The organism is Mycobacterium sp. ZZG, assembly GCF_054786995.1.
This window is the reverse complement of sequence record NZ_JBTBFV010000001.1, coordinates 225,801-281,778: the sequence shown is the minus strand read 5'-3', so window position 1 is coordinate 281,778 and position 55,978 is coordinate 225,801. Positions and strand designations below refer to the sequence as shown.

Annotated in this window: 55 protein-coding genes and 1 pseudogene (2 of these 56 only partly in view); 32 read left to right on the top strand and 24 right to left on the bottom strand. The window is 67.3% G+C overall.

Features of this window, described 5'->3' with window-relative positions:
- Positions 1-1,380 carry the 5' portion of an ethanolamine permease gene (eat, locus tag ACXMYJ_RS01305; RefSeq protein WP_260752616.1) on the bottom strand. The gene continues 60 nt to the left of window position 1, outside the view, so 1,380 of the gene's 1,440 nt are visible here — the first part of the coding sequence; it begins with the start codon at positions 1,378-1,380; the stop codon falls past the left edge of the window.
- 369 nt (positions 1,381-1,749) lie between these two features.
- On the opposite strand from eat, the gene ACXMYJ_RS01300 reads away from it, so the two are divergent.
- The gene (locus ACXMYJ_RS01300; protein ID WP_460353451.1) at positions 1,750-2,574 is read left to right on the top strand and encodes a hypothetical protein; all 825 of its coding nucleotides are present in this window, start codon (positions 1,750-1,752) and stop codon (positions 2,572-2,574) included.
- Positions 2,575-2,592: 18 nt separating this feature from the next.
- Positions 2,593-3,756: an acyl-CoA dehydrogenase family protein gene (locus ACXMYJ_RS01295; RefSeq protein WP_460353448.1), complete on the top strand. Its 1,164-nt coding sequence runs from the start codon at positions 2,593-2,595 to the stop codon at positions 3,754-3,756.
- A 20-nt stretch (positions 3,757-3,776) separates the two neighbouring features.
- On the opposite strand, the gene ACXMYJ_RS01290 is transcribed toward ACXMYJ_RS01295, so the two are convergent.
- Positions 3,777-5,051, bottom strand: a complete 1,275-nt coding sequence (locus tag ACXMYJ_RS01290; protein ID WP_460353446.1) for a spinster family MFS transporter — start codon at positions 5,049-5,051, stop codon at positions 3,777-3,779.
- Positions 5,052-5,203: 152 nt separating this feature from the next.
- On the opposite strand from ACXMYJ_RS01290, the gene ACXMYJ_RS01285 reads away from it, so the two are divergent.
- The gene (locus ACXMYJ_RS01285; RefSeq protein ID WP_260752618.1) at positions 5,204-5,482 is read left to right on the top strand and encodes a hypothetical protein; all 279 of its coding nucleotides are present in this window, start codon (positions 5,204-5,206) and stop codon (positions 5,480-5,482) included.
- A 79-nt stretch (positions 5,483-5,561) separates the two neighbouring features.
- The gene (locus ACXMYJ_RS01280) at positions 5,562-6,032 is read left to right on the top strand and encodes a DUF5078 domain-containing protein (RefSeq protein ID WP_260752619.1); all 471 of its coding nucleotides are present in this window, start codon (positions 5,562-5,564) and stop codon (positions 6,030-6,032) included.
- Between the two features lie 102 nt (positions 6,033-6,134).
- Here ACXMYJ_RS01280 and ACXMYJ_RS01275 read toward each other — a convergent pair whose 3' ends face one another.
- Genes ACXMYJ_RS01275 through ACXMYJ_RS01265 form a run of 3 tightly spaced genes read right to left on the bottom strand, consistent with a single transcriptional unit; the run spans position 6,135 to position 9,813 of the window.
- Complete coding sequence (locus ACXMYJ_RS01275; RefSeq protein ID WP_460353442.1) at positions 6,135-6,485, bottom strand: DUF732 domain-containing protein; 351 nt, start codon at positions 6,483-6,485, stop codon at positions 6,135-6,137.
- The gene (locus tag ACXMYJ_RS01270) at positions 6,482-9,388 is read right to left on the bottom strand and encodes an MMPL/RND family transporter (protein WP_460353440.1); all 2,907 of its coding nucleotides are present in this window, start codon (positions 9,386-9,388) and stop codon (positions 6,482-6,484) included. Before ACXMYJ_RS01270 ends, ACXMYJ_RS01275 begins: the two co-directional genes overlap by 4 nt.
- Positions 9,385-9,813, bottom strand: coding sequence for an MmpS family transport accessory protein (locus ACXMYJ_RS01265; RefSeq protein WP_260752623.1), 429 nt, complete (start codon positions 9,811-9,813; stop codon positions 9,385-9,387). Before ACXMYJ_RS01265 ends, ACXMYJ_RS01270 begins: the two co-directional genes overlap by 4 nt.
- A gap of 226 nt (positions 9,814-10,039) precedes the next feature.
- Here ACXMYJ_RS01265 and ACXMYJ_RS01260 point away from each other — a divergent pair, with 226 nt between their 5' ends.
- Entirely contained in the window at positions 10,040-11,242 is a 1,203-nt protein-coding gene (locus ACXMYJ_RS01260; protein WP_443187322.1) for a cytochrome P450, read from the top strand.
- On the opposite strand, the gene ACXMYJ_RS01255 is transcribed toward ACXMYJ_RS01260, so the two are convergent.
- Positions 11,222-11,665: a hypothetical protein gene (locus ACXMYJ_RS01255; protein ID WP_460353437.1), complete on the bottom strand. Its 444-nt coding sequence runs from the start codon at positions 11,663-11,665 to the stop codon at positions 11,222-11,224. The two genes, ACXMYJ_RS01260 and ACXMYJ_RS01255, sit on opposite strands and share 21 nt — an antisense overlap.
- Before the next feature lie 66 nt (positions 11,666-11,731).
- Here ACXMYJ_RS01255 and ACXMYJ_RS01250 point away from each other — a divergent pair, with 66 nt between their 5' ends.
- From ACXMYJ_RS01250 to ACXMYJ_RS01240, 3 genes are all read left to right on the top strand, one after another.
- Positions 11,732-12,538, top strand: coding sequence for a nuclear transport factor 2 family protein (locus tag ACXMYJ_RS01250; protein ID WP_460353435.1), 807 nt, complete (start codon positions 11,732-11,734; stop codon positions 12,536-12,538).
- Between the two features lie 66 nt (positions 12,539-12,604).
- Positions 12,605-13,177, top strand: a complete 573-nt coding sequence (locus ACXMYJ_RS01245; RefSeq protein ID WP_260752627.1) for a hypothetical protein — start codon at positions 12,605-12,607, stop codon at positions 13,175-13,177.
- A gap of 4 nt (positions 13,178-13,181) precedes the next feature.
- Complete coding sequence (locus ACXMYJ_RS01240) at positions 13,182-13,646, top strand: NUDIX domain-containing protein (RefSeq protein WP_443187320.1); 465 nt, start codon at positions 13,182-13,184, stop codon at positions 13,644-13,646.
- A 3-nt stretch (positions 13,647-13,649) separates the two neighbouring features.
- On the opposite strand, the gene ACXMYJ_RS01235 is transcribed toward ACXMYJ_RS01240, so the two are convergent.
- From ACXMYJ_RS01235 to ACXMYJ_RS01225, 3 genes are all read right to left on the bottom strand, one after another.
- The gene (locus ACXMYJ_RS01235; protein WP_460353432.1) at positions 13,650-14,747 is read right to left on the bottom strand and encodes a PDR/VanB family oxidoreductase; all 1,098 of its coding nucleotides are present in this window, start codon (positions 14,745-14,747) and stop codon (positions 13,650-13,652) included.
- Complete coding sequence (locus tag ACXMYJ_RS01230) at positions 14,747-15,649, bottom strand: metal-dependent hydrolase (protein ID WP_460353429.1); 903 nt, start codon at positions 15,647-15,649, stop codon at positions 14,747-14,749. Before ACXMYJ_RS01230 ends, ACXMYJ_RS01235 begins: the two co-directional genes overlap by 1 nt.
- A gap of 97 nt (positions 15,650-15,746) precedes the next feature.
- The gene (locus ACXMYJ_RS01225) at positions 15,747-16,229 is read right to left on the bottom strand and encodes a hypothetical protein (RefSeq protein WP_260752633.1); all 483 of its coding nucleotides are present in this window, start codon (positions 16,227-16,229) and stop codon (positions 15,747-15,749) included.
- Between the two features lie 256 nt (positions 16,230-16,485).
- On the opposite strand from ACXMYJ_RS01225, the pseudogene ACXMYJ_RS01220 reads away from it, so the two are divergent.
- Positions 16,486-17,458 (top strand): annotated as a pseudogene (locus ACXMYJ_RS01220) (DUF222 domain-containing protein); the annotation flags it as partial.
- Between the two features lie 41 nt (positions 17,459-17,499).
- Here the strand turns inward: ACXMYJ_RS01220 and ACXMYJ_RS01215 are convergent.
- A complete protein-coding gene (locus ACXMYJ_RS01215) occupies positions 17,500-18,060 on the bottom strand; it encodes a recombinase family protein (RefSeq protein ID WP_460353426.1) in 561 nt (186 codons plus the stop codon).
- 300 nt (positions 18,061-18,360) lie between these two features.
- Here ACXMYJ_RS01215 and ACXMYJ_RS01210 point away from each other — a divergent pair, with 300 nt between their 5' ends.
- On the top strand, positions 18,361-18,588 hold the full coding sequence (locus ACXMYJ_RS01210) for a DUF2188 domain-containing protein (protein ID WP_370475959.1): 228 nt from the start codon (positions 18,361-18,363) through the stop codon (positions 18,586-18,588).
- On the opposite strand, the gene ACXMYJ_RS01205 is transcribed toward ACXMYJ_RS01210, so the two are convergent.
- The 7 genes from ACXMYJ_RS01205 to ACXMYJ_RS01175 form a co-directional block, all read right to left on the bottom strand.
- A complete protein-coding gene (locus tag ACXMYJ_RS01205) occupies positions 18,585-19,190 on the bottom strand; it encodes a class I SAM-dependent methyltransferase (protein WP_460353423.1) in 606 nt (201 codons plus the stop codon). The genes ACXMYJ_RS01210 and ACXMYJ_RS01205 overlap by 4 nt on opposite strands.
- A gap of 211 nt (positions 19,191-19,401) precedes the next feature.
- Complete coding sequence (locus ACXMYJ_RS01200; RefSeq protein ID WP_460353421.1) at positions 19,402-20,391, bottom strand: aldo/keto reductase; 990 nt, start codon at positions 20,389-20,391, stop codon at positions 19,402-19,404.
- Between the two features lie 87 nt (positions 20,392-20,478).
- Positions 20,479-20,961, bottom strand: coding sequence for a cupin domain-containing protein (locus ACXMYJ_RS01195; RefSeq protein WP_460353419.1), 483 nt, complete (start codon positions 20,959-20,961; stop codon positions 20,479-20,481).
- Between the two features lie 35 nt (positions 20,962-20,996).
- Positions 20,997-22,040, bottom strand: a complete 1,044-nt coding sequence (locus tag ACXMYJ_RS01190) for a zinc-binding dehydrogenase (RefSeq protein ID WP_460353417.1) — start codon at positions 22,038-22,040, stop codon at positions 20,997-20,999.
- Positions 22,041-22,072: 32 nt separating this feature from the next.
- A complete protein-coding gene (locus tag ACXMYJ_RS01185; RefSeq protein ID WP_460353414.1) occupies positions 22,073-23,485 on the bottom strand; it encodes an MFS transporter in 1,413 nt (470 codons plus the stop codon).
- A 27-nt stretch (positions 23,486-23,512) separates the two neighbouring features.
- On the bottom strand, positions 23,513-24,304 hold the full coding sequence (locus ACXMYJ_RS01180) for a carboxymuconolactone decarboxylase family protein (protein WP_460353411.1): 792 nt from the start codon (positions 24,302-24,304) through the stop codon (positions 23,513-23,515).
- An 81-nt stretch (positions 24,305-24,385) separates the two neighbouring features.
- On the bottom strand, positions 24,386-24,874 hold the full coding sequence (locus ACXMYJ_RS01175; RefSeq protein WP_460353409.1) for a (R)-mandelonitrile lyase: 489 nt from the start codon (positions 24,872-24,874) through the stop codon (positions 24,386-24,388).
- A 133-nt stretch (positions 24,875-25,007) separates the two neighbouring features.
- Here ACXMYJ_RS01175 and ACXMYJ_RS01170 point away from each other — a divergent pair, with 133 nt between their 5' ends.
- The 6 genes from ACXMYJ_RS01170 to ACXMYJ_RS01145 all read left to right on the top strand — a co-directional run bounded on the left by ACXMYJ_RS01170 (position 25,008) and on the right by ACXMYJ_RS01145 (position 29,519).
- The gene (locus ACXMYJ_RS01170; protein ID WP_460353406.1) at positions 25,008-25,910 is read left to right on the top strand and encodes a helix-turn-helix domain-containing protein; all 903 of its coding nucleotides are present in this window, start codon (positions 25,008-25,010) and stop codon (positions 25,908-25,910) included.
- A complete protein-coding gene (locus tag ACXMYJ_RS01165; RefSeq protein WP_460353403.1) occupies positions 25,903-26,271 on the top strand; it encodes a DUF2255 family protein in 369 nt (122 codons plus the stop codon). The genes ACXMYJ_RS01170 and ACXMYJ_RS01165 overlap by 8 nt, the downstream gene beginning before the upstream one ends.
- A gap of 345 nt (positions 26,272-26,616) precedes the next feature.
- Positions 26,617-26,904 carry a hypothetical protein gene (locus ACXMYJ_RS01160; RefSeq protein ID WP_460353400.1) on the top strand — a complete coding sequence of 96 codons (288 nt, stop codon included), beginning with the start codon at positions 26,617-26,619 and terminating at the stop codon, positions 26,902-26,904.
- Between the two features lie 267 nt (positions 26,905-27,171).
- Complete coding sequence (locus tag ACXMYJ_RS01155) at positions 27,172-28,137, top strand: intradiol ring-cleavage dioxygenase (protein ID WP_460353398.1); 966 nt, start codon at positions 27,172-27,174, stop codon at positions 28,135-28,137.
- A 217-nt stretch (positions 28,138-28,354) separates the two neighbouring features.
- Entirely contained in the window at positions 28,355-28,651 is a 297-nt protein-coding gene (locus ACXMYJ_RS01150; RefSeq protein ID WP_460353395.1) for a hypothetical protein, read from the top strand.
- 262 nt (positions 28,652-28,913) lie between these two features.
- The gene (locus tag ACXMYJ_RS01145; protein ID WP_349319075.1) at positions 28,914-29,519 is read left to right on the top strand and encodes a recombinase family protein; all 606 of its coding nucleotides are present in this window, start codon (positions 28,914-28,916) and stop codon (positions 29,517-29,519) included.
- 200 nt (positions 29,520-29,719) lie between these two features.
- Here the strand turns inward: ACXMYJ_RS01145 and ACXMYJ_RS01140 are convergent, their stop codons facing one another.
- Positions 29,720-30,067 carry a hypothetical protein gene (locus ACXMYJ_RS01140; RefSeq protein WP_460353392.1) on the bottom strand — a complete coding sequence of 116 codons (348 nt, stop codon included), beginning with the start codon at positions 30,065-30,067 and terminating at the stop codon, positions 29,720-29,722.
- A 70-nt stretch (positions 30,068-30,137) separates the two neighbouring features.
- Between ACXMYJ_RS01140 and ACXMYJ_RS01135 the strand changes: the two genes are divergently transcribed.
- From ACXMYJ_RS01135 to ACXMYJ_RS01120, 4 genes are all read left to right on the top strand, one after another.
- A complete protein-coding gene (locus ACXMYJ_RS01135) occupies positions 30,138-30,854 on the top strand; it encodes a lasso peptide biosynthesis B2 protein (protein ID WP_370476101.1) in 717 nt (238 codons plus the stop codon).
- A gap of 191 nt (positions 30,855-31,045) precedes the next feature.
- Positions 31,046-32,611, top strand: coding sequence for an asparagine synthase-related protein (locus tag ACXMYJ_RS01130; protein WP_460353389.1), 1,566 nt, complete (start codon positions 31,046-31,048; stop codon positions 32,609-32,611).
- Positions 32,612-32,741: 130 nt separating this feature from the next.
- A complete protein-coding gene (locus ACXMYJ_RS01125) occupies positions 32,742-32,924 on the top strand; it encodes a lasso RiPP family leader peptide-containing protein (protein ID WP_370476096.1) in 183 nt (60 codons plus the stop codon).
- Positions 32,925-32,948: 24 nt separating this feature from the next.
- Positions 32,949-33,479 carry a DUF6636 domain-containing protein gene (locus ACXMYJ_RS01120; protein ID WP_370476094.1) on the top strand — a complete coding sequence of 177 codons (531 nt, stop codon included), beginning with the start codon at positions 32,949-32,951 and terminating at the stop codon, positions 33,477-33,479.
- A gap of 46 nt (positions 33,480-33,525) precedes the next feature.
- Here ACXMYJ_RS01120 and ACXMYJ_RS01115 read toward each other — a convergent pair whose 3' ends face one another.
- The 4 genes from ACXMYJ_RS01115 to malQ form a co-directional block, all read right to left on the bottom strand.
- A complete protein-coding gene (locus ACXMYJ_RS01115) occupies positions 33,526-35,190 on the bottom strand; it encodes an ABC transporter ATP-binding protein (protein ID WP_460353385.1) in 1,665 nt (554 codons plus the stop codon).
- Between the two features lie 210 nt (positions 35,191-35,400).
- On the bottom strand, positions 35,401-35,607 hold the full coding sequence (locus ACXMYJ_RS01110; RefSeq protein WP_460353382.1) for a hypothetical protein: 207 nt from the start codon (positions 35,605-35,607) through the stop codon (positions 35,401-35,403).
- Positions 35,591-36,934, bottom strand: coding sequence for an AAA family ATPase (locus ACXMYJ_RS01105; protein WP_460353379.1), 1,344 nt, complete (start codon positions 36,932-36,934; stop codon positions 35,591-35,593). The genes ACXMYJ_RS01110 and ACXMYJ_RS01105 overlap by 17 nt, the downstream gene beginning before the upstream one ends.
- A 44-nt stretch (positions 36,935-36,978) precedes the next feature.
- Positions 36,979-39,141, bottom strand: coding sequence for a 4-alpha-glucanotransferase (malQ, locus tag ACXMYJ_RS01100; protein ID WP_460353376.1), 2,163 nt, complete (start codon positions 39,139-39,141; stop codon positions 36,979-36,981).
- A gap of 78 nt (positions 39,142-39,219) precedes the next feature.
- Here malQ and ACXMYJ_RS01095 point away from each other — a divergent pair, with 78 nt between their 5' ends.
- From ACXMYJ_RS01095 to ACXMYJ_RS01065, 7 genes are all read left to right on the top strand, one after another.
- Positions 39,220-40,374 carry an MFS transporter gene (locus tag ACXMYJ_RS01095; RefSeq protein WP_460353374.1) on the top strand — a complete coding sequence of 385 codons (1,155 nt, stop codon included), beginning with the start codon at positions 39,220-39,222 and terminating at the stop codon, positions 40,372-40,374.
- Between the two features lie 66 nt (positions 40,375-40,440).
- Positions 40,441-42,012, top strand: a complete 1,572-nt coding sequence (locus tag ACXMYJ_RS01090; protein WP_460353372.1) for a carboxylesterase/lipase family protein — start codon at positions 40,441-40,443, stop codon at positions 42,010-42,012.
- A gap of 60 nt (positions 42,013-42,072) precedes the next feature.
- The gene (locus ACXMYJ_RS01085; protein ID WP_460353522.1) at positions 42,073-42,960 is read left to right on the top strand and encodes a sterol desaturase family protein; all 888 of its coding nucleotides are present in this window, start codon (positions 42,073-42,075) and stop codon (positions 42,958-42,960) included.
- A 10-nt stretch (positions 42,961-42,970) separates the two neighbouring features.
- On the top strand, positions 42,971-44,377 hold the full coding sequence (locus tag ACXMYJ_RS01080; RefSeq protein ID WP_460353368.1) for an NAD(P)/FAD-dependent oxidoreductase: 1,407 nt from the start codon (positions 42,971-42,973) through the stop codon (positions 44,375-44,377).
- Between the two features lie 72 nt (positions 44,378-44,449).
- Positions 44,450-45,151, top strand: a complete 702-nt coding sequence (locus ACXMYJ_RS01075; protein WP_460353366.1) for an Rv1815 family serine proteinase — start codon at positions 44,450-44,452, stop codon at positions 45,149-45,151.
- 81 nt (positions 45,152-45,232) lie between these two features.
- Positions 45,233-45,709, top strand: a complete 477-nt coding sequence (locus tag ACXMYJ_RS01070) for a VOC family protein (protein WP_460353363.1) — start codon at positions 45,233-45,235, stop codon at positions 45,707-45,709.
- Positions 45,706-47,238: an FAD-binding protein gene (locus ACXMYJ_RS01065; protein WP_460353361.1), complete on the top strand. Its 1,533-nt coding sequence runs from the start codon at positions 45,706-45,708 to the stop codon at positions 47,236-47,238. Before ACXMYJ_RS01070 ends, ACXMYJ_RS01065 begins: the two co-directional genes overlap by 4 nt.
- Here ACXMYJ_RS01065 and ACXMYJ_RS01060 read toward each other — a convergent pair.
- Complete coding sequence (locus ACXMYJ_RS01060) at positions 47,235-49,148, bottom strand: ABC transporter ATP-binding protein/permease (RefSeq protein WP_460353359.1); 1,914 nt, start codon at positions 49,146-49,148, stop codon at positions 47,235-47,237. The genes ACXMYJ_RS01065 and ACXMYJ_RS01060 overlap by 4 nt on opposite strands.
- Before the next feature lie 45 nt (positions 49,149-49,193).
- Positions 49,194-51,089: an ABC transporter ATP-binding protein/permease gene (locus tag ACXMYJ_RS01055; protein WP_460353356.1), complete on the bottom strand. Its 1,896-nt coding sequence runs from the start codon at positions 51,087-51,089 to the stop codon at positions 49,194-49,196.
- A 138-nt stretch (positions 51,090-51,227) separates the two neighbouring features.
- Between ACXMYJ_RS01055 and secA2 the strand changes: the two genes are divergently transcribed.
- The 5 genes in view from secA2 to ACXMYJ_RS01030 are tightly spaced (at most 10 nt apart) and all read left to right on the top strand, a layout consistent with a single transcriptional unit that may run on beyond the window.
- Positions 51,228-53,573, top strand: coding sequence for an accessory Sec system translocase SecA2 (secA2, locus tag ACXMYJ_RS01050; RefSeq protein ID WP_260752652.1), 2,346 nt, complete (start codon positions 51,228-51,230; stop codon positions 53,571-53,573).
- A 10-nt stretch (positions 53,574-53,583) separates the two neighbouring features.
- Complete coding sequence (locus ACXMYJ_RS01045) at positions 53,584-54,165, top strand: CDP-alcohol phosphatidyltransferase family protein (protein WP_260752654.1); 582 nt, start codon at positions 53,584-53,586, stop codon at positions 54,163-54,165.
- On the top strand, positions 54,162-55,049 hold the full coding sequence (locus ACXMYJ_RS01040; RefSeq protein ID WP_260752657.1) for a DUF881 domain-containing protein: 888 nt from the start codon (positions 54,162-54,164) through the stop codon (positions 55,047-55,049). The genes ACXMYJ_RS01045 and ACXMYJ_RS01040 overlap by 4 nt, the downstream gene beginning before the upstream one ends.
- The gene (locus ACXMYJ_RS01035) at positions 55,050-55,382 is read left to right on the top strand and encodes a small basic family protein (RefSeq protein WP_260752659.1); all 333 of its coding nucleotides are present in this window, start codon (positions 55,050-55,052) and stop codon (positions 55,380-55,382) included.
- A gap of 2 nt (positions 55,383-55,384) precedes the next feature.
- Positions 55,385-55,978: the 5' portion of a DUF881 domain-containing protein gene (locus ACXMYJ_RS01030; protein WP_260752661.1), read on the top strand. Its footprint extends 171 nt past the window's final position; the window shows 594 of its 765 coding nt (coding positions 1-594); the start codon lies at positions 55,385-55,387; its stop codon lies beyond the right edge, outside the window.

Here is a 55,978-nt window from a genome sequence, read left to right as displayed (position 1 = left end):
CACCAGATGGTGCCGGCTGTAGAGACCGAAGTACGCCATGAACGCCGCGAAGACCAATAGGCAGCACAACGCGGCGACGCTGTCCACCAGGAACGTCGCGATGACCGCCAGTACCGCGATCACGAGGGCGAAGCCCGTCGTGATCACGCCGCCCGGGGTGCGGTAGGGCCGCGGCATGTCCGGCTCGTTCTTGCGCAGCACGATGTGGCTGACCATCATCAGCACGTAACTCAGCGCGGCTCCGAACACCGCCATGTTCAACAGCAGGGCCCCCTGGCCGATCAGCGACAACAGGAACCCGATCACGCCGGGCACAATCAACGCCAGCGTCGGTGCCTTGCGCGAGTTCGTCACCGACAGGATCTTCGGCAGGTACCCGGCCCGCGACAGCGCGAAGAGCTGGCGCGAGTAGGCATAGATGATCGAGAAGAAGCTGGCGATCAGCCCGGCGAGTCCGATGTAGTTGACGACCTTGGCCCAGGTGCTGTCACCGAGGGCCTCGACGAGCGGGTTCCCCGACTCCGACATCGCGGCCGCGCCGCCGGCGCCCGGTGTGAGGACCAGCACGGTCACGCACGTCACCAGCAGCACCGCCATTCCGGCGATGATTCCCTTGGGGACGTTGCGCTCCGGTTCGGCGGCCTCCTCGGCGGCCAGCGGGACGCCTTCGATGGCCAGGAAGAACCAGATCGCGAAGGGGATCGCCGCCCAGATTCCGAGCAGACCGAAGGGCAACAGGGGCGAGGCGCCGGCAGCGTCGGTGACCGCGATATCGGTCAGGTTGGCGCTGTCGAACCGCGGGATCGCCGCGATGGCGAACACCACGAGGCCGACCAGCGCGATCGCGGTGATCACGAACATGACCTTGAGCGCCTCCCCGACACCGGACAGATGGATGCCGATGAAGATGGCGTACGCGGCGAGGTAGACCCACCACCCGTCGGTGATGCCGAACAGGTTGAGCGATTCGACGTAGGCGCCGATGAACGTCGCGATCGCGGCCGGCGCGATCGCGTACTCGATCAGGATGGCGGTGCCGGTGGCGAACCCGCCCCACGGGCCGAGTGCCCGGCGCGCGAACGTGTACCCGCCGCCGGCGGCCGGCAGCGCCGACGACATCTCGGCCATGCCGAGCACCATCGCCAGGTACATCGCCGCGATGATGACCGCGGCGATGGCCAGACCGCCGAAGCCGCCCTGCCCGAGGCCGAAGTTCCATCCGGAGTAGTCCCCGGACACCACGTAGCTGATGCCCAGCCCGGCCAGCAGGATCCAGCCGGCGGTACCCTTCTGCAATTGCCGCTTCTGCAGATATTCCTGTGACTCGCGGTGCTCCTCGACACCGCGCGTGGCGCGGTGGGCACGACTCTCGCCGCTCATGAACCGAACTCCCTTCGACGTGTGGGGTAGCACACTACTCCCGTGACGTTGCATGCGCGTTGCAATGCGGTTCGAAATTGGTTGCGTCACAACTCTTTTGAACGGAACGAAGGTGCAGAAAGGACCGGCGTGGCCCCCGGTGTGCACATCCTGCACGCCGCGCGGAACTCGCGGGGCGGCGTTACGCTCCTGCCGGTCTGCCGAACGCCTGGCGAAACCTAAAGGTCTGAGAGTCGACCTTTAGGGGGAGCCTATGGCGTGCGGCGGACCGTGTCCAGTACCGATCGGGCATGAAGCCGACTTTTGTAACACCGGTTCGACGGCGCCCGATAGATCGCACACACCGGTGAACGACGGGAAGGGGACGCCGTGGGCATGGTTCTGGGGCTCTCACTGACTGCCCACGCCGTCGCCTGGGTGCTGGTCGACGACACCGACGGCGCCGTCCTCGATCATGACGATCTCGAGTTCCGGGCCGGCACGGAGACCGCCGGGGCCGCCGCCAGGAGCGCCCGCACGATCGCGACCGCCGGCGGCCATGACGTCGACCGGATCCGGCTGACGTTCAGCGACGACGTGACCCGCGACGGGCACCGGTTGCGTGAGCAGCTCGACGAGCTCCAGATCGCCGACGTCGACACCGTGCCGCTGGCAGACGCGATGCGCGTGATGATCGCCCCCGACACCGCGCCCCGCCTCGCCCTGGCCTACGGGGCTGCCCTCGCCGAGAGGCCCGCCGAGGAGACGGCCGGCCCCCGTCGCGGCCTGAGCCGCCGCAGGATCGCGATGGCCGTCCTCGGCGCGGCCGCGGCCGCGTTGCTGACCGCCCTGAGCTTGACCTCGGGCGCGGTGCCGGAAGTTCAGCAGACGGCCGCCGCGGCGTCTGATCAGGCCGATACCGGCTGGGTCGCCGTGTCCGCGCCCGCCAGCGGTGTCGCCGGCATGGTCCGCAAGGTGGTCGAGCCGACCGAGCAGGTCGTGACCCCGTCGTGGCGACCCGCGCCCAGGGCATACGTCCCGGTGCCGGCACCGGCCCGGGCCGCCGTTCCCGCCGCGGTGCCGCACCTGCCCGCTCCGCAAGCCCCGCAACAACATCTCACCGGCGAATGGCCGGGCCCCGCCACTGTCGTCACCGTGACGCCGGTGCCGGTGGAGATGACAGATCCGACGAACATGTTCACTGCCCTGCCCTGAGCAGCTAACGTCGACGCCGTGACGGCGGTGACCGAACGCGCCCGGGGCCTGCGCGAGCTGGTGCGCGAACAGGCGGCAGAATCCGAGCGGATCCGCACCATGACGCCGGCGGTCGTGGACGCCATGTGGTCGAGCGGGTTGATGACCGCGTTCAACCCGGTACCGGCCGGCGGGGTGGAACCGACCTTCGCCGAGATGATCGAGACCTGGATCGAAATGGCTTGGCAGGACGGCTCGTTCGGCTGGGTCGGGATCGCCAACCTACCGTCGTCCTTCGCCGCGGCCGCCTATCTTCCCGACGGCGGATTCGCCGAGGTGTTCACCGCCAACGACAACCGCGTCACGATGGGCGGGCAGTTCTTCCCCAACGGACAGGGCATCGCGGTCGACGGCGGCTACCGGCTGACCGGATCGTGGAGTTTCGGTTCGGGCACCGGACACGCCGAATACGTCGCGGCCGGGTTCCTGCCGATGGTCGACGGTGAGATGCAGTGGCTCGCCGAAGGCGTGCCGGACATGCGGGTGGCCGTCGTGCCACGCGCGGATGTGCTGTTCAAGGACGGCTGGCACGTCCAGGGTCTCAAGGGCACCGGTTCCTACGACTACGCGATCGAGGACGTGTTCGTCCCGCTCGACCGCACGTTCGCGTTGTTCACCCGTGAACCGAAGCGGGGGAGTTCACCGGCGACGCGGATGGGCATGATGCCCGTGACCGCGGCCGGTCACGCGGCCTGGGCACTCGGCGTGGCCAAGAGCATGCTCGACGATGTCACCGAGCTGGCGGCGACCAAGTTCCGGATGAGCGACATGGCGGCGCTCGCCAGCCGGCCGACATTCCAGAAAGCGCTGGCGCACCACGTCGCGGCCTGGCGCGCCGCAAGGCTGCTCGTACTCGACGCGTTCGGTAGCGCCGAATCCGCGGTGGCCGCGGGCGGTGAGCTGACCCCCGCCCTGCGCGCGGACATGCGGGTCGCGGCGGTGTTCGCCACCGACACCTCCCGCGCCTGCGCCGAGTGGGCGCATCTGTCCGCCGGGACCAGTTCGATCCGGGAGGGCAGCCGCCTGGAGCGGGCCTTCCGGGATCTCTACACGGGAACCCAGCACGCCTTCATCAGCGAGAAGGTGGCGATCGACGCCGCCCAGGTGTGGCTCGGCGTCGTCGAGGACCAGTTCGGGCTCTGATCGCGGGGCGCTCGATCAGCTCAGGCGACGATCTCCCGCAGATAGCGCCGGCTCGCCAGCAGGTAGCAGCCGATCGCGACCAGGTGCATCACCGGTACCACACACAGCATCGCCCGGCCCAGTGACATGTCGCCGACTTCGCTCTTCAGCGCGTCGCTGATCATGCCCGTCACGAGTGGGCCCACCGAACCCACGATTGCGCTGAAGAACAGGAAGATGGCCGAGGCCGTGGCGCGCTGCTCGGCCGGAACCAGCCGCTGGATCGCCGCGATCGACGGTGCCATGTAGGCGGTCCCGACGACGTAGCTCAACGCGATGAAGCACACCGACAGCGTCGTGCTGCCCACGACGAAACCCAGCGTCGAGAACGGGATAAGCGCCGCCGTCATCGCCGCCACCAGCCACAACAGCCAACGGGGATCGAAAGCCGACAGCCGGTCGGCGATCTTGCCGACGACCAGCAGCCCGAGGATGCCGGTGACGCCACTGGCCAGGCCGTACTGCAGCCCGACCTCACCCAGTGACATGCCGCGCGCACGCATCAGGAACGCGGGCGCGAACGTCGTCAGCGCGTAACCGGCCACCGAGATCGACGCCGCCCCCGCGACGATCGCCAGATAGCTGGGCTTGCGCAGGATGTCCCACCACTTGACCGGAACCTGCCGCACCGCAACGGCTTCGGTCACAGGCCGCTGCCTGCGCCCGACGACGGCCAGCACCACCGGAACGAACGCAACGCTGATCACGCCCATCACCACGAACGCCGTGCGCCAGCCGAGCGCCTGGGCCAGCAGGCCGCCGCCGATCAGGCTGGCCGCGCTGGCCAGCGGGATGGCCAGGGTGATGACGGCCAGCGGAGCGGCGCGGCGTTCGGGCGCAAAATTGCGGGCGACGTAGGCGTGCGCGGCGGGGGTGGAACCGGCCTCCCCGATCGCGACGCCCACCCGGGTCAGCGCGAGCTGGAAGCCGGACTGCACGGCGCCGCCGAGCATCGTCATCACCCCCCACAGCGACAGGCACCCGGAGATCACCAGGCCGTACGCGCCCCGGTCGGAGACGCGCGCGATCGGGATACCGATGAGCGCGTACACGGCGAGAAAGCCGAAGCCGTTGATCACCCCGATGGCGGTGTCGGACAGCGACAGGTCCTGCCGGATGGGTTCGGCCAGCACTGCCGGCAGGAACCGGTCGGCGTAGTTGAGTGTCCCGACCACCGCGAGGACCGAGACCGCCGCCCACGCCCGGCGCGGTCCGTGTGTGTCGCTGCCTGTTTCGACGGCCGATGGTGCCGACATCAGTTCTCCTCGCTGGACGCGTTACAGACGGAACCAAGAATGTCATGCGCGCGGGCTCGAGGCAGGCAAACCGCGCCCCCCGGATTGGCCGCGTCCACCGCTGGTTATATATGCTAATTATCCCGCCCGGTTACCGACCCGAGAGTGATGCGATGACCTCGATCAAGACCACGCTGTCCGTCGCCGCGGTCGCATGCGGACTGGCCGCCGGCCTCTGGGGTGCGGCTGCCGTCGCCGGCGCGCAACCGGCGCCTCCGCCACCGCCTCCCGTGCTCGGTGAGGTGCCGCCGGCCTGGGCGCCCCCGAAGCCCGCCGAGGTCTGGATCGGCCAGCCGGTGGTCTGGAATTCGGGCTGGGGCGGACGCTGGGGCGTGTGGATCAACGGTGGATGGATCTCGTTGACCTCCAACCCGGTCACCGGTGGTGGCTGACCGGGAGCGGGGCCCCCGAATTGCCTAGCTGCGCTATAGAATCTTCGAGACCCGACCGAACGATGAAGCTGGAGAAACGATGAGCGGACTGATGAGTCGCGTCGCACGGGTGGGTCTGGGATTCCTCGGCGCCGCCGCGGTCAGCGCGAGCCTGGCCGGACCGGCCGTCGCCGATTCCACCGAGGACTATCCGATTCCGCGTCGGATCATCCACACCACATGCGACGTCGAGCAGTACATGGCGGCTGCCCGGGACACCAGCCCGGTGTACTTCGAGCGCTACATGATCGACCGGAGCAACCGGCCGGCCGACGTCCAGCAGGCCGCGTTCGACCGCATCCACTGGTTCTTCTCGCTCGACCCGGTGGGCCGCCGCCAGTACTCCGAGAACACCGCGACCAACGTGTATTACGAGCAGGTCGCCACCCGGTGGGGCAACTGGGCCAAGCTGTTCTTCAACAACAAGGGCGTCGTGGCGCACGCCACCGACGTCTGCATGAACTATCCGCGCGGCGACATGTCCGTGTGGCACTGGCCCGTCGCCCGGTAACCGGGACAGCCCCGCCCGTCGGAAGCACGAACGTGGGGGTTGTGCACGGATTTTCAGACAAATGCGTGCACAACACCCACACTCGCGTGGAACTGTTGAGGGCTACTGGCGCGCTTGGTCCAGGACCGGCAGCCGGTCAGGGCAGTAGGTCCGCAGTCCGGCGGCGAGGAACTTCCACGCCTGTTCGGTCGTGGTGTCCTTCTCCAGCTGATTGCGCACGAAGTCGGCCGCCTCGAACGCGGTGGCGTCGACACCGGTGGCGATCCGCTTGCAGGTGATCTTGCCGATCCAGGCGTTGTAGTCCTTCTGGCCGTAGATCCCGTACGTGTTCAGCTCGTTGGTGAATGCGGTGTCGGGGTCGGCTGCCGCGGGTATGGCGAAGACCAACGACGCCGGCGCCGCGAACGTCAATCCCGCGGCCACCGCGGCGACACCGATCAGTGCGCGTTTCATACCTTCACTCCTTCAGACGGATCCGATTGCAGCCCACCGGGTCTCGGCCACGGTGCGGGGACGGGACGGGTGCGGACCCGTTGGGGCCACCAGAACCAGGGCCCGAGCAACGCGGCGATCGACGGCGTCATGAACGCACGGATCACCAGTGTGTCGAACAACAGGCCCAGACCGATCGTCGTACCGACCTGACCGATCACGGTCAATTCGCTGACCGCCATCGACATCATCGTCAGCGCGAAGACCAACCCCGCCGCCGTCACCACCGAGCCGCTGCCGCCCATCGCGCGGATGATGCCGGTGCCGATGCCCGCGTGTATCTCTTCTTTGAGGCGGGACACCAACAGCAGGTTGTAGTCCGCGCCCACGGCCAACAGGATGATCACCGCCATGGCCAACACCATCCAGTGCAGCGGCTGGCCGAGGATGTGCTGCCAGAACAGCACCGACAGCCCGAACGACGCGGCCAGCGACAGCACCACGGTGCCGACGATCACCGCAGCCGCCACGATGGCCCGGGTCAGGATCAACATGATGATGAAGATCAGGCCGAGCGCGGAGATGCCGGCGATCAACAGGTCGTAGTTGTTGCCGTCCTGCATGTCCTTGAACGTGGCCGCGGTTCCACCGAGATAGATCTTGGAGCCCTCCAGCGGGGTGCCCTTGACGGCCTCCTTCGCCGCGGTCTTGATCTTGTCGATCTTGGCCACGCCTTCGGGGCTGAGCGGGTCACCCTCATGGGAGATGATGAAGCGCACCGCATGCCCGTCGGGGGACAGGAACTGCTCCAGCCCACGCTGGAAGTCCTTGTTCTCGAAGATCTCCGGCGGCAGGTAGAACGAGTCGTCGTTCATCGAGTCGTCGAACGCCTCACCCATGGCGTCGGCGTCCTCGGACATCGCGGCCATCTGGTCCTGCTGACCCTTCTGCGACTGATACATCGTCAGCATCATCGTCCGCATGGTCTTCATGGTCTCGATCATCTCGGGCATCAGCGCGACCATCTGCGGCATCAGCGTGTCCAGCCGCTTCATGTCCGGCAGGATCTCGCGGAAGTCGTCGGTCATCACGTTGATGCCGTCGAGGGTGTCGAACACCGACCGCAGCGCCCAGCAGACCGGGATGTTGTAGCAGTGCGGTTCCCAGTAGAAGTAGTTGCGGATCGGTCGGAAGAAGTCATCGAAGTTCGCGATGCTGTCGCGGAGGTCCTCGATGTCGGTGAGCATGTTCTCCATCTTGCTGACCATGCTGTGGGTGATGTCGGCCATCTGCGTGGTCAGGTTCGACATCTTCTCCATGGTGGCGATCGTGTTCGCCATCTCGTCGGCCTGCACCAGCATGTCGGCCATCCGGTCCTGCATGTACTTCTCGTTGAGCCGCTGCGTCGTGCCCTGCATGCTCATCTGGAACGGAATCGAGGTGTGCTTGATCGGCTTGCCGTCGGGCCGGGTGATCGCCTGCACCCTGGCGATGCCCTCGACGCGGAAGATCGCCTTGGCGATCTTGTCGATGACGAGGAAGTCCGCCGAGTTCCGCAGATCGTGATCGCTCTCGATCATGAGCAGCTCGGGGTTCATCCGGGCCTGGTCGAAATGCGCGTCGGCGACGGCATAGCCCTGGTTGGCCGGCAGATCCGCCGGCAGGTAGTCGCGGTCGTTGTAGTTGGTCTTGTAGCCGGGCAGCGCCAGCAGGCCGACCAGCGTGATCGCCATCGCCGCCACCAGGATCGGGCCCGGCCAGCGGACGATCGCGGCGCCGACCTTGCGCCAGCCACGGATGCGCATCGCGCGTTTGGGCTCGAGCAGTTTGCCGAACCGGGTGGCGACGCTGATGATCGCGACCATCAGCACGACGCCCGCCATGACGACCACGAACATGCCGATGGCCAGCGGGATACCCATGGTCTGGAAGTAGGGCAGCCGGGTGAAGCTCAGGCAGAACGTGGCGCCCGCGATGGTCAGACCCGACCCCAGCACCACGTGCGCGGTGCCGTGGAACATCGTGTAGTACGCGGTCTCTTTGTCCTCGCCGAGTGTTCGGGCCTCCTGATATCGGCCTATCAGGAAGATCGCGTAGTCCGTCGCCGCGGCGATGGCCAACGTCACCAGCAGGTTGGTGGCGAACGTCGAGAGCCCGATGATCTCGTGGTAGCCCAGGAACGCCACCACGCCGCGGGCCGTGGCCAGCGACAGCACCACCATCACCAGCGTGATCAGCACGGTCACGATGGACCGGTAGACCAGCAGCAGCATGACGATGATGACGGTGAACGTCGCCGCCTCGATGATCCGCATGCTGCGGTCACCGGCGATGTGCTGGTCGGCGGCCAGCGCGGCCGGACCGGTCACGAACGCCCGCACACCCGGCGGCGGCTCCAGGCTGTTGACGATCTGCTGGACCGCCTTCACCGACTCGTTGGCCAGCGCCTCGCCCTGGTTACCCGCGAGCTTGACCTGGACGTAGGCCGATTTGCCGTCGTTGCTCTGCGAACCCGACGCGGTGAGCGGGTCGCTCCAGAAGTCCTGGACCGACTGCACGTGCGTGGTGTCGGCTTCCAGCCGGTCGACGAGCTCGTCGTACCACGCGTGCGCGGCGTCGCCGAGGGGTTCGTCGCCCTCGAACACGATCATCACCGAGCTGTCCGAGTCGCCTTCCTCGAACAGCTCACCGACCTTCTTCATCGAGATCATCGACGGCGCGTCTTGCGGGCTCATCGACACGGCCTGCATCTCGCCGACCTTCTCGAGCTGCGGCACGGTGACGTTGACCACGACGATCAGCGCGATCCAACCGAGGATGATCGGAAGGGCGAACAGCCGGATCATCCGGGGGATGAACGGGCGGTGAGGTCGACGCGCAGCGGGGAACTCGTCGGTGCGGGCGTCGGAAACTGGTGTGCTCATGCGGATTTCACAAAGCAGAAGGTCTGGGCGTTCAAGCCGTCCGTCGTCCTCTCGTCCTTCAACTCGTCGTCGACATAGATCCGGCACGTGATCGTCGAGCCGTCACCCTGGGCGACGATGTTGGGAGCTGCGGATGGTTCGGTGGTCTCCAGCGTGAGCGACCACGGCAGTGGCGCGCCGTCGACGCGCTGCGGCTTGGCGTCGAGGTCGAGGTAGTTCACGTCGGCGTAGGAACCCGAGCCGGTGATCTCATAACGGACGACTTTGGGGTCGAACGGTTCGGGGAGATCGGCGAAGTTGCGTGGCGTCTCGATGATGCCCTCGGAGCCGAAGAACGTCCGGATGCGCGCGACGGTGAGGCCTGCGATCACCACGACGACGATGATGAGCAACGGGAGCCACACCTTCTTGGCAATGGCGATCACGACTGCCGGCCCCGACTAGTGGCGCGCATTAGACCCCTGAGATTCGTATCCTGCGATTGAGCAGATCGTAACTTAGCCCGTATAAGTTCTCACCCGGCGCCAGATTAGCTCAAGAAAATGTGGCGCTGCTAACTCGTCGCCGAATCCTGCGAGTCAGGTCACTGACAACGGATCGTCGCCTAAGATGCTGAGCGGTCGCACAGTTGGTCGGTGAGGAGCATGTCGGGTGGCAGACGATCTTTACTACGACCTCTACTATGACCCCTACGACCTGAGCATCGTGGCCGACCCATACCCGACCTACGCGCGGCTGCGGGACGAGGCGCCGCTCTATTACAACGAGCGCTACGACTTCTGGGCGCTGTCGCGCCACGCCGACGTCGAGAAAGCGCTGCTGGACTGGTCGACGTTCTCCAACAGCCGCAGCGACATCCTGGAACTGGTCAAATCCGACTTCGACATGCCCAAGGGCGTGATGATGTTCGAGGACCCGCCCACGCACACCCTGCTGCGCGGGCTGATGTCGCGGGTGTTCACCCCACGCCGGATGGCCGAGATCGAGGACCAGATCCGGCAGTACTGCGTGAACTGCCTCGACCCGTTGGTCGGCGCCGACGGCTTCGACATCATCGCCGAGCTGGCGGCGATGATGCCGATGCGGGTGATCGGGATGCTGCTGGGCATCCCAGAGTCCGAGCAGGTGTCGGTACGCGACGCCAACGACGCGAACCTGCGCACCAAGCCCGGCGCGCCGATGAAGGTCGCCGACCCCGACAAGATCGCCGACGGCCGGATCTACGCCGACTACGTCCAGTGGCGGGCGGCCAACCCGTCCGACGACCTGATGACCGCGCTGCTCAACGTCGAGTTCACCGACGAAACGGGAGTGGAGCGCAAGCTCACCCGCAAAGAGGTCCTGCACTACACCCAGGTGGTGGCCGGTGCGGGCAACGAGACGACCGGAAGGCTGATCGGCTGGCTGGCCAAGGTGCTCGCCGAACACCCCGATCAACGCCGCCGCATCCACGAGGACCGCTCGCTGCTCGGCCGCACGATCGACGAGACGCTGAGGTTCGAGCCCACGGGTCCGCACGTGGCGCGCTACGTCATCCGCGACTTCGGATACGGCGACGTCACCGTGCCCGCAGGCAGCGCCATCCTGCTGCTGTTCGGTGCCGCCAACCGCGACGAACGCCGATACGAGAATCCGGACACCTTCGACATCGACCGGGAGAACATCAGCCACCTGACGTTCGGCAAGGGGCTGCACTACTGCCTGGGCGCCAACCTGGCCCGCCTGGAAGGCAGGATCGCGCTCGACGAGCTGCTCAACCGCTGGCCCGAGTGGGATGTCGACTACGACTCCGCCCGGCTGGCCCCGACCTCGACCGTCCGCGGCTGGGAGCACCTACGGATTCTGGTCGGCTGAACCGTTTTCGGTGCCGGTACCTGAGTCGTGCTCGGCTGGACCCGTCTCGCCGCCTCCGGCGGCGCCATCCAGCACGCTGACGGCGATCCCGTACGGCAGGAACCGCACCCGTCGCTTCGCATCGGTGTTGTCCTTGTTCGCCCGAAGCGCGTCCAGTTCGGTCGGGTACACCTGCTCGATGTGGGCGCCACCGGAGTCGTCAAGGGTGTAAATGGCCCAGACACCGTCTCCGGTCTCGCCGGTCGTTTCGGGACGCGTCCGCGGCCGGGTGTCGAACAACGTCGACCATCCCGCCCGCTCACCGGGTGTCCCGAGGAATCTCCCGATGCCGTCGAGTGCCTCCCGCAGACCTTCGCCCGCTTCGCGGACGACGCGGTCGAAATCCTCGGGGTCGAATCCGAACGGCCCGTTGTTGCTGCTCATGCAGACCAGTGTGCCCCTGACGGCACGTTCAGTCGACTGCCGCATGGATAGGTGGTAGGCAACCATATGCCTTTCACACGAGCTGACGTGCTGTCGGCGGCCCAGCGGTCCCTGGCCGCGGCGGGCGCGCACGACCGGGCCGGGTGGATCGGCCTGTTCACCGCCGACGCCCGGGTCGAAGATCCGGTCGGCTCGAGGCCGCACCGCGGGTACGTCGCGATCGGCCGGTTCTACGACACGTTCATCGGCCCCCGCGACATCAGCTTTCGCCCGGGCACCGACATCGTCGTCGGCACCACGGTGCTGCGCGACCTCGAGCTCGAGATCCAGATGGCACCGACCGTGACCCTGCATGTCCCCACCTACATCCGCTACGACCTGCGTGACGCCGGCGACGAGCTCAAAATCGCCGCGTTGTCGGCCTACTGGGAATTGCCAGCGATGATCGGGCAGTTCGCCCGAGGCGGACTGGTGGCGTTGCCGGCCGGCGCATCGCTGGCCCGGACCATGGCCGCCAACCAGCACCTGGCCGGAACCCTCGGGTTTCTCGGTGGCTTCCGTGGGCTGGGATCGGGCGCGCGGGCGCTGTTCACCACGTTCCTCGACGACGCCCGCAGCGGCAATGAAGTCGGGATGCGGCGGCTCATCGCCGACAGTCCCGTCACCCGCGGTGACGACGAGCCGGTGAGCCCGTCGGAACTGGTCAGACACCTCTACGGCAGCAACTGGACCAAACTCGTCGTCGCCGGCAACTCCGTCGCGGCGCGCATCGAGCGTGACGGCAGACCCACCGTGCTCATCGGCGAGACGGCGCGTGCCGGGTGGAACGGCGCCGTGCTGCGCAGGATTCGGTTGTTCGGCGGTCTGGATTGATGCCCTACAACAGTTCGGCCACGTTGTCGCGCCGGACGCTCCGCGCATGAGAACGTAGGCAGCATCATGTCCGACCCTGATACCGCCGACTTCCTGACCTACGAGCAGTTCGGCCGCCGGTTCTTCGAGATCGCCGTCACCGAGGAGCGCGTGGGCGGCGCGATCGGTGAGATCGCCGGCGACGCCTTCGAGATGGGCCCCATCGCCCAAGGCCCGGGCAAGCTGGCCAAGGTCACCGCGAAAGTGCGGATCCAGCAGCCCAGGGTCCGACGGGAGCTCGGCGAGTTGATCACCTTCGGGATCCGGATCCCCTTGGAGATCGACATGGTGGTCGACCTGCGGATCGACAAACCCAAATTCATCGTGTTCGGTGAGATCTCGCTGCGCGCCACCGCCAAGGCCGCCGACCCGCTGCTGCTGATCCTCGACGTGGAGAAGCCGCGGCCCTCCGACATCTCGATCCACGTCACGTCGAAAACCCTGCGCGCCGAGGTGGTGCGCATCGTCGGCGGCGTGGACGCCGAGATCAAGCGCTTCATCGCGATGCACGTCGCGGGGGAGATCGACAGCCCGGAATCCCAGAAGGCCAAGATCATCGACGTTGCCGAACGTCTCGACGCGGCCTGGACCGGCATCTGAGACCGTGCCCAAGCTCAGCGCCGGCCTGCTTCTCTATCGCGACGTCGACGGGACGCTCGAAGTGCTCCTCGGCCACCCGGGCGGGCCGTTCTGGGCCCGTAAAGACGACGGTGCCTGGTCGATCCCCAAGGGCGAGTACACCGACGGGGAAGACCCGTGGACCGTCGCTCAGCGCGAGTTCACCGAGGAGCTCGGCAAGCCCGTGCCGGCCGGTCCCCGGATCGAATTCGAGCCGGTGCGCCAGCCGGGCGGAAAGGTGGTCACCGCGTTCGCGGTACGCGCCGACCTCGACCTCGACGGTACGTTCAGTAACACCTTCACCCTCGAATGGCCCAGGGGCTCAGGCGCGTTCAAGGAGTTTCCGGAGATCGACCGGGTGGCCTGGTTCGATCTGGCGACGGCCCGCACCAAGCTGTTGAAGGGGCAGCGCCCGCTGCTCGACCGGCTAGAGGAGGCCGTCGCGCGCTGACGCTCACAGCTCCAGCGAGAGACCCGAGCCGTCGGCTGCCCGCGACACACAGGTCAGCATCATCCCGGCGGCCCGCTCCGGATCGGTCAGCAACGTGTCGCGATGGTCGACGTCGCCGGCGAGCACCTTGGTCCGGCACGTGCCGCAGAACCCTTGCTGACATGAGTACGTCGCGTGCACCCCCGCCCGGCGCAACGCGGCGAGCAGGGTCTCGTCGGCGCCGACGTCGACCGTCCGACCGGTGGACGCGACCGTCACCGGGAACGGGCGCCCGTCGGTGACCGGCGGCGCGGCGAACCGTTCGAAGTGCAGTTCGACGTCGTCGCGTCCGACCAGCGCGGTGCGGATCGCGGTGAGCATCGGCGCCGGACCGCACGCGTAGACCGCGGTGCCGCCCGGGCAATCCCCGAGCAGCTCCTGCGCACCGGGGAGCCCGAGCCGGTCGTCGGTACGGATCTCGACCGCGTCGCCGTAGGCGGCGACCTCGTCGACGAACGGGAGGCTGTCGAGGGTGCGTCCGGTGTAGACCATCGACCAGTCCACACCCAGGCCGTGGGCCAGGCGCAGCATCGGCAGAATCGGGGTGATCCCGATTCCGCCTGCGACGAAACGGAATCGGCGTGCCGGCGAGCCGTAGCCCGGCACCGTGAGCGGAAACGCGTTGCGCGGCCCGTGCGTACGGACAGTCGAGCCGGGCTTCAGCGTGTGGTGCACTTCGAGCGAGCCGCCGCCACCGTCGGGGATGCGCCGGACCGCGATGCGGTACTCCTGCCTGGCGCAGGGGTCGCCGCACAGCGAGTACTGCCGCACCAGACCGCTGGGCAGGTGCACGTCGAGGTGAGCGCCGGGGGACCAGCGCGGCAACTCGGCTCCGGCCAGTGTCAGCTCGACGACGTCCTGATCGTGTGCGACCACGCGGCGGCGGGTGACCGTCAGCGGGAAAGTGTCCGGTCCCGGGGCCGGTGGCGCGATGCGCCGCACCGCCGCCGTCGCTGCGAAAAGCCCGGAGATCGTCGCGTCGGCCAGGCCGAGCATGACGTCGTGCCGGGCACGCCCTGACGCGCTCGGCGGGACCCGGCGGAACGTGTCGAACAGCCGCATCACGTGTGCGCGGCGCGTGCGGCCGGAGAAGCCGCCAGGTATGCGACGGCCTGAGCGGTCGAGCCCAGTTGCTCCGGGGAGTAGCCGGGCCGGAAATAGCCGAGCGTGCTGGATCCGAACAGAGTCCGGTACAGCGGAAGCAGTCCGAGCTTCGAGTCGCGCATCCGCATCCGGTTGAACGTCCACCAGTTGGCGTCGACGGTCGGGTCGGTCTTCACCAGATACCAGGCGGTGCGCTGGAAGAAGACGAACAGCATGGTCGCCGCGACGGTCATGGCGCGGATCCGGGCGCGATAGCTGTCGTGGAAGTAGACCGCGACATCGTGGGCGACGCTTCGGTGTTCGACTTCCTCGCTGCCGTGCCAGCGGAACAGGTCGACCAGGGTGGGGTCGGCACCGTGGTCGTCCCAGGCGCAGTTGAGCGCGAAGTCGCCCATCACCGCGGTGTAGTGCTCTATGGCCGCGATCAACCACAGCCGGTCGCACAGATGGTTCATCCGTCGGGCCTCGTCCACGGAATCGGGCAGCGGGGCCAGCACACCGGTGAACACGTGCTCGATCTGCTGCAGGATCGGCGTGGGATCAACGCCGTGCCCGACCATGAACTCGTGCAGAACTTGGTCGTGCACATCGGCGTGGATCGCCTCCTGGCCGATGAAACCGCGAATGTCGTCGGCCAGCTTCGGATCCTTGACGAGCGGCAACGCCTCGTTGAACGTCTGGACGAACCAACGCTCGCCGGCGGGCAGGACGATGTTGAGCACGCTGACCAGATGCGAGGCGACGGGGTGGCCGGGAATCCAGTGCAGCGGGATGTCGGCCACGTCGAAGTGCACCTTGCGGGCCTGGATCTGCACGGGCCCAGGGTCGATCTCGGTGTCGAAACGGCGCGGTCGCAACATCTGCCCCTCCTGTTAGTCGATGAACTCGTGGAGAGTTTACGACGAATTAGTGGGAACGCAGGTACCGGTTAGGTCGGGGTCAGGTCCGGAACGGGGATCAGGGCTGCGGCGAGGTGTTCGCGATGATCGGCGCGCCTTGTCCGGCCGGCATATTCGACACCACGCCGGGCGCGGGCGGCGCCATCCCTGCGCCGGGAGCGCCGGCGATCGGCACCATCGGTGTCGGCGTGACAGTGGTGACGCCGTTGGCGCCGACCGTCGGTCCGCCGGTGGGGCCCATGGCCTTGATCTGGTCGGCCGCGGCCTGAGTGCAGTCCAGCATCAGCAGCATCCGGCCCTGGCTGGTCACTTTCTGCTGGCCGACCAGGCAGGCGCTCTGAGGAAGGGCACTACCGGTGGCTCCACCGAAGTAGGCCTTGACGCCCTGGCTCTTCAGGATGGCCAGCGCACGACCGTACTGCTCGCCGACGACGTTGTACGGGCTCGTCTGCGCCGGCTGCGAAATAGCGACACCGGCACCGATCAGCGCGGCTGTTCCGGCGGCGACGAATCCGCCGCTGAGCACAACGAGCTTGTTCACTACAACTCCCTCGGATCGGTATGCGGTGCGAACATATCGCAGCAGTGACGAATGTGAAACCGCTGCAGAAGCCGCGGGCGTTACATCAGTTCGCTGTCAACGCCGGCTCGTCTCCGATCGCACCCGGTCACCATCGACGCCGTTTCCTCACTCACGCGGTTCGGCATTGACGCCGGTTATCCCCAGTCTGGGTTTTATCCACAGGTGGGGCTTTCCGTTGCGCGCTGTGCCCGCGCGGGACGGGATAATCGAACGTATGTTTGATCGGCTGTTTGCGGGGGTGGAGGAGCCCGCGCTGCTTGCTGCGATCGAACAGTGCGCCCGTGAGGAGGCCCAGGCCGGGGCGCGGAAAGCCGCGGCGATCGCCGAGTTGGTGTATTCCACGGTGGACAGGGATGACGAGCGTGACGACTGGGTGTATGACTGCTGGGCCCAGACCGCCTCTGAGCTGGGCGCGGTGCTCAATCTCGGGCACAGGCGGGCCTCGGGGCAGATGCGGATCGCGATGGCGTTGCGCGATCGGTTGCCTGGGCTGGCCGAGCGGTATCTGCAGGGCCGGGTCAGTGCCCAGGTGGTGTCCAAGATTTGTTGGCGCACCCGGCCTGGTCGTGGATGCGCAGGTGTGGGCGCTGCTCGACGGGCAGTTGGCGACCCACGCCCCGCAGTGGGGGTCGTTGTCCGAAGAGGCGTTGGTGCGGGCCATTGATGCGGTGATCGACCGGTATGACCCGGACGCGCTGATCCGGTCCAAGGAGGTCATCGCGGGCCGCGATTTTCATATCGGGGCCCACGAGGATCCCGATGAGTGGGTGTTGATCTGGGGTCAGATCCTGGGCTGTGATGCCGTGCTGCTGGCGGCCCGGATCGCTGAATTGCTCAAGAACGTGTGTGCGGATGATCCGCGCGATATGGGGGAGCGGCGGTCGTGTGCGGTGGGGGCGATCATCCGAGGCCAGGATCATCTGCGGTGCCGGTGCGGCAAATCGGATTGCCCGGGCGCTGCGCCGGTGGCTCCGGGCAGCTCGAATGTGGTGGTCTCCGTGCTCGCCGATCCCGCCGCGCTCGACGCCGCCTACCAGCTGATCACCGCCCACGACCAGCAACAACAGAACCAACCCCAGTCCGAGCCTGAGCCTGCGGAGGAGCTCGAACCCGAGCGTGAGCCGAATCCTGCGGCGTGCGTGAAGGATTCGGGGTTGGCGTTGTTGCCCGGGGTGAAGGTGTCGCCGTTCTCTTCCGTCACCTTCGAAGGATAGGTCGCCTGCCTGTCTCAGGCTGACGGCCGCGGTTGGTCGAGGCAGCGGTAGACGCTGGAGCGGGATATGTCGAGGGTCCGCGCGATCTGGGCGCGAGGGGTCCCGGCCTCGTCGAGGGCTTGGACCGCGGCGATGGTGTCAGCGGTGAGGCCGGGGCGGCCGGGGTGTCGACCGGCCGCGCGGGCTGCCGCGACTCCGGCGGCGGTGCGTTCGGCGGCGACGGCACGCTCGAACTCGGCGACGGCCCCGAAGACGTGGAAGATCAGCCGGCCGCCGGCAGTGCTGGTGTCGATGGCTTCGGTGAGGGAGCGCAGTTCGATGCCGCGGGCCTGGAGGTCGCTGGCCACGGTGAGCAGGTGGGGGAGTGAGCGGCCGAGACGGTCGAGCCGCCAGACCATGAGCACGTCACCGCGGCGGGCGTAGTCGAGCAGCGCGGCCAGCTCGGGGCGATCATCGCGAGCGCCGGACATGCGCTCGGTCCAGATCCGTTCGGCTCCGGCCTCCGTCAACGCCTTTGTCTGCATGTCGGGAGACTGGTGCAACGTCGAGACTCGCGCGTATCCCAGCAGCGTCACCGGCAGAGTCCTCACTCGTTCAGGGGGGCACGGTCTTCTCAGGCCCAACCAGGGCCGCTTGCGGACCTGGGCGGGAGCCGTCTGTGTCTTTAAGGGTGTCCCCGTTCCCGCCGGTCTGGGACAGGATTCTGGGACACCCCCACTGTCGCATCGGCGCTGGTCGCAACGACCGCGCTCATTATGTAGCTTTTTCGGTCATCTACGGGTCGGCCCGAATCATCCGAAGTTGTTTTGCCCAGGCCCGACCAGCGGCAAAATCTCAACTGGAGGGGCATACTCATGACGTCGAGGAGGGTAATCATGGCAAAGGGCGACATCAGTACTTACAACGAGGATGGGGTCTGGAAATCGAAGGTGGAGGGCAGTAGCCGGGCCGCTCACACTGGGGGTACCAAAGCCGAACAGCAAGCGATCGGCCGACAGATGGCGCAGGACCGAGAAGTTGAGCACACCATTCGCAAGCTCGACGGAACGATTGGCGAGAAGAACTCGTACGGCAACGATCCGAACCCTCCCAAGGACTCCTAGTCTCGTTGTGCGACAAGGACAGTGGCGGGTCCGTTGGCCTGATCGGCGGAGAAGCGAAGGTCGGCCACCGGCCGCAATCCAGCCTCTCGAACGAGATCGACGAGTTGCTCTGGTTGCCATTGGTAGGTCGTCCACTTGACTGGCACCCCGTTGTAGGCCTCGGTGCGCTCGACATCGTTGTCACCGACATGGGTAGCAATGATCAGCTGCCCGCCTGGTCGTAGAGCCGCGGCAAAAGAGGCCAGAACCGGCGGCAGGATGTTGCTGCGCGGCAGATTGAACAGGGACCACCAGCCCAGGACTCCACCTAGCGATGCCGGGCGGAGGTCGAGGTCGGTCGCTGAGTCAACCGTGAACGTGCACTGCGGATACAGTCGCCGGGCGTGGTCGATCATGCGTGGTGAGAGATCGACTCCTGAGATCTCGATATCGCGTTCGGCAAGGTAGGCCGTGACCGTTCCGGGTCCGCATCCAACGTCGAGGACAGGGCCGATCGTCGCGACGGTGCTCGCGAATGCGTCCATAGCTGCTTTCAACCACGGGTGGGTGCGGATATCGCCAATACCCGTGGTCGTCACCATCTCCACGTAGTTATCAGCCACGCGGTCATACGAGTCGCGAACGGTGTCGAGATCAGCGGGCTCTGGACTTGATCGGAAAGGCACGCCGATTGACGATAGTGACGGCCGCCGATGATCGGCCCGTCTCTTTTCTAAAGAAGTGGGACGGCTCGTATCTGTCTCACCTTCGGGCTGCTCCGATGGCCTATTGGGGACGACGGCGTCGCACGTTTGCGGGCGTTTGGCGTTGTTGTTACCAGGCGTAGGCCTGGGGGGCTTCTCCTCCGGGGCCGGGCCAGATGTCGTCGAGCGTGTTCAGGGTGTCGGTGGATAGCGAGATGTCGAGTGCGCGTTGGCTTGTGGCTAATTGGTCGGTGGTGCGGGGTCCGATGATGGCGGCGGTGACGGCGGGGTTGTGCAGCAGCCACGCCAGGGCGATGTCGGCGGGTTGTTCGCCGACATCGCGGCACAGTGCTTCATACCGTTCGAGCTGCGGGCGTAGCCGGTTGATTTGTTTCTGCATGTCGTCGTCGGCGCGGCGGCCTTGAGATTCGTGGTCGAGTACGCCCCCGAGCAGGCCGCCGGCCAGTGGGCTCCAGGGGATGAGGCCCATGCCGTAGTAGCGCAGCGCGGGAATGACTTCGAGTTCGACGGTGCGCGCGGTGAGGTTGTAGAGGCTTTGTTCGGACACCAGCCCGAGCTGGTGCCGGTCGTTGGCGGTGTGTTGGGCGGTCGCGATGTTCCAGCCGGCGAAGTTGCTGCTTCCTATGTAGGTGACCTTGCCTTGGTTGACGAGAAGGTCCATGGCTTGCCAGATTTCGTCCCACGGGGTGGTGTGGTCGACGTGGTGCATTTGGTAGAGGTCGATGTGGTCGGTTTGCAGTCGTCTCAGGCTGTCCTCGCAGGCTCGGCGGATGTGGTAGGCCGACAGGCGCTTGCCGTTGGGGCCGGTGTCCATGGGTTGGTAGACCTTGGTGGCCAACACGAGCTGGTCGCGGCGGGCCGGGTCGGCGGCGAGCCAGCGGCCGATGATCTCTTCGGAGATGCCGTATCCCTTGTCCATGTCCGGGGATTGGGGTCCGCCGTAGACGTCGGCGGTGTCGAAGATGTTGATGCCCAGGTCGAGGGCGCGGTCCATGATGGTGAAGGCGGTGGCTTCGTCGGTGGTCATGCCGAAGTTCATGGTGCCCAGCTCGAGGCGGCTGATGCGCAGGCCGCTGCGCCCGAGGTTGGTGTACTCCATCGTCAATCTCCTTTCGTTCGCGTTTCGGGGGGGTCGCCGAGGTCGGGGTGGACGCTCGGGTGTGCTGATTGCGTTACGGCGGTGGCGTCAGTGCGATGAGGTGACGGCGCTGACCATCACCGACACCACGGTGGCGGGCTGCGCTGATCGGTTGTGCCAGGCGTGGTGGGTGCCGCGCACGATGATGGTGTCACCGGCCCGCAGGAGCGTCTCCGCGCGCTCGGAGACTGCGTAGAGCTCGCCGGCGAGCACGGTGACGACGTCAACGGTGTCGGTGCGGTGCATTCCCGGTGTTTCGTCGCTGCTGCCATCGCGGCGGGGCGGCGCGTTCTGCGGTGGGACGGTGAGGGTCTTGACAGCCAGCCCGCCGGGCGGTGGCGGACTGACCTGCCCGCGCGGGTCACCGTCAGCGTCGACAGGGGTGGGCACGGTGTCCACGCGCCACAGGTCGGTCACCACCGACCCGTCCGGGCGCTGGGCCCGAGCCGTCGAGGTCGCGTCGCTGACGACGGTGGACAGGCCGTCAGCCCCGACGCCCGTCACCACGCGACGACCGGATGCATTGTCCATGGGTGGTGTCTCCAAACCCGTTGTGTGAACGGTGGTTAGGGGGTGACGAGGACTTTGAGGCTGGTGCGGTCGTCCATGTCCTGGTAGCCGGCGGGGATGCCGTCGATGGTGGTGCGGGCGTCGAACATCTTGCCGGGTTCGATGACGCCGTTGAGGATGTCGGGCAGCAGTTCGTCGATGTAGGCCCGCGCGGGCGCGGGGCCGCCGGCGAGGCGGATGTTGCCGCCGAAGAGGCTGCCGAACCCGATGGGGGCGTCTTCGTACTGGGGCACGCCGACCCGGCTGATCACCCCGCCGGGGCGGGCGATCCCGTAGGCCTGCTCGTAGGCGGGCATGTGTCCGACGGCTTCGAGGACGACGTGCACGCCGTCGCCGCCGGTGAGGTCGCGCACCGCGGCGATGCCGTCCTCGCCGCGGGCGGCGACGACGTCGGTGGCGCCGAATTGGCGGCCGAGGTCGGTGCGCGCTTGGTGGCGGCCCATCAAGATGATCTGCTCGGCGCCCAGCCGCTTGGCCGACAGGACCGCCAGCAGCCCCACCGCGCCGTCGCCGATGACCGCGACGCGGGTCTGTGGGTTGACCCCACCCATCTTGGCGGCGTGGTAGCCGGTGCCGAACACATCCGAGAGCGTCAGCAGTGAGGGCATCAGGTCGCTGTCGGGGGCGACGGGCAGTTTGACCAGGGTGCCGTCGGCGAGCGGGACGCGGATCGCTTCGGCTTGAGCGCCCTCGTCGGGGATGCGGTCCCAAAAGGCGGCCTGCGGGTCGGTGCAGGCGGTGTGTAGACCTTCCCGGCAGAACGCGCAGGTGTTGTCGGACACCGAGAACGGTGAGACCACCAGGTAACCCTTCTTGACGCTGGTGACCTCGGCGCCGACGTCTTCGACGACGCCGATGAATTCGTGGCCCATGCGGGCGGGACCGTCGTCGGCGGTCAGGGAGTGGTAGGGGTGCAGGTCGCTGCCACAGATGCAGGACGCGGTGATGCGGACGAGTGCATCGGTGGGGGCCTTGATGGTGGAGTCGGCAACGTTGTCGATCCGGACGTCGCCGGCGCTGTACATGACGGTCGCGCGCATGGAGTCTCTCCTGGTGTTGGTGGTGGGTGATGTCAGCGAGGGTTGGGTCGGGGTCTGGTGGCGGCGACGGCGAGTGCTCCCAGGACGGTGAAGGTCGTGGTGACCAGGACGGCGAGGTTCCAGTCCGCGGTCAGGGCCGCGGGGCTGGCGGTGGCGGCGCCGCGGGTCACGATGATCGACACCACGGTGATGCCGATAGCCGACCCGAGGTAGCGGGCGGTGTTGTTGGCGCCGCTGCCCATGGCGGCGCGGTGGGCCGGGACGCTGGCCACGGCTTGGCGCCCCAGGGCGGCGTTGAGTAGCCCGTTGGCGGCCCCGACGAGCAGCAGTCCCGGCAGCAGCCGACCCAAGGTGGTGGTCGGCGTGAGTCCGAGCAGGGCGAGCTGACCGGCGGCGACGCCGAGCAGACCGGTCACCATCTGCGCGCGGCCGGTCACTCGGTCGGGCAGGTGGCGGGCGGCCAGTGCCGTGAGCACGCTGACCCCCGACCAGGCCAGCAAGGTCACCGCGGCGGCCAGCTCACCGCCGCCCAAGCCGCGTTCGATGAGGATGGGAACGAAACTCATCAGTGAGAGCACCCCGGCCCCGGCGGCCAACGCGGCACCGGTGGCACCGATGAACTCGGGGCGCCGGAACAGCGCCAGGTCGAGCATGGGATGGCTGATCCGATGCTCCACCACCAGGAACCCGGCGACGAGCACGACACCGGCGGTGAGCAGGACCAGGGTGGGCCACTGCAGCCAGCCGCTGCGGCCCTGAACCAGCCCGGCCAGTACCGCGGCCAGGCCGGCGCCGAGCAGGACGGTGCCCGCGACGTCGACGCGGCGGGCGCCGGTGGCGTGGGATTCAGTCAGTAGCAGCTGTGCGCACCCGGTCAGCACGATCGCTGCGGCCGCACATGCCCAGTAGGACAACCGCCAACTGCCCGCGGCGTCAAGGCCGACGGCCAGCAGTGGCCCGACCGCGACGCCGCCGCCGAGTGCGGCCCCCCAAATCCCCGTCGCACGGGTGCGCGACCGGCCCGGCGGGAACGCGTGCGCGATGAGCCCGAGGCTGCACGACATCATGGCGGCGCCGCCCAACCCTTGTACGACGCGGGCGGCGATCAGCACGGCCGCAGAGGGGGCCAACGCCGCCAGCAGCGACCCGGCGGTCAGCACCGCCGCGCCGCCGACGAACACCCGTCGGCGGCCGTAGTCGTCTCCCAGGGCGCCGCTGCTGAGCAGACCGGCCGCAGCGCCCACGCTCATCGCGCTCAAGATCCAGGCCTGCGCGGCCGGGCCGGCGTGCAGCGCCGCGACGGTGGGGGCCATGGTGGCCAGCGGCACGGTGAACGCCACCAGCACCAGCAGCACCCCGGATGCGGCGACGGTCAAAGTCGCCGACGAGTTCGCCGTCTGCTGATGTGGCGGGGCGCCGGTAGCGGGGTCGGAGAGGGCGGTCATGGCATTCGGGTCCTTGAGGTGGTGGGATCAGCGCGCGCGGGCGGCGAAGAGGTCTTTGACCACCGGCAGGGCAGAGAACACCGGGGGCCAGCCGGCGTAGAACGCCAACTGCGTCAACGCTTCTGAGGCCTGTTCTTGGGTCAGCCCGTTGTCCATCGCGCGGCCCAGGTGGTAGGTGATCTGCCCGGTCTGCCCGGCCGCGACCAGCGCGCTGAAGGTCACCAGGCTGCGGTCCCGCGGCGCCAGTCCCGGACGCAGCCACAGGTCGGTGAACACGGTGTCGGTGGTGTAGTGCAGCACGCCGGGGGCGACCGCGCCGAAGTTGTCGTCGTTGGTGGTGCGGCGCGCGTCCTCGGCGTCCTGATCGATCGGTAGCCGCGGCCCGCCCACCTCGGGAAGCTCGCCGACCTCGACACCGCGGTCGGCGAACACCGGAGCCGCGGCGCTGGCTGCGGCCTGGGCGTTGGGCCAGCCGGCGTAGAACGCCAGATGGGTGATGATTTCGGAGATCTCAGCCGCACTGACCCCGTTGTCGAGGGCGCGGTTGAGCTGGGCCGGCAGGTCGATGGTGGCGTTGCGGGCGATCAACGCGGCCAGGGTGACCACGCTGCGATCCCGGGCAGACATTGCGGGCCGCGCCCACAGCTCGCCCTCGGCAATGGTGTCGGTGTAGTGGGCAAGGGCCGGTGACACCGCAGCCACCGCGTCGGCCGGCGAGGAAGCCCGCGTGCCGGGCCGGTCGGGTTCGGCGCACGCCGCGGCCCACATCGACGTCGCGGCCAGGGTGGCGGTGAGCAGCGCCCAGCGGGGCAGTCTCATGAGGTGGCTCCTTGTTGTGGGCAGCACAGATGAACTCCCCGTTGTCACGGGAGTTGCGTACTGCGAGCGGAATTCGGGGATCTAGCCCAGGTATTGATCGTCGGAGACGTGTTCCATCCAGTGGACGTTGCGGCCGTCGACGTCCTGCTGCAGCGCGATGTGAGTCATCGTGTCGGCGTCGGTCGCGCCGTGCCAATGCTTGACTCCCGGCGGCGTCCAGATCACGTCGCCGGGGTTCATCTGCTGCTTGACCCCGCCCCACTCCTGCACCCAGCCCGTGCCCGAGGTGACGATCAGCGTCTGACCGGCAGGGTGGGTGTGCCAGGCGCTGCGCGCACACGGGCTGAACGTCACCTGACCCGCACCACTGGTGCGCACGTCGTTGGTGCCGAACAACGGCTTGACACTGACCTGGCCGGTGAACGTCTCAGCCGGGCCGGCCGCTGCCGGGCGGGAATCATCGCGGGAAATCTCCATGGAGCCGTCCTGCGCACCACCCGGTGCGGCCTTCCACATGCTCAGCGGCACCATCGCCGCCGCCACCGTCGCCCAGGTCACCAGACGTTTCATCATGTCCTCCTCGAAGAAGCCGATCGTTGGTCTGCCTCAACAGTGGACCCGGTCGAAGAGGGCAACCAGTGTCTGGTTATCCGTGTACTGACAGAGCACCTCTCCTCATCTCTGATCGCCCTACCCTGAAGTCATGGACGACACCAGCGATGTCGGGGAGTTCCTGGCCACCCGCCGGGCGAAGATCACCCCCCGCGAGGCGGGCCTGGCCACCTCCGGACGCCGCCGCGTCCCCGGTCTGCGCCGCGAAGAGGTCGCGATGCTCGCCGGCGTCAGCACCGACTACTACGCCAAGATCGAACGCGGCAACCTTGCCGGTGTCTCGCATAGCGTCATCGACGCCGTCGCCGGCGCGTTGCGCCTCGATGAGGCCGAACACGCCCACCTGCGCGACCTCGCCGCAGCCGCAAACGCCACACCCCAGGCACGCAAGGCCGCCACCCCAACCCAGACGGTCCGCCCCGGAGTGCAACGCATCCTCGACGGCATGGTCGGGCTGCCCGCGTTCGTCCGCAACGCCCGCCTGGACCTACTGGCCATCAACAGTCTCGGCGCCGCGCTCTACACCCCGGTGTTCGACGACCCGCACCGGCCGGCCAACCTGGCGCGGTTTAACTTCCTCGACCCCCGCGCCCGCGACTTCTACCCCGACTGGGACCACGCCGCCAACACCGCGGTGGCGCTACTGCGCACCGAAGCCGGACGCAACCCCTTCGACCGCCACCTCACCGACCTCATCGGCGAACTCGTCACGCGCAGCGATGTTTTCCGTCACCGGTGGGCCGCCCACAACGTGCGCCTGCACCAAACCGGCACCAAACATTTCCAGCACCCCGCCGTCGGCACCCTGGACCTGGCCTTCGAAGCGATGAACCTGTCCGCTGACACCGGCCTGACCCTCACCGTCTACAGCGCCGAACCGGGCAGCCCATCAGCCGACGGACTGTCCCTGCTCGCCAGCTGGGCCGCCACCCACACCGCAACCGAGCACGCGGTCCCAGCCGCCGTCCGTGAGGACAGTGAGCGCAATGCCTGACTGGAATGAACACGAACTCGACGCCCTCGACCGTGCCAGCGAAATCGACCTCGCGACCTACCGGACCGACGGGACACTGCGTCGAGCGGTGCCCGTCTGGGTAGTCCGCGTCGGCCACGCCGTCTACCTACGCTCCTACCGCGGCACCGCCGGCAGCTGGTACCGACACGCGCTCGCAAACCCCCACGGCCACATCACCACAGGCCACATCGACCGTGACGTCCACTTCACCGACGCAGCCGCAATCGACCGCAGCGACGTCGATACCGCCTACCGAAACAAGTACGGCAACAACAGCTACGTCGACACCCTGCTCAGCGACGACATCGCCACAACCACACTCCACCTCACACCCACCTGACCAATGCCCGCGGTGGCGCCGCCCCAGGCAACGCCATCATGAGGAAGCACGACGATTCGGCGTTCGCTACAACCGATTGATTTCCAACTGCTCGCGCCCTGTCTCATTTCTAGAGATTCAAGATCGATCAAATCCTGTCTCGGATCTCTCTAGCGGAGATTTCTAAGAGACCGACGGGCTTGGCGTCTGTTGGTGGGATGCGGTCGAGTACGGCTTATGGGTGGCCGACCGGCTTATGCGCCGGGAGCGCCTCCTGGCTGTTGCTGCGGCTGCTGGGTCGGCTGGTTTGTTTGCGGCTGTTGGGTCGGCTGGTTGGTTTGCGGTGGCTGATTCGGCGCCGGCGGCATGGTGGTGGTGGTCGGTGTGACGGTTTCTGTCGATACCTCGGTTTCCGTCGCTGTTTCGGTCTGTGTTTCGGTTTCGGTCGGGGCTCCCGATCCGCTATCAGACGGCGGTGCCGCCGGGCCAGCGCCCCCGCCGGAGCCGCTGTCATTGGTCGAGGTCGTCGTCGTGGTGGTGCTCGTCGTGCTGGTCTCGGAGTCGGTACTGTTACCGCACCCGACAGCGAGTACACCCACTGCGATCATCGCGGCGATACCTGATGACAGGGGCGCGATCGCACATCGGCGTTGAGTGTTGGTAGACGTATCCATATGAGGGCCTCCTCTGTGTCGGTGCTTCCGCAAAGCGACGGGCAACGCCGGACTCTGCGCCCGCCGTTTCCGTTGCTACCCGACACCGGTCGGCTGCACACCACCACAACGGGATTCATAGTTGGGACATAGCTTGTGCCTAGATTCGGCCGACACGATCTCAATAAGGCTTTCGCGGGCACGGACATGTGCGGTGCATCTACTGGGTGCAGTGCGCTCACAACAAGTGGGAGCCGGAAAGGGACACGTGACACCATCAAACACGCGCTATCAAGGCCGAATCCTGCCGAAGCCCACCGAGGAAGTCGTCGATCAGGGACTTGGCTTCGATCTCGGTACACTGGTCAGCCGGCGCGCTGCGTTTCGCGTGTTCGGTATCGGGGCCGCCGCGGTAGGGCTGGCGGCCTGCGGAGCAACCGACACCTTATCGTCGACATCATCGAGCACTTCGTCGGCCGACTCGGCGGCGCTCAGTGAGATCCCCGACGAAACCGCCGGCCCCTATCCCGGTGACGGGTCGAACGGACCGGACGTTCTCGAGCAGTCCGGCATCGTGCGAAGCGACATACGGTCGAGTTTCGGCGAAGCCAGCGGCACCGCCGAGGGCGTGCCGATGACGCTGGAACTCACCATCGTCGACCTGGTCAATAACGGCCAGCCGTTTCAAAATGCTGCTGTCTACGTCTGGCACTGTGACCGCGCCGGCCGCTACTCGATGTACTCCGAAGGCGTCGAAGACCAGAACTACCTGCGTGGTGTGCAGACCGTTGATGATTCGGGAAAGGTGAGCTTCACCAGCATCATGCCCGCGTGCTACTCGGGCCGGTGGCCGCACATTCATTTAGAGGTCTATCCCGACGAGGCCAGCATCGCCGACGCGTCGAAGGTGATTGCTACCTCGCAGGTCGCGATTCCCGAAGAGATCGCCGACGCGGTCTTCACCCAGGCCGGATACGAACAATCTGTCACCAACATCGCAAAGGTCAGCCTGGACACCGACAACGTCTTCGGCGACGACAGCGCCGTCAGTCAGCTGCCCACGGTGAGCGGGGACGTCACCACCGGTTACGTCGTCACGCTCGCCGTTGGTGTCGACACCAATACCGCTCCCACCGGGGGACAGCTCTCCGGCGATGGTGCTCCCGCCGGGGCGCCTCCCGGCGGACCCGGAGGGCCCGGCGGGCCGCCTCCGTCTGGTCCGCCGTCGGGCTAACGGCGTGAGCGTCTATCGCCGACACGGTTCGGGGCGTCCACCTCAACGGCTCGCTTTGAGCTGCGAACTCGCTGTGAGCGAGTCGGTTCATTCTTTCGGTATCGCATGCACAGCGGGCGCCCATCATCGCCACAGTACTGACAAAAGGTGCATCCGTAGTGTCGGCACCGTGCGGCGATGCGTCGCGCAGACACAATCGGAGAAATGGAGTGCAAGCATGAATATCACCCGCAAGGTCGGAGCCTCGGTGGTAGCCGGTGGACTCGCAGCCGCGGGTCTGTTCGGCCTGGGACTCGGCACTGCCAACGCCCAGCCCGGCCCGCAGTGCGGCGTGCCGAACACCCCACCCTGCCAGGGCGCACCGGCACCGAACGACTGGCAACACCGCAACTTGGATGCCGGCCGCCAGGATCACCAGCCGTTCAACTACAACGGCCAGCTCGTCAGGCCGCTGCCTGCCGGTAACGGCGACGGCTGGGGTTTCTGGTTCCTCGGCAGATGGATCCGGCTCTGAGCCAACACTGCGTAGGAGACGCTGGGGCCGGTACCCGTCGGGTGCTGGCCCCAGTGCATCCGAATTAGTCGCGCGGCCTAGCAATTGGCCAGCGCGAGGCCCCTGACCACAAACGGCTCACTCGTCTCGTTTCTAGAGAAACGAGACAGCCCACGCAGCCAAACGCTGCGGTCGCATAGCGCCAGGTCGCGCTGTCTCATTTCCTGTCTCACACCGCGTGTCTCAGATCCTCGATGTCGGAGGACAATGAGACGGTAGCGGTGTGACAACGATTCTTGGGTACGCCCGCGTGAGCACCGCCGGCCAGGACCTCGATGGGCAGCTGGCCGCACTGGCGGCTCAGGGCGTCGAGTGCGGCCGGATTTTCACCGACAAGCTCTCGGGCGCGGTGAATACCGACCGGCCCGGCTTGGTGGCCCTGCTGCACTACGCCCGAGAGGGGGACACGGTGGTGGTCGCCGCCATCGATCGACTCGGCCGTTCTGTCGCTGAGGTCACCCGCACCATCGCGGATCTTGGCGAGCGACGAATCCTGTTGCGCGCCTTGCGCGAAGGCATCGACACCGGCACACCGACAGGCCGCGCCGTGGCCGCCATCATGGCCACCCTGGCCGAACTCGAACTCGAACTCGGCCGCGAGCGCCGCGCCGCTTCCCGAGACTCCCGCCGAGCGCGTCATCTGCCGGCCACCAAGCCCGCCAAACTCACCAGTGAGCGACAGCAACAACTCCGTCGTCTCGCCGCCACCGGAGAACCCGTTCACGAACTCGCTAAAGCGTTCGGAATCAGCCGAGCAACGGCATACCGATACCTCTCCGCGCCCGTGAACGACCCAGCGCTGGAGTCGAGGCAGCCATTACTAATTTGACCGAACTGGGCGTGGCCCTCGGCCCCTTCTTCGGCATCCCAGGCGGCCCCCGGTGCACAGGCTAGCGGCGAGCTGCCCGAAGCACGCACGCACGGCGCGCGGCAGCTCCGCCGCCGTCATCCCTGAGTGGCATCCGGCAGGAGACGATGCACACTTCGGTGCGGTCCCCGTCGACCAGCCGATCACGTCCAGAGATGCTGCTACATGCCGTTGTAGTCTTTGACGACGCAGAGCACGCTACCGCCGTCGGTGGTGGGGATGGCGTCCCAGACTGGTTGATCGCAGGTGCGCCATGATGTGGCGTGCTGTACGACTCGCATGTCCCGGCGGGCATCTGAGCATGGGACCGGGATGTTGTTTTTCAGTTGGTCGGCATCGATCTCGATGTTGTTTGTGACATCAATGCACATGCCGACGGGATACTCAGCCACGGTGCCGTAAAAGCCGTAGAAGCCTGCCTCGTCGGCAAGGGCGACTCCGGCTGAACTGATAGGGAAAGCCGCGAAGGCTGCGCTGATCGCGACAAGTCTGCCCACGTGTGTGACCACGGCCGAACTATAGCGGCGCAAACCCCTCTCAGCCAGCAAGTTCCTCCGCGGTTTCTGCTTTAGTGATTGCGTGGATGGTCTCGAGCGGTGTGGTGTCGATGGACTTGTGTCCCTGCCTCGGCTGTTTTGCGCCCCGCTGTTGCGGTGCGTAACAGTTTCGAATCATCTTGTTCTGCTTGATGTTTCGGCGGGTAGCTATGACGTCGTGGATCAGGTGGGTGCTGCGATGTGGGAGCAGTTGCTTCGTGAGCCGGATGATCGTGACCTGGCTGGGGTTGCCGGTGAGTTCGGGGTGAGTCTGGCGGTGGTGGAATCCGATTTTTCGACGTTCGCCGCAGAGCAGCGGGCTGTGGGCCGCTTGGTGTCCGAGTGTCCCCGGCCCGGTGCTTCGCGGAAGCTGGTGCCACGTGAACGGCCGACAATTTGGCGGGCGTTTCGGGAACGCGCGAGTGCGCAACGCGAGCTCCAGCGAGGATTTGGCGCCGCCTACGCCAGACGCACCGCCTGGGTGGCAGACAGTGCTGCGCCGCGGATTGCGGTGGATCAGTTGGTGCAGCGGTTTCGTACCGCGGACGGCTTGTTTCCGGCACGTGAAGCACCGTTAGATTGTCTGCCGCGGTCGTTGGCGTTGACCCGCTTCTTGCGGTTGGCTGGATGGCCAGCTGAGCATGTGATCGGCGTGGCACTGCACCCCTTTGAAGCCCACGCATGGGTTGAGGTGGACGGTGCCGCGATTGATGAGAACCCCGCTTCGCTGCATCGCTACACACCGATTGCGCGGGCCTGATGAACACCGCGCCGCCGGCACAAAATGGATTTTTAGTGGCATTGTCCAGCGCGGTGGGTGGTGTCCGGGGGTGGCCTGACGCAGATGAAGCGGGCAGCGGTTCGGCTGTCTGGTTTCAGGGTTATCTCGCCGATTCGGCGGGTTTGTGCACAGTGTTGGGTCTCGATAGCAGGGCATCGTTAGGACGCATCGTGGCCACCGGCTGGCAGCGCTGGGGTGTCGATGTGATCGAGCGCGTCGTCGGTGAGTACGCCGCGGTGGTGGTGGCTGGCTCTGATGCGGTGATGGTCGGGGATCGCATGGGTTTGCGGCCGCTCTACATCGCCACCGTGCAGCAGGGCATCGTGGTGTCCACTGACTTGGGTTTGTTGGCACGCGAGACCGGGGCCTGGCGTGAGGTGGATGAAGAGTACATCGCTGATGTGCTGGCCACGGGTTTACACCTGGGTTCACGGACGCCCTACCGCGCGATTCGCCGTCTCGGGATGGGCCAGTACGCCACCTGGCAAGCCGGCAGGCTGACGGTCGCCGGTGGATGGCGTCCGCGCATCACACCAATCACCGGGACTGCGCGCGAGCACGAAGAATTGCTGCGGTCAGCGGTCACCGACGCTGTGGCCGGATCCCTGCCGACTGCTTGTGAGGACGGCGCGGTGGTCGTCGAGCTATCGGGAGGATTGGACACTTCCACGGTCTTAGGTGTCGCCACGCGCCGGGTTACGGTCCATGCGGTGAGCTTCGTACACCCCGGCTCACCCGGTAGTGACGAGTCGGACTGGATTCGCGCGGCGCTGAAGGCGACACCGACTCCGTGGCACCCGATCGATGCGACTGAACATGGAATCTTCTCCGCGGGACCGGATTTCGGCATCTTCTTGCCCGCTCCTTCACGCCGAATCCTCAACTGGGCCTCCAGTGGCGCCGAAGAGGACGCCGTGAGCCGGTTGGGCGGCTCAATAATGCTGACGGGAGAGGGCGGTGACGCTGTCTTTCTTGCCGGGGCCTACCCCTGGTATCTGGCTGACCTACTACGCACCGGCCGGTGGGCGCCGCTGAGGCGCGAACTACAGAAATGGAGTACTGATTCCGATGTGAAACGTTCCGCCGGATTCTGGTGGCGCCGCGCCGCGCTCGGTGGACTGCGCCGATGGCGAAGCCAACAGACGCTGACTCTGCAACCGACCAGCCGGCTGGAGGTCATGGCTCCGTGGTTGAACCGCGCCTACATTCGCGATCGCCACTTGCGCGCAAGGGTGGACTCCACGACGCCGCTGCGGGCGTCATCGGTGCACGCTCAAGCCGTGCTGGAAAACATCGTGCGATGCGCCGAATTTGCCCGCAGCCGCCAACTCCTCGTATCCGGATCTGCAGAGGCCAGACATCCGCTGCTGGCCCCAGGGCTGGTGGACCTCGCCCTCAACACGCCGTGGCAGGTTGCTGCCGACCCCCGGATCGACCGCGCCGTGCAACGCTATGCATTTGCCGGACTGGTCAGCGACACGGTGTTACGGCGACGGTCCAAGACCATCGCCGATGAAGCTGTTCTGACGGGCTTCGCGCGCCATCCGCGCTGGCAGACCTACCTTTGTGACGACCCACAACTGGTGCAACGTGGCTACGTCGACTCCTCTGCCTGGACCGCTGCGATTCACGGAATCGGTCTGACCGGTGCGGTGGCTCCCCTTTACGGCGCGATCCAGGTCGAAGTGTGGCTGCGGCACCTTCGCCATGCGGGTCGCCCGACTTTGCTGATGTAGCCCGGCGGCCACGCCCATGCCAGGTGTCGGCGCGCCGATGTCACTACCTCACCTCGGCGAACTGCTGCGGAACTATTTAACTTCAATTATCTTTACGGCAGTCTCACAGAAGAATCCCAGGAGGAGCGAAATGACCGCGCAGAAGAGTTCGTATTCCGCACCGCAGGTGTCCCACGTCGGCGATGTCCGCGACCTCACCCAAGGTAGTGGCACCTACATGTCCGACAGCAGCACCGGCTACGGCTACTTCGGCTACTACAGCCGGCACATCGACACCCCCGATACCGTGGCAGACCTGCCCGCACGGGCCTGAACACCGTCGCGGGCATTCAGGGAAATGATCCCCGAGAAGATCGGCGCCGGGTTGGCGGCGTTGGCGGCTGTCGCCGGCGTCGTCATGGCGACACCGGCGCCCTCTGACGCATTTGAGACCAATACCGCAGCCCAAGAACATATTTCAATGCCGCCGGCGGGATCGACTCCGGCCATTGCGTTGGTTCGGTCCCAGCTGTGGCTGGTGGATGAGCTGACGGTTTTTCAGTCGCCGAGCGGCAACGTGGGCTGCTCCATCGAACCGATGCGCGTCCGATGCGATATCGCCGAGCGGAGTTGGGGCCCACTACCGCGGCCGGCGGACTGCCACCCTAATGTGAGCTCGGGGCAGGGTCTTGATCTCGACGCGGGCGGCGAGTCTGGCGTGGTGTGTGCCGGCGACAGTGTGCTGGGCTTCGGCGACATCCTGCCCTACGGCGACGCAATACAGGCAGGCTCTTTGCAGTGTGACAGCACCGAAGCCGCGATGACCTGCCATGACAGAACAAGCCGGCACGGTTTCACGCTGTCTCGGCAAGGCTACGAACTGTTCTGACGATCGCACTCCCAAATAACACAGATTCAGAACGAATAACGCAGATTCAGAACGGATTTCGGTACTCGCCAGGATGGTCGGGGAGATCGGCGAATGATTCCACGCGACTGACGTGGCCGCGCTCGACAACGAGAATCTGGTCCGCGCGCTCGATGGTGGAGCGGCGGTGCGCGACGATGAGCACGCTGCAGTGTTCCCGCAGCTGCGTCAACGTCTCGACCAGAACAGACTCGTTCACCCGGTCGAGATGAGCGGTCGGCTCATCGAGCAGGACGAGTTCGGCTGGAGACAGTAGGGCTCGGGCGACCGCCAAACGCTGACGCTGCCCACCCGAGAGCGCACGTCCTCGATCTAGGACACTGGTGTCGAGACCTTGTGGAAGCCCATCGACAAACGCGTCGAGATTGACGCGGCGCAGCACATCGTTGATCTCGGCGTCAGTGGCATCTGGAGCGCCCATCACTAGGTTGTCGCGCAGCGACCCGTGCAACACCGGGCTGTCCTGCTCCACCAATGTGATATGCCGGCGCAGCTCAGCGAGTGGAAAGTCGGTATAGGGCCGGCCATCGAAGACCAGTTGTCCCTCATCGGGCTCATAAAACCGGCACAACAGTGCCAGCAACGTGGATTTGCCTGATCCCGATGGACCCACCACCGCGGTGATCTGCCTGCGACGCAGGTGAAGCGACACCTCACGCAGAACCGGATGAACGCCGTAGGAGAAGCTCACCCCACGTGCCTGCACAAGCGGCGCCTCGCCGGTTTCCGCGACAGCGCTCGACACAGGATCTGTCCGCCTCGGCCGTGTCTGGTCGAGGCGCTCGGGTGCAACCGCCAGCACCTCCTCAATCCGGGCATCGGCGGCCGCAGCAATGTGCAGCGTCGTCAGCCCTCGGTAGACGTCTTGTAGCGGCGCCAGCGAGAACAGCGTCAACAGAAACAACGTCACCAACTCACCGACCGAGATCACACCATCGGAAACGCGGGTCGCTCCGACGACGAGCACAATCACCAACGAACCGGTAGCGGTCATACGCATCACCGGCGCTGACACTGCACCCAACCAGGCCAGCCGCATCCCCGCCCGACGCGCCTCACCGGCCGCTTCCACGATCGCCTCGCCACTGCGCACCTGCGCCTCGCTCATCTTGACCGTGCGAATCGCACCCAGCGTGCGCTCCAACCGGGCACCGTGCTCTCCCACCGCCTGCTGACGCACAGCCGCCGCGCGCCCTGCTTTGGCCAACAACAGGCTTCCACCGAAAAACGACGCCGTGACCACACCCAACACCGCCACCGCGAGCATTGCGTCGATCCGAGCCATCAATGTGCCGGCCACCGCCAGCGTGCACACACCGACGACGACGCGGCTCAGCATCCGCGGGGCTTCTCGCAACTCCGAGATATCAGAGGTAGCCCGGGCGACCAGATCGCCTAGGCGCAAACGATCCAGCTCGGCCACCGGCATCGCCATCAAATGTGTGGCATACACACGGCGACGGTCGAACACCACCTCCTCGCCCAATCGATAGAACAGGTACGTGTCGGCCGCCTCAGCCAGAATCGCCACCACGAAGGCGGCCGCCAAAAGCGACAGCACGCCCCACGACACACCGCCGTGAGACGCCTCATCAACCGCACGTCCGGCAACCAGCGGTTGCACCAGCACTGCCGCACTGGCCAGCGCAGCAGCAGCCACTGCGACCGACATCGCTGCCCAACGGCCCCTCAACGCACGGCGCAGCACCGCAACCACTCCAGCCTGACAGTCACCCATCACCCGCACTCGCCCTCACGTCCTGGGCTGCCCTCGTCGCTTCGAGACGACAACAGATCACCACTGCAACCACCAGAAATCTAGGCCGAATCGGAGCTGTCCGGCGAAACTTCATGATCAAATCAAATTGCTCTGTGGCACAGTCTATTTGGATAAGCCGCGTAGCAAGTTGGGTGGACCGCACGACTGTTCGAGCCACGGCGGGCGCCGGTCGACGACGAGCCCCCGAAATCCGTGTCCGGGCCGGAACAGCTTTCGCGACAGCCCGTCACAGTCGGTGGCGATGTGCTCGGCGGTGGCGTCGATGCGGTCGGCGTTGAGCACGGGCGACATGTTAGAGGCTGAGGTCATAGCCTTGGTCTATTTCCTGGTTTCGGGATTGGCTGTGGTCGAGTCCTAGGGCGCGGTCGATGGCTCGGTCCTGTTGTCTGCGTTGGTTTTTGTGGTGGCTGCTCAGTCTGTTGGTGACGGCGCGGTGGTGTTCTGCGACGAGGGAGGCGACCCGCTCGGGCAGCTCGTGCGCGGGGGTGTCGGCGGCGGTGTGGTGCGCCGTGCGGGCTCGCTCGTCGCGACCGATGACTTGGCGCAGCGCCCAGCCGGCCTGGGTGGGGGTGCCGCGGTAGGCAAGGTGCACCCGGTCAGAAAGATCACGGTGTTGGTGGTCTCCTTCCCCGATCGCGCGGTGGTAGAGGTAAGCGTGGTTGGCCTGACGGCCGCGGGTGAGTGCGACGTAGGCCAGGTTGCGGCTGGCGGTATCAGCGAGCACGGCGTGGGTGCGCTCGGCGGTGACGCCTTGTGAGGTGTGCACGGTGACCGCGTGTCCGAGCTGCACATGCTCACGCAGATAGTCACCGCTGAACACGGCCCACGCTTGGTCGCCGTGTCGGCGGGCTGCGATGCGGGGATGCTCGGCGGTGTCATCGACGGCGATGACCTGCCAGCGTTGCCCGTTGCGCACCGGCGCCCCGGTCAGGACGCGGGTGCGGTCATCCGGGGCGTAGACGGCGACGGTGGAATAGTTGCTGCGCGTGACGATGACGTCGTCGACGGTGATGTGGTGACCGCGCGCCCCGGTTACTGTCGCCGCCTCGAGCCCTCGGCGGGTGCGCTCAGCGACGGTGTGGTCGTGGACCCGACGATTGAGCGCGTCGGTGATCTCGACGGTGTCGGCCAACAGCAGGCTCTCTTTCCCAGCGGCGAGGTCAGCCTGGTGGGCGGCCAGGGCGTCGGCGGCCATGGTGACCTGATCCCCGCAGGCCAGGCGCTGGTGGTTGGGGTACCAGTCGATCGCGCGGCGCACCGGCGCGGGCCCACCATCACGCAGAGCCAGGGACGCGGCGCGTTCGGTGGGGTCGTGCTGGCGCCACACCTCGGTCAGGCGTTGGGTCCAGGGCAGCTCGTCACACAGTTGAGCGAACATCCCGCCGCGCGCTTTGACCGGTGCCAGTTGGTGAGCGTCGCCGACCATCACGGTCTTCGTCCCGGCCGTAGTTGTCGCGGTAAGGAGTTGGCGCCACTGATGCGTGCCGACCATCCCGGCTTTATCGACAACGACGACATCGAACGGCCCCAACTCCAACTGGCCGTCAGCGAAGCCAGCGACGATGCGGCCCCGGAGGAAGAGGCGCAGACCGCGGCACAAGTCGCCGCACAAGTCGGCGCGGCCGCCGAACGACATCGACGGCCAGACCCCGCCACCTTTCTAGGCGCGAGGTCCACCGTTCAGCGGGCTTCCGCGGCGGCGCGCATCGCCTCGCAGAGCGCCGCGGCGCGGGGGTCTTCGAAGATGTCCTCCAGCAGCATCTGCCTGCCGTCCGGGCCGGCCAGCGGGACCCGCCAGTTGGGGTACTCGTCGGTGGTTCCAGGCTGATTCTGCGTGCGGACCTCTCCGACCGCATCGGCCAACGACAGCGACAGCAGCCGCGAGGGTGTGCGACCCAGGTAGCGGTGCAGCGCCAGCACGACCTCCTCGACTTCATCGGCCTCGTCGACGTCACCGGATCCGTTGTCGAGCAGGCCCACTCGGCGCAGCTCGGCCATCCACCCCCGCTGATGTTCGCGGTCGCCGGCCAACTCCTCCTCGGCCGGCCGGGTCAGCAACCCCAGCTCGTCACGCAGGCGTACGTGCTCACCGGCGAGATAGCCCGCCGTCGGCGGAAGGTCGTGGGTTGTCACCGCCGACAGGCAGTACTCCCGCCACCGCTCGGCGGGCAGAGGACCACCGTCGCCGTCCCGATCGCTCTCGAACCACAGAATCGACGTGCCGAACAGCCCGCGGTCGCTCAGATAATCCCGCACCCACGGTTCCACCGTGCCGAGGTCCTCGCCGACGACCACGGCTCCCACCCGTTGCGCCTCCAACGCGACGATCCCGATCATCGCCTCGTGGTCGTACCGCACATAGGTGCCCTCAGTCGGCAACGCGCCCTTCGGAATCCACCACAGCCGAAACAGGCCGATGATGTGGTCGATACGCACCCCGCCCGCATGTCGCAGCACCGCGCTCACCAGGGCGCGGAACGGTTCGTACGCCTGCTCGGCTAGCCGGTCCGGGCGCCACGGCGGCTGCGACCAGTCCTGACCGAGCTGATTGAACTCGTCCGGAGGCGCACCCGCAGTCACCCCGAGCGCCAGCACGTCCTGCAGCGCCCACGCGTCGGCACCGTTGGGATCCACCCCGACCGCCAGGTCGTGCATGATGCCAAGCTTCATACCGGCCTGGAGGGCGCGGTCCTGGGCTGCCGACAACTGCTCGTCGACAATCCACTGCAGCCAACGATGGAAGTCGACCTCGTTGGGATGTTCGTCGACGAACGCAGCGACCGCCGCGCTTCGCGGATGCTGCAACTCCTCGGGCCACTGCCGCCAATCGGCCCCGTATTGGTCGGCCAGCGCACACCAGGTCGCGAAATCGTCGAGGCTGCGTCCCTCGCGTTCCAGAAACGCCTCGTAAGCGATCTCGCGCCCTGCCGACAGTTCGACGAGGTACACCGTCTCCAGCGCCGCCCGCTTGGACGTCCACGCACTGTCCCGGTCGATCTGCTCGGATCTGGCCGCCCGGGTCTGCACCTGTGTCTGTGCCTTGCGAATGCGGCTACGGTGCCGGACGTAGGCGAACTCGGGCACCGCCTGCACCCGCAGATACATCGGGTTGACGAACCGGCGCGACGTCGGTAGATACGGCGATGGCTCCATCGGTGCCACCGGCGCCGCGGCGTGCAGCGGGTTCACCAGCACGAAGCCCGCCCGGTGCCGGGCCGCCGACCACACCGCCAGGTCTGTCAGATCCGTCAGATCGCCTACGCCCCAAGAGTTCCGGGACCGCACACTGTAGAGCTGGGTGGCCAGACCCCAGGTGCGGCCGGAGCCGAGCCGGTCCGCGCAGTTCAGCCTTGCGGGCGCCACGATGACGGTGGTGCTGACATCGGAGTCGGCGACCGCGAGGTGCAGGGTGTGGTAACCCATCGGCAGGTCGGCGGGCAACTCGAAGGTGGCCTCGCCGACCAGTCTGCCGTTCAGATCAAAAGGCGGCCTGTTGTTTTCGAGTTGGCGCAGGCCTGTGCGCACACTGCCGTCTTCGAGCCGCAGCCATAGCCGCGCCGGGTCGCCGTGGGTGACGTGCACCCAGAACGGGGTCGCGACCCCGGTGCGGCCCACGATCGAGGGAGGCAGCGGACGGTCCCAGTGGTCCCGGTCGTGCCGGGCGAGCGCTTCGGCGCGGTCCCGGTCGGTGGCCGCCGCGACACCGAGCGCGTCGAGCACCGCGATCAGCGTCGACGCCGGCACCGGAACGGATCTGCCCGTCCAGTCCGTGTACTCACTGGCCACTCCGTATCGGTGCGCGAGGTCGACCAGCTCCGCGGGCACTCCCCAGTCATCCGCCATGGCGCCAATCTTGCCCTGTGAACGGCGATCGCAAACGTCGAAGACGGCGGCCCAAGGCGACGGAGGTATGGTCGCTGCGTGGCGTCAGCTCGGGTCGCGGTTGCCGCCCTCTTCCTCACCAACGGCGCGCTCTTCGCCAATCTGCTGCCCCGGTATCCGGAGATCAAGACCGACCTGGCGATGTCCAACGCCGTGTACGGCGCAGCCGTCGCCTCGTTCTCGGCCGGTGCGCTGATGGCCGGTCCGGCCGCCGCAGCGCTGATCCGACGGTTCCAGTCGGCCCGCGTGGCGGTCGCCACCACGGTCGCGCTGGGGTTGTTCATCGTGGTCGCCGGGCTGGCCTCCACGCCGTGGGTGTTCGCCGCGGCACTGTTCGCCGCCGGTGCGTGCGACTCGGTGACCGACGTCGCCCAGAATGTCAACGGCCTTCGGCTGCAACGTGATTACGGGCGGTCCATCATCAATTCGCTGCACGCGGTGTGGGCGGTCGGCGCGATCATCGGGGGCCTGATGGGAGCGGCCGCCATCGCGCTCGAGGTCCCGCGCCCGGTCCATCTCGGCGTCGCGGCCGTGGTGTTCTGCGGCGTCGTGCTGGCCGCTTACCCGCATCTGCTGCACGGCCCTGATCACGACAACCATCCGTCGACGCATGACACCGACCGCAGCGGGGTGGGCGCAGCGGTGCTGCTGACGCTGCTGGCACTGGTCGGCATGGCGGTGGCAGGAGCGACGGTCGAGGACGCCGGCAGCTCATGGGCCACGCTGTATCTGCGCGACAGTCTGGGCGCCCCGGGCGCGGTCGCGGTGATGGGCTATGTGGCGCTGGTCGGTTTCATGTTCATCGGACGGATGCTCGGTGACCGGCTGGTCGACCGGTTCGGGGACCGCGTGGTGGCCCGCAGCGGAGGACTTGTCGCAGCGCTCGGTATGGGCACCGCGCTGGCCTTCCCGACGGTGCCCGTCACCGTCGTCGGGTTCGCCGCGGCGGGCCTCGGCGTGGCGACGGTGATACCGGCGGCCATGCGCGCCGCCGACGAACTGCCGGGCCTGCGCCCGGGCACCGGGCTGACGGTCCTGACATGGCTCATGCGGGTGGGTTTCCTGGGTGCCCCGTTGATCGTCGGCATCGTCGCCGACGCGACGAGCCTGCGCGTCGGCCTGCTGACCGTCCCCGTCGCGGGGGTGGCCATCGTCCTGCTCGCCGGTGCCCTCGGCGCGCGGCGCCGCGCCTGATCGGCCCGGCACCGCGGCCAGGCGCTGGTACAGTGGCGTACCGGTAACCGATCGAAGGAGCTCGGCATGACCGCGGAGGCATCCACCCGCAGCGCTGCAGCCGCCCGACCTGTCGTGGACACCACCAACGGGCCGGTCCGGGGAGTCGACGACGGCCGCGCGATGTCGTGGCGCGCCATTCGCTACGCGGCGGCACCGGTCGGAGAGCTCCGGTGGCGGGCGCCCCAGCCGCCGATGCGGTGGTCGGAACCAGCGGACGCGGGACAAGTGGGGCCGGTGTGCCCACAGCCGACCGACCCGAAGATCCCGATCGATCTCGGCGCCCCGCAAGGCGAGGACTTCCTGACGCTCAACGTCTGGGCGCCGTCGGGCACCCGCACCGGCGACGCCAAACCGGTGTTGGTGTGGGTGCATGGTGGCGCTTACATCCTGGGTTCGGCCAGCCAGCCGCTGTACCACGGCCGTGCCCTGGCCACCGGCGGTGACGCGATCGTCGTGACGGTGAACTACCGACTCGGCGCGCTGGGCTTCCTGGAACTGTCCACCCTCGGCGCCGACCGGGAGCGCTTCGCGACCAACCTCGGGTTGCGCGACGTACTGGCCGCACTGGAATGGGTGCGCGACAACATCGCCGCGTTCGGCGGAGATCCGGCACGGGTGACGGTGTTCGGCGAGTCCGCGGGCGGCGGCATCATCACTTCCCTGCTGGCGAGTCCGGCCGCGGCCGGACTGTTCAGCGCGGCGATCTCGCAGAGTTCACCGGTGACCTCCACCTACGATCTGGGGCGCGCGGAGCGGGTCGCCCAACGGTTCATGGACGTGCTCGGCGCCAGCCGGGAGGACCTGCACCGACTGGCTGACGCACCGATCCACGCCCTGGTCGAGGCGTCACGGGCGGTGTTCGACGAGGTCCCCGCGCGCACCCCGGGCACGCTGGCCTTCGCCCCGACCGTCGACGGCGACCTTCTCCCGGATTACCCGGTCAACGCCGCCAGGAAGGGCCTGACCCACCCGGTGCCGCTGATCATCGGCACCAACAAGAACGAGGCCGCGCTGTTCCGGTACATGAAGTCGCCGCTGATGCCGATCGCGCCGGAATCCATCAAGGCGATGTTCGCCGAGATCGCTGCCGAACAGCCGCACCTGAAGCTGCCCGGCGAGGACGTCCTGAAGGGCACCTACCGCGGGCGCGGCAAGACGCACGGTCTCAGCCTGACCAGCGACCTCGGCTTCCGGATGCCGTCGATCTGGTTCGCGGACGGGCACCGCGCGGTCGCCCCGGTGTATCTGTACCGCTTCGATTTCCACACCCCGCTGCTGCGGCTGCTGCGACTGCACGCCGCGCACGCCACCGAACTGCCGTTCGTGTGGGGCAATCTGCTTGCCGGCCGCAGGGATCCGACGTTCGCGCTCGGCGGCCGCAAGGCCGGCGCGGCGGTTTCCGAACGGATGCGGGCACGCTGGGTCAATTTCGCCGCGACCGGCGAACCCACCGCACCGGGGGACGCGCCGGCGTGGCGTCCCTACGGCGCCGAGGACCGTGCGACGTTGGTGATCGACAAGCAGGACATCGTGGTCGACGACCTCGACGCCGGTGTCCGGCAGGCTTGGGGCGACGACGTCCTGAGCTTCCTGTAGAGCCGTAGACTCACCCCGGAGGTGCACGCCGTGGAGTTCCTGGACTTCCTGCCACCGCAGATGCGCGAACCCGTATTGTTCGCGATCCCGTTCTTCCTGCTGCTGCTCATCATCGAGTGGACGGCGGCACGCAAGCTCGAGCACGCGGTCACAGAGGAGGGGACCCCCGGCGTCGGCGCGTACCACACCCGCGACTCGTGGGCGAGCCTGTCGATGGGGCTGGTCTCGGTCGCCACCATGAGCGCCTGGAAGTTCCTCGCGCTGTTGGGTTATGCCGCGATCTACGCCTACCTGGCGCCGTGGCATCTGCCCGCGACGCAGTGGTACACGTGGGTGATCGCGATCGTGGGCGTCGATCTGCTGTTCTACCTCTATCACCGCATCGCACACCGGGTCCGGGTGGTGTGGGCGACGCATCAGGCCCACCACTCCAGCGAGTACTTCAATTTCGCGACCGCACTGCGGCAGAAGTGGAACAACAGCGGCGAGATCCTGATGTGGATCCCGTTGCCGTTGTTGGGCGTTCCGCCGTGGATGGTGTTCGCGGCGTTCTCGTTCAACCTGATCTACCAGTTTTGGATCCACACCGAGCGGATCGGAAAGCTCTGGCGCCCTGTTGAATTCATCTTCAACACCCCGTCTCACCACCGGGTGCACCATGGGATGGACCAGCTGTATCTGGACAAGAACTACGGAGGCATCCTGATCATCTGGGATCGCCTCTTCGGCACGTTCCAGCCCGAGGTGTTCCGGCCTCACTACGGGCTGACCAAACCGGTGGACACGTTCAACATCTGGAAACTCCAGACCCACGAGTACGCGGCGATCGGACGCGACGTGCGTTCGGCACGCGGATGGCGGGCCAAGCTCGGCTACATCTTCGGCCCGCCCGGATGGCAGCCGAACGTGGAGTGCCGAACCGGGACGCAGGCGCATGCCACGCCGTAATGTGCGCGCTGTGCAGACCGTCTTCGACGCCGAGGTGGATCCGGTGCTGGTGGACCGATCGCTGGCCGGAAGCATCCCGGGTTCGGTGTGGCTGGACATCCCGCGCCCTGAGTTCCCGTCCCCGTCCGGTCCGGTCACCTGCGACCTGGTGGTCATCGGCGGCGGCTACACCGGGCTGTGGAGCGCGCTGCACGCGGCGCGGCGCCACCCGGACCGCCGAATCGTCCTGGTCGAGGCCGACCGCATCGGCTGGGCCGCATCCGGGCGCAACGGCGGCTTCGTCGACGCCAGCCTGACCCACGGCTACGAGAACGGGAAGTCTCGCTGGCCCAACGAGATCGACACGCTCGAGGAGATGGGGCGGGAGAACCTCGACGGGATGCAGGACGACATCACCCGGCTGGGACTCGATGTCGAGTGGGAGCGCACCGGCATGCTCACAGTGGCGACCGAGCCGCATCAGGTGCAGTGGCTGGCCGACGCGGCCGCCGACGGCCAAGGCAGGTTCCTGGACGCGTCCCAGGTGCGCGCCGAGGTGAACTCACCGACTTATCGGGCCGGACTGCTCAGTCCTGACAGCTGTGCGATCGTCCACCCGGCGAAGCTGGCCTTGGAACTGGCGCGTGCCTGCCGAGACGCCGGGGTGGAGGTCTTCGAGCACACCGCCGCCACCCGGATCGACTCCGGGGGTGCCGCGCTGCGCATCCACACCGACGGGCCGACGATCACCTGCCGCCAGGCGGTGCTGGCCACCAACGTGTTCCCGAGCCTGCTGCGCCGCAACAAGCTCTACACGGTGCCGGTGTACGACTACGTGCTGGCCACCGAACCGCTCACCGACGCGCAACTGGACCGTATCGGCTGGCGCGGACGGCAGGGGATCGGCGACAGTGCCAACCAGTTCCACTACTACCGCCTGAGCCGGGACAATCGGATCGTCTGGGGCGGGTACGACGCTGTCTACCACTTCGGCCGGAAAGTGAAGTCGGCCTACGAGGACCGCGGGCAGACCTATCGCAGGTTGGCCGAGCATTTCTTCATCACGTTCCCGCAACTCGACGATGTCCGGTTCACCCACCGCTGGGCGGGCGCCATCGACACCAACACCAGGTTCTGTGCGCACTGGGGACTGGCCCGCGAGGGTCGCGTCGCCTATGTCAACGGTTTCACCGGGCTGGGCGTCGGCGCCACCCGGTTCGCCGCCGACGTCTGCCTGGACCTGCTGGACGGGACGCCAACCCGTCGCACCGAGCTCGAGATGGTGCGTCGCAAGCCGTTGCCGTTCCCGCCGGAGCCGTTGGCCAGCGTGGGCATTCAGGCCACCCGCTGGTCGCTCGACCGGGCCGATCACGCCGGCGGCCGGCGCAACCTGCTGCTGCGGGCACTCGACGTCGCCGGCCTGGGATTCGACTCCTGAACCGTGTGTAACGGACCTTTATCTGACCGCGATGAGGTGGTTACATCACATCACGGGTAGGGTGGAGGGGCTGTGTCTGTTCGGTCGTCATCTCGAGTGCTGCAGTTGCTGTTCGCGGTCTTCGCGCCCGCCATCGCGGTGGCGTTGCAGGCGGCGCCCGCCCACGCCCAGCCCCCCGTGGTGGTGTTTCCGGGAATGGAGATCCATCAGGACACCGTGCTGTGCACGCTCGGCTACGTCGACCCGCAGACCCGAATCGGCTACACCGCGGGCCACTGCCGCGCCTCCGGCACCGTCTCCGACAAATTCGGCACCATGATCGGCACCCAGGGCACCTTCCGCGACAACACTCCCAACGGCATGACAGTCGACACCAACCATCAGATCACCGATTGGGAGGTCATCCACCTGGCCCCGCACGTCGCGGTCAACAACGTGCTCCCCGGCGGCAAGGTGCTGGTGACCGATCCCGCGGTGCTGCCCGTGCGCGGCATGCCGGTGTGCCACTTCGGCGTCGTCACCGGCGAAAGCTGCGGCACCATCGAGTCGGTGAACAACGGCTGGTTCACCATGACCAATGGCGTGGTGAGCCGCAAGGGCGACTCCGGCGGGCCGGTGTACACGCCGGCCCCGGACGGGCGCACCGTCTTGATCGGCCTGTTCAACAGCACCTGGGGAACGCTGCCCGCGGCGGTGTCGTGGCAGGTCGCCCGCCAGCAGGCCGACAGCGACACCATCTCTGCAGCGTCGGCCGTCGTCGCGCCGCAGCCCTGACGGTTCCGGCCTGCGCGCCGCAGTGCCGCAATTAGAACATGTTCTAGCCTGTGGGCGCGGCTGGCGATATCCTCTCAAGCGATGCTTGTCCAGACACCTGTCCAGATCGCCTGGGTGACCGACGACCTCGCCGCCACCGAGACGGCGCTGACGGCGTTGTTGGGCGCGCGCAGGTGGGTGCGCATGCCGGGCGTGCACTTCGGCCCGGACACCTGCACCTACCGCGGGCAACCCGCCGATCACGTCGCCGACATCTCGCTCAGCTACGCCGGTGACACCCAGCTCGAGGTGATCGCCCCGGTGCGCGGACCGAGCATCTACCGGGACTTTCTGGACCGGTGCGGACCCGGACTGCACCACGTGTGCCGGGCGTTCGATTCGGCGGGGTTCGACGCCGCGACCGCGCAGGCAGACATCGTCATGGCCGGCACGATGGCCGGCGGCATGCGGTTCGCGTACGCCAGTGCCGCGGACGCCGGTGTGCCGTTCATCGAATTCGCCGACATACCAGCAGAAATCCGCGCGTTCTTCGAGTACGTGAAACAGGAGCAGAAGTGAGCATCCAGAACATCCCGGACACGGTCCACGCCGGCGACGTCACGCCCTGGTCCGACGAGGCCGACGTAGTCGTGCTCGGCTTCGGCATCGCCGGCGGGTGTGCGGCCGTCAGCGCCGCAGCGGCCGGGGCGCGGGTTCTGGTTCTGGAGAAGGCGGCCGCCGCCGGCGGGACCACGTCGATGGCCGGCGGCCACTTCTACCTGGGCGGTGGCACCGCCGTGCAGCAGGCCACCGGCCACGAGGATTCGGCCGAGGAGATGTACAAGTATCTGGTGTCGCAGTCGCGCGACCCGGAACACGACAAGATCCGCGCATACTGCGAGGGCAGCGTGGAGCACTTCGCCTGGCTTGAGGCGCTTGGCTTTCAGTTCGAGCGCAGCTATTACCCCGGCAAGGTGGTGGTGCCGCCGGGCACCGAGGGGCTGTCCTACACCGGCAACGAGAAGGTGTGGCCGTTCTGCGAGCAGGCCAAGCCTGCACCGCGTGGGCATTCGGTGCCGGTGCCGGGGGAGTTGGGCGGTGCGGCCATGGTGATCGACCTGCTGCTCAAGCGCGCCGCCGAACTGGGCGTGCAGATCCGCTACGAAACCGGCGCGACGGCGCTCATCACCGACGACACCGGCGCGGTCGTGGGTGTGCGGTGGAAGCACTTCTCCGAATCCGGTGAGGTGAAGGCGAAATCGGTGGTCATCGCCGCCGGCGGTTTCGCGATGAACGCCGAGATGGTGGCCGAGTACACGCCGGCGTTGGGCCAGGAACGCAAGACCAAGCACCACGGCACGGTGGCGCCGTACATCCTGGGCAACCCCAACGACGACGGCCTCGGGATCAAGCTCGGGCTCTCGGCCGGCGGGGTGGCCGCCAACCTCGATCAGCTGTTCATCACCGCGGCGGCCTACCCGCCGGAGATCCTGCTCACCGGCGTCATCGTGAACAAGGATGGCAAGCGCTTCGTGGCCGAGGACTCCTACCATTCGCGCACGTCGGCTTTCGTGCTCGAGCAACCGGACCAGACCGCGTATCTGGTGGTCGACGAGGACCATATGCAGATGCCGGAGATGCCGCTGATCAAGTTCATCGACGGCTACGAGACGATCGCCGAGATCGAGTCCGCGCTGGGCATTCCGGAGGGCAATCTGGCGGCGACGCTGGAGCGCTACAACGCCAACGCCGCCGAGGGGGTCGACCCGGACTTTCACAAGCAGCCCGAATACGTGGCCCCGCAGGACCACGGGCCGTGGGCGGTGTTCGATCTGTCCCTGGGCCGGGCGATGTACTCCGGGTTCACGATGGGCGGGCTGAAGGTGTCGGTCGACGGTGAGGTGCTGCGCGAGGACGGCAGCGCGGTCGCCGGCCTGTACGCCGCGGGGGCGTGCGCGTGCAACATCGCCCAGGACGGCAAAGGATATGCGAGCGGAACGCAGCTGGGCGAGGGGTCGTTCTTCGGGCGGCGGGCGGGAGAACACGCAGCGAGGCGGGCGGGAGAACACGCAGCGAGGCGGGCGGGAGAACACGCGGCGAGGCGTTAACCCGGGGTCGTCTCCAGTTCGCTGAGTTCCCACCGACCGTCGCCGACGAGCTTGAGCTCCCTGGTGTGGTGCTGTTCGACCGTGCTGCGGTGGCTGACGCTGACGAGGATGGTGTCCGGCAGCCGGTCCCGCACCAGCTGGTAGAGCATCAACTCCAGACCCTCGTCCAGCGCTGAGGTCGACTCGTCCAGGAACACCGCCTCGGGCCGGGTCAGCAGGATGCGCGCGAACGCCACACGCTGCTGCTCGCCGGGAGAGAGCACCTTCGCCCAGTCCTGCACCTCGTCCAGCCGATCGACCAGATGCGGCAGCGCGACGGTGGTCAGCACGTCACGCAGCTGCGCGTCGGTGATGTCGTCGGTGCTGTTCGGATAGGCGACGACGGTGCGGAGATCACCGAGCGGCACGTAGGGCAGCTGCGAGAGGAACATCGTGGCGCCCTCGCCGCCGGGTCGCCGCAGCGTCCCAGAGCAGAACGGCCAGAGCTGGGCCAGGCTGCGCAGCAGCGTGGTCTTGCCGCTGCCCGACGGTCCGGTGACCACCAGGCTGTCGCCCGGGTGCAGGGTCACGTCGAGCGGTTCGACCAGCTCCCGCCCGTCCGGTGTGCGCACCGAGACGCCCTTCATCTCGACGCGGCCGCCGTCGCAGTCCTCGCAACCCAGCGTCGGCAGTTCACGGCCCTCCTCGTTGGCGACGACGAGGCCGTGCAGGCGGATGATGGCCGCGCGGTAGCCGGCGAAGTTGTCGTAGGCGTTGCGGAAGAACGACAGCCCGGACAGGATCTCCCGGAACGCGCTCGCGGTCTGCGACAGCTGCCCCAAGGTGATCTCTCCGCTGTAGAAGCGGGGGAACTGCACGATGTAGGGGATGAGCTCCTGGGCCTGGGTGATGCCGAGGTTCCAGCCGAGGAACTTGGCCATCCGGTTGACGTAGCGCTTGTAGTTGTCGACGATCGGCGCGAAGCGGCGGCGCAGCCCGGTGCGTTCGGCGAGCTCGCCACGGTAGAAAGCCACCGCCTCGGCGGCGTCCCGCAGCCGCACCAAGGCATACCGGAACGCGGCGTTGAACTTCTCGTTGAGGAACGCCAGCGTGATGATCGGCCGGCCGATCCAGAACGCCACCACGGTGGCGAACAAGATGTAGACGATGCCGATCACAAACATCGCACGCGGCAACTCGACGCCGACCAGCGGCAAGGTCACCGGACCCGAGAGGTTCCACAGAATCGTGGTGAACGAGATCATCGCCGCGATCGAGGCGACCGCACCGAACAACAGCGTGGACTGTGAGGTGTTGTTTGGGGTGTTGGGCAGCGATCCGACGCCGGTGGTGAAGATGTCGATGTCCATCTGGATGCGCTGATCCGGGTTGTCGATGGTGTCGTCGATGAACCGTGCGCGGTAGTAGGCCTTGCCGTCGAGCCAGTCGCCGGTCAGCTGGTCGGTCAGCCAGGTCCGCCACCGCAGCATGAACCGCTGGGTGGCGATCAGGTCCAGCATGATGAGGGCGACGTTGAGCACGGCGAGCACGGCGAACACCGTCATCGAGAGCCAGAATCCGTCGGCGCCGGATTCCCTGACCGCCTCGTTGTCGGAGCCCAGGCCGGCGGCGATGACCTGGAAGCTGGTCATCATGTCGTTGCCCTGGAAGCTGAACAGCACCGACAGCCGCACACTGAGGATCACCAGCAGCAGGATCCCGGCCAGCCACAGCCAGACGACGACACTCTCGGGTCCGGTGAAGTAGCCGCGGGTGACACGCCAGAACTGGCTGCCCCACGTGGTGAACCGCACGATCAGGAATAGGACGACCATCGTGGCCACCGCCGCGTACGCCCAGCCCTGGGCGATCCACCACAGCGATGTCCACAGCTCATTGCCCCAATCCAAGGTCGGGGTGAACGTTTCCATGCGGGCAAGGTACCGCGCCGACCCCGAGGCGGCGTATCGGCGTGGCTATGCCGGATCTGTGAGTCGCTCGAGCCGCCACTGGCCGTCGCCGACCAGCGCCAACCGCCTGTGATGAAACGGCGCCACCGAGTCGCGGTGGCTCACGCTGACCACGATCGTGTCGGGCAACTGGATGCGCAGCACCCGGTAGAGCGTCTGCTCCAGACCCTCGTCCATCGCCGAGGTGGACTCGTCGAGAAACACCGTCCTCGGTTTGGCGACCAGGATGCGGGCGAACGCGATGCGTTGCTGCTCGCCGACCGACAGCACCTTGGCCCAGTCCTGCTCGTCGTTGAGCCGGATGACCAGGTTGGGCAGCGCGACATCGAGCAGGGCCTGCTGAATCACCGTGTCGTCGAACGTGCCCGACGGCTGCGGGTAGGACACCACCGTACGCAGGTCGCCCACCGGGAAGTACGGCAGCTGCGGGACGAACATCGCCTCGTCGCGGCCGTCGGGCAACAGCACCCGGCCCGACGCGTACGGCCACATTCCGGCCAGGCTCTGCACGAGGACCGACTTGCCGATCCCGGACGGCCCGGTGATCACCAGCGCCTCACCGGTCCGCACCTGCAGGTCGAGGGTGCGTACCAGCGGGGTGCCGTCCGGTTTGCGCACCTCGACGCCTTCCACCGCCAGCGCGCCGTCGTCGGAGTGCGCCGTGCTGACCGCCGTGAACGTGCCGGCCCTGGTGTTCTGGTCGACCAGTCCGTCGAGCCGGATGATCGCCGCCCGATAGCTCGCGAACTGGTCGTAGGCGTTCCGGAAGAACGACAGGGAATCGTGAATGGCGCCGAACGCGTTCGATGACTGCCACACGTCGCCGAACGTGATGCGGCCCGCGAACAGACCCTGCGCCTGCACGAGCCACGGCAGCGGGTTGATGGTCTGGCTCACCGACACGTTCCAGCCGAAGTAGAGCATCATGCGGTTCAGCCAGCGACGGTAATTGGCCATCACCGCGTCCAGCCGGCCCTTGAGCACCGACTGTTCGGCCAGCTCGCCGCGGTACAGACCGATCGCGGCGCCGGCGTCGCGCACCCGCACCAGCGCATACCGGAAGCCCGCGTTGCGCAGTTCGTTGACGTAGCTGAGCCGAATCAGCGGGCGTCCGATGGCGAACGCGATGATCGTGGCCACCAGCACGTAGATGACGACGATCCAGAACAGCGCACGCGGCAGCGTCAGCCCGCCGAGCGTGACCGGTTCGGACAGTCGCCACAGGATCGGGCCGAACGACAGCACCGACAGCACGGCCTCCACGGCGCCGAACAGCAGGGTGTTGCCGGAGTTGTAGATCGGATTGTTCGGCGTGCCCCCGACGCCGGCGGTGAACACGTCGATGTCCTGCTGGATCCGCTGGTCCGGGTTGTCGATGGGCCGGCCGGCGAACTGTGCGCGGTAGTAGGCGAGGTCGCCGAGCCAGTCGTCGATGAAGCGCCGGCTCAGCCAGATCCGCCACCGCATCATGAACCGCTGGGTGAGGTACATGTCGGCCAGCAGCCGGACCACGAAGCACACCGCCAGCACGGCAAAGACCCGCATCGATGCCCAGAAGCCCGCGACACCGCTGTTCATGCCGCCCTGGAACGCCACCTGCAGCGAGGTGAACAGGTCGTTGACGTAGTAGGTCAGCAGCACGTTCAACCGGACCGACACGACGACCGACAGCAGCAGCAGCGCGAACATCAGCCAGACCACCGCGCTGCGCCGTCCGGTGAAGTAGCCGCCCGTGACGCGCCAGAACTGACGCCCCCACTGGGTGAAACGGGCCAGCAGGGCCAGGATCACCAGCAGCGACACCGCGGTCAGCGCAAACGTGGTGCCGATCCACGACAGCGAATGCACGAACTCGCGGCCCCAGTCGAGGGTCGGGCGGAACGTCTGGTCAACGGTGTCCACCGCCCGGCGACCCCCCTCCGCACGCGATCCGGCTTGCGGCGAAGTTACCGCAGGTGCTCGCGCCCGGGGGAGACCCGCCGGGCAGGCTGGCGGAGGTCACGGCGGAATCATGCGCGCGAGGCCAAGTACCGTGATCCTGTGGCACGCACCTCCTCCAAGAAGGACTCCCCGAAGACCGGTCGGCTGTCGGGCCGTTTCTGGAAGCTGCTCGGCGCCAGCACCGACAAGGACCAGTCCCGGTCGATGGCTCAGGTGCACAAGGCGACCGAGTTCGACGCCAAGGCCGCCGACCTCGACGACGACCAGCTGCGCAAGGCCGCCAGACTGCTCGAGTTGGACGACCTCGCCGACTCCGCGGACATCCCGCAGTTCCTGGCAATCGCCCGCGAGGCGTCCGAACGCACCACCGGGCTGCGTCCCTTCGACGTGCAGTTGCTCGGGGCCCTGCGGATGCTGGCCGGCGACGTCGTCGAGATGGCCACCGGCGAGGGCAAGACGCTGTCCGGCGCGATCGCCGCGGCCGGCTACGCGCTGGCCGGGCGCAGCGTGCACGTGATCACGATCAACGACTACCTGGCTCGCCGCGACGCCGAATGGATGGGTCCCCTGATCGAGGCGATGGGCCTGAGCATCGGCTGGATCACCGCCGAATCCACCGCCGCCGAGCGCCGGGCCGCCTATCGGTGTGACATCACCTACGCGTCGGTCAACGAGGTCGGGTTCGACGTGCTGCGCGACCAGCTCGTCACCGATGTCGAGGACCTCGTCTCCCCGAACCCCGACGTGGCGCTGATCGACGAAGCCGACTCGGTGCTCGTCGACGAGGCGCTGGTACCGCTGGTGCTGGCGGGCACCAGCCATCGCGAGACCCCGCGGGTGGAACTGATCCGCCTGGTCGGTGAGCTGGACGAGAACACCGACTACGCCACCGACAACGACAGCCGCAACGTGCATCTGACCGAGGCCGGCGCACGGAAGATCGAGGCGGCCCTCGGCGGCATCGATCTGTACTCCGAGGAGCACGTCGCCACCACGCTGACCGAGGTGAATGTCGCGCTGCACGCCCACGTGCTGCTGCAGCGCGACGTGCACTACATCGTCCGCGACGACGCGGTGCACCTGATCAACTCGTCCCGCGGCCGCATCGCGACCCTGCAGCGCTGGCCCGACGGGTTGCAGGCCGCGGTCGAGGCCAAGGAGGGCATCGAGACCACCGAGACCGGCGAGGTGCTCGACACCATCACGGTGCAGGCGCTGATCAACCGGTATCCGCGGGTCTGCGGGATGACCGGCACCGCGCTGGCCGCCGGTGAGCAGCTGCGCCAGTTCTACAAGCTGGGCGTCTCACCGATCCCGCCCAACAAACCCAACATCCGCGAGGACGAGACCGACCGGGTGTACGTCACGATCGCGGCGAAGAACGACGCCGTCGTCGAGCACATCGCCGAGATCCACCAGACCGGGCAGCCGGTGCTGGTCGGCACCCGCGACGTCGCCGAGTCCGAGGACCTGCACGAGCGTCTGGTCAAGGCCGGGGTTCCTGCGGTGGTGCTGAACGCCAAGAACGACGCCGAGGAGGCGGCCGTGATCGCCGAGGCCGGCAAGCTCGGCGCGGTGACGGTGTCCACGCAGATGGCCGGGCGCGGCACCGACATCCGGCTCGGCGGTTCAGGCGAGGAGGACCACGATCGGGTCGCCGAGCTGGGCGGCCTGCATGTGATCGGCACCGGCCGGCACCACACCGAGCGGCTGGACAACCAGCTGCGCGGGCGGGCGGGCCGGCAGGGCGATCCCGGCACCTCGGTGTTCTTCTCCAGCTGGGAGGACGACCTGGTGGTGTCGCATCTCGACGACAACAAGCTGCCGCTGGAGTGCGACGAGAACGGCCGCGTCCTGAGCCCGAAGGCGGCGACGCTGCTTGAGCACGCCCAGCGGGTCGCCGAGGGCCGGCTGCTCGACGTGCACGCCAACACGTGGCGCTACAACCAGCTCATCGCCCAGCAGCGGGCCATCCTGGTCGAGCGCCGAGACAACCTGCTGCGCACCACAACCGCGCGCGACGAGATCGCCGAGCTGTCCCCGCAGCGCTACCAGGAGATCAAGACCAGGCTGGGCGAGGATGCCGACGCGCAGCTGGAGAAGAGCTGCCGGCTGATCATGCTCTACCACCTCGACCGGGCCTGGGCCGACCACCTGGCGTTTCTTGCTGACATCCGGGAGAGCATCCACCTGCGCGCGCTGGGCCGGCAGAACCCGCTCGACGAGTTCCACCGGATGGCAGTCGACGCGTTCGCGTCGCTGGCCGCCGACGCGATCGAGGCCGCGCAGCAGACCTTCGAGACCGCGCCGTCGATCGAGGACGAGCCCGGAGTCGACCTGTCCAAGCTGGCCCGGCCGACGTCGACGTGGACCTACATGGTTCACGACAATCCGCTGGCCGACGACACCCTGTCGGCCCTGAGCCTGCCCGGGGTGTTCCGCTAGGTTTACCTGCATGGACCACGCTCCCGTGCGTGACCGGGTGTTGACGGTGCCCAACGCTTTGTCGGTGATCCGGCTGGTGCTGGTCCCGGTGTTCCTGTGGCTGCTGATGGTCGAGGCGACCGGGTGGGCGGTCGCGGTGCTGATGTTCAGCGGAGTGTCCGACTGGGCCGACGGCAAGATCGCCAGGCTCTTCGACAACCAGTCGTCCCGGCTCGGCGAGCTGCTGGATCCGCTGGTCGACCGGATCTACATGATCGTCGTTCCGGTCGCCATGGCGTTGGCCGGAGTCATCCCGTGGTGGGTGGTGGCGCTGCTGCTCGGGAGAGATCTGGTGCTGGCCGGCACGCTGCCGGTGCTGCGCAGCCGCGGATTGTCAGCGCTGCCGGTCACCTACATCGGCAAGGCCGCCACGTTCGCGCTGATGTCCGGGCTGCCGCTGGTGCTGCTCGGCCAGTTCGACGCCCAGTGGAGCAGGGTGGTTCTCGCGATCGGGTGGGGGTTCCTGATCTGGGGTCTGGCGATGTACCTGTGGTCGGGGGTGCTGTACCTGATTCAGGTCGGGATGGTCCTGAAGGTGATGCCACGGCCATGAGCACGCTGGGGGGATTCGACTCGTCCGGACGGAACACGCACGAAGCGGGCGGGCCGACGCGCATTCCGGTGCCGTCGCTGCTGCGCTCGCTGCTCACCGAGCACCTCGACCCCGGCTACGCCGCGGCCGCGCAGTCCGGCGCGCCGCGCCGGCGGTCTTCCGACGCGCTGTGGCAGGTGCTCGCCGCCGTGCTGGTCGCCGCGGTGTTCGCGCTGGCCTGGGCGCAGGCCAGGGACACCGCACCCGGCGTGCGCGAGACCCAGCAGGTACTGGCGGGCAGCGTGCGCTCCGCGGAGGCCGCCACCGACGCGGTCGCGGCGCAGCGCGACGAGCTGACCCGCCAGGTGAACGCCGAACGGCGCAGCCGGCTGGAGGGGGACGCCACCGGACGCCGGCTGCTCGGTGAACTCGACGAGGCCAATGTCGCCGCCGCGGCCGTACCGGTGATCGGGCCGGGATTGACCCTCACGGTGACCGACCCGGGTATGTCGCCCAACCTCACCGATGTCTCCAAACAGCGCGTGGCGGGCAGCAGGCAGGTGATCCTGGACCGGGACCTGCAGCTGGTCGTGAACTCGCTGTGGGTCAGCGGGGCCGAAGCCATCTCGGTCGGCGGCGTGCGTATCGGGCCAAATGTGACGGTCCGCCAGGCCGGGGGCGGGATCCTCGTCGACAATCAGCCGGTCTCGAGTCCGTATGAGATCCTCGCGGTGGGGCCACCGAACGCCATGGCGGACAGCTTCGACCGCAGCGCGGGCCTGCAGCGGCTACGGCTGCTGGAGACGTCCTACGGGGTGGTGGTCAACGTCTCCCAGGGCGACGGTCTGGTGCTGCCGGCCGGCTCGGTCCGCGACATCAACTTCGCTGAACAGATGGGGTCCTAGTTGATCGGAATCGTCGCTCTGGTCGTCGGAATCGTGCTCGGTGTGGTGTTCCATCCCGACGTCCCCGAGTTCGTCCAGCCGTACCTGCCGATCGCGGTGGTCGCCGCGCTCGACGCGGTGTTCGGCGGGCTCCGGGCCTACCTGGAGGGCATCTTCGATTCGAAGGTGTTCGTGGTGTCCTTCGTGTTCAACGTGCTTGTGGCCGCTCTGATCGTCTACGTCGGTGACCAGCTCGGCGTCGGCACCCAGCTCACGACCGCGATCATCGTCGTCCTCGGGATCCGGATCTTCGGCAATGCCGCGGCACTGCGGCGCAGGTTGTTCGGTGCCTGACGATGACTGAGCACGGCCGCCACGAATTCCCGCCCGGTGCCGAGCCGCGGTCGGGCAGGAGCGGACGCCCGCAGCGCGTCTTCGGGGTCCTGGCCGTCCTGTTGTGCCTGCTGCTCGGCGTCGGGATCGCCACCCAGGTGCAGCAGACCGATTCCGGCGACTCGCTGGAGACCGCCCGACCGGCCGACCTGGTGGTGCTGCTGGACTCGCTGCAGCAGCGAGAAGCCGCGCTGAACACCGAGGTCGCCGATCTACAGCAGACGCTGAACGAACTGCAGACCTCCGGCAGTGACGACCAGGCCGCGATCGAGAACGCCCGGTCCCGGCTGGCGGCGCTGTCGATCCTGATCGGCACCGTCGCCGCGACCGGTCCGGGTGTGACGTTGACCATCACCGACCCCGCGCGCGGCGTGGCCGCCGAGACGATGCTCGACGTGATCAACGAATTGCGCGCGGCCGGCGCGGAGGCGATGGAGATCCGCGGCGAGCACAACGGCCAGCAAGTCACGGTCCGGGTCGGGGTCGGCACCTGGGTGGTCGGCAGTGCTGGGTCGCTGATCGTCGACTCCACCACGATGGGCCCCGTGTACTCGGTG

What these genes read in the sequence shown, in the direction of transcription:
- ACXMYJ_RS01290 (WP_460353446.1), bottom strand. Translation starts at nt 5,051, where the DNA reads ATGTCGGCACCATCGGCCGTCGAAACAGGCAGCGACACACACGGACCG.
- ACXMYJ_RS01285 (WP_260752618.1), top strand. Translation starts at nt 5,204, where the DNA reads ATGACCTCGATCAAGACCACGCTGTCCGTCGCCGCGGTCGCATGCGGA.
- ACXMYJ_RS01280 (WP_260752619.1), top strand. Translation starts at nt 5,562, where the DNA reads ATGAGCGGACTGATGAGTCGCGTCGCACGGGTGGGTCTGGGATTCCTC.
- ACXMYJ_RS01275 (WP_460353442.1), bottom strand. Translation starts at nt 6,485, where the DNA reads ATGAAACGCGCACTGATCGGTGTCGCCGCGGTGGCCGCGGGATTGACG.
- ACXMYJ_RS01270 (WP_460353440.1), bottom strand. Translation starts at nt 9,388, where the DNA reads ATGAGCACACCAGTTTCCGACGCCCGCACCGACGAGTTCCCCGCTGCG.
- ACXMYJ_RS01255 (WP_460353437.1), bottom strand. Translation starts at nt 11,665, where the DNA reads ATGAGCAGCAACAACGGGCCGTTCGGATTCGACCCCGAGGATTTCGAC.
- ACXMYJ_RS01250 (WP_460353435.1), top strand. Translation starts at nt 11,732, where the DNA reads ATGCCTTTCACACGAGCTGACGTGCTGTCGGCGGCCCAGCGGTCCCTG.
- ACXMYJ_RS01245 (WP_260752627.1), top strand. Translation starts at nt 12,605, where the DNA reads ATGTCCGACCCTGATACCGCCGACTTCCTGACCTACGAGCAGTTCGGC.
- ACXMYJ_RS01235 (WP_460353432.1), bottom strand. Translation starts at nt 14,747, where the DNA reads ATGCGGCTGTTCGACACGTTCCGCCGGGTCCCGCCGAGCGCGTCAGGG.
- ACXMYJ_RS01230 (WP_460353429.1), bottom strand. Translation starts at nt 15,649, where the DNA reads ATGTTGCGACCGCGCCGTTTCGACACCGAGATCGACCCTGGGCCCGTG.
- ACXMYJ_RS01210 (WP_370475959.1), top strand. Translation starts at nt 18,361, where the DNA reads ATGGCAAAGGGCGACATCAGTACTTACAACGAGGATGGGGTCTGGAAA.
- ACXMYJ_RS01200 (WP_460353421.1), bottom strand. Translation starts at nt 20,391, where the DNA reads ATGGAGTACACCAACCTCGGGCGCAGCGGCCTGCGCATCAGCCGCCTC.
- ACXMYJ_RS01195 (WP_460353419.1), bottom strand. Translation starts at nt 20,961, where the DNA reads ATGGACAATGCATCCGGTCGTCGCGTGGTGACGGGCGTCGGGGCTGAC.
- ACXMYJ_RS01190 (WP_460353417.1), bottom strand. Translation starts at nt 22,040, where the DNA reads ATGCGCGCGACCGTCATGTACAGCGCCGGCGACGTCCGGATCGACAAC.
- ACXMYJ_RS01185 (WP_460353414.1), bottom strand. Translation starts at nt 23,485, where the DNA reads ATGACCGCCCTCTCCGACCCCGCTACCGGCGCCCCGCCACATCAGCAG.
- ACXMYJ_RS01180 (WP_460353411.1), bottom strand. Translation starts at nt 24,304, where the DNA reads ATGAGACTGCCCCGCTGGGCGCTGCTCACCGCCACCCTGGCCGCGACG.
- ACXMYJ_RS01175 (WP_460353409.1), bottom strand. Translation starts at nt 24,874, where the DNA reads ATGAAACGTCTGGTGACCTGGGCGACGGTGGCGGCGGCGATGGTGCCG.
- ACXMYJ_RS01170 (WP_460353406.1), top strand. Translation starts at nt 25,008, where the DNA reads ATGGACGACACCAGCGATGTCGGGGAGTTCCTGGCCACCCGCCGGGCG.
- ACXMYJ_RS01165 (WP_460353403.1), top strand. Translation starts at nt 25,903, where the DNA reads ATGCCTGACTGGAATGAACACGAACTCGACGCCCTCGACCGTGCCAGC.
- ACXMYJ_RS01160 (WP_460353400.1), top strand. Translation starts at nt 26,617, where the DNA reads ATGGTGGTGGTGGTCGGTGTGACGGTTTCTGTCGATACCTCGGTTTCC.
- ACXMYJ_RS01150 (WP_460353395.1), top strand. Translation starts at nt 28,355, where the DNA reads ATGAATATCACCCGCAAGGTCGGAGCCTCGGTGGTAGCCGGTGGACTC.
- ACXMYJ_RS01125 (WP_370476096.1), top strand. Translation starts at nt 32,742, where the DNA reads ATGACCGCGCAGAAGAGTTCGTATTCCGCACCGCAGGTGTCCCACGTC.
- ACXMYJ_RS01120 (WP_370476094.1), top strand. Translation starts at nt 32,949, where the DNA reads ATGATCCCCGAGAAGATCGGCGCCGGGTTGGCGGCGTTGGCGGCTGTC.
- ACXMYJ_RS01115 (WP_460353385.1), bottom strand. Translation starts at nt 35,190, where the DNA reads ATGTCGGTCGCAGTGGCTGCTGCTGCGCTGGCCAGTGCGGCAGTGCTG.
- ACXMYJ_RS01110 (WP_460353382.1), bottom strand. Translation starts at nt 35,607, where the DNA reads ATGACCTCAGCCTCTAACATGTCGCCCGTGCTCAACGCCGACCGCATC.
- ACXMYJ_RS01105 (WP_460353379.1), bottom strand. Translation starts at nt 36,934, where the DNA reads ATGTCGTTCGGCGGCCGCGCCGACTTGTGCGGCGACTTGTGCCGCGGT.
- malQ (WP_460353376.1), bottom strand. Translation starts at nt 39,141, where the DNA reads ATGGCGGATGACTGGGGAGTGCCCGCGGAGCTGGTCGACCTCGCGCAC.
- ACXMYJ_RS01090 (WP_460353372.1), top strand. Translation starts at nt 40,441, where the DNA reads ATGACCGCGGAGGCATCCACCCGCAGCGCTGCAGCCGCCCGACCTGTC.
- ACXMYJ_RS01085 (WP_460353522.1), top strand. Translation starts at nt 42,073, where the DNA reads ATGCGCGAACCCGTATTGTTCGCGATCCCGTTCTTCCTGCTGCTGCTC.
- ACXMYJ_RS01070 (WP_460353363.1), top strand. Translation starts at nt 45,233, where the DNA reads ATGCTTGTCCAGACACCTGTCCAGATCGCCTGGGTGACCGACGACCTC.
- ACXMYJ_RS01060 (WP_460353359.1), bottom strand. Translation starts at nt 49,148, where the DNA reads ATGGAAACGTTCACCCCGACCTTGGATTGGGGCAATGAGCTGTGGACA.
- ACXMYJ_RS01045 (WP_260752654.1), top strand. Translation starts at nt 53,584, where the DNA reads ATGGACCACGCTCCCGTGCGTGACCGGGTGTTGACGGTGCCCAACGCT.
- ACXMYJ_RS01040 (WP_260752657.1), top strand. Translation starts at nt 54,162, where the DNA reads ATGAGCACGCTGGGGGGATTCGACTCGTCCGGACGGAACACGCACGAA.